The organism is Clostridium folliculivorans, assembly GCF_024341905.1.
GTDB lineage: Bacteria > Bacillota > Clostridia > Clostridiales > Clostridiaceae > Clostridium_AR > Clostridium_AR folliculivorans.
Map to the genome: position 1 here is coordinate 1,137,428 of NZ_BQXY01000001.1, position 57,671 is coordinate 1,195,098.

The 57,671-nt window shown below is 31.6% G+C and carries 59 protein-coding genes and 2 pseudogenes (1 of these 61 cut by a window edge); 41 read left to right on the forward strand and 20 right to left on the reverse strand.

What is annotated here, in order from left to right; translation table 11 throughout:
* Positions 1-102: 102 nt before the first annotated feature.
* Entirely contained in the window at positions 103-1,392 is a 1,290-nt protein-coding gene (locus OCU55_RS05095) for a sensor histidine kinase (protein ID WP_261851224.1), read from the reverse strand.
* Positions 1,389-2,123: a LytR/AlgR family response regulator transcription factor gene (locus OCU55_RS05100; protein WP_261851225.1), complete on the reverse strand. Its 735-nt coding sequence runs from the start codon at positions 2,121-2,123 to the stop codon at positions 1,389-1,391. Before OCU55_RS05100 ends, OCU55_RS05095 begins: the two co-directional genes overlap by 4 nt.
* Before the next feature lie 545 nt (positions 2,124-2,668).
* On the opposite strand from OCU55_RS05100, the gene OCU55_RS05105 reads away from it, so the two are divergent.
* The 4 genes from OCU55_RS05105 to OCU55_RS05120 all read left to right on the forward strand — a co-directional run bounded on the left by OCU55_RS05105 (position 2,669) and on the right by OCU55_RS05120 (position 8,155).
* Positions 2,669-3,685, forward strand: coding sequence for a glycosyltransferase family 2 protein (locus OCU55_RS05105; RefSeq protein WP_261851226.1), 1,017 nt, complete (start codon positions 2,669-2,671; stop codon positions 3,683-3,685).
* A gap of 487 nt (positions 3,686-4,172) precedes the next feature.
* Entirely contained in the window at positions 4,173-5,669 is a 1,497-nt protein-coding gene (locus OCU55_RS05110) for a spore germination protein (RefSeq protein WP_261851227.1), read from the forward strand.
* Positions 5,670-5,802: 133 nt separating this feature from the next.
* Positions 5,803-6,906 carry a GerAB/ArcD/ProY family transporter gene (locus OCU55_RS05115; RefSeq protein ID WP_261851228.1) on the forward strand — a complete coding sequence of 368 codons (1,104 nt, stop codon included), beginning with the start codon at positions 5,803-5,805 and terminating at the stop codon, positions 6,904-6,906.
* Positions 6,893-8,155 (forward strand): Ger(x)C family spore germination protein, encoded by a 1,263-nt coding sequence (locus OCU55_RS05120; RefSeq protein WP_261851229.1) that lies wholly within the window; start codon positions 6,893-6,895, stop codon positions 8,153-8,155. Before OCU55_RS05115 ends, OCU55_RS05120 begins: the two co-directional genes overlap by 14 nt.
* A 118-nt stretch (positions 8,156-8,273) precedes the next feature.
* On the opposite strand, the gene OCU55_RS05125 is transcribed toward OCU55_RS05120, so the two are convergent.
* Together OCU55_RS05125 and OCU55_RS05130 are read right to left on the reverse strand one after the other, a co-directional pair.
* Positions 8,274-9,215: a DMT family transporter gene (locus tag OCU55_RS05125; protein WP_261851230.1), complete on the reverse strand. Its 942-nt coding sequence runs from the start codon at positions 9,213-9,215 to the stop codon at positions 8,274-8,276.
* A 111-nt stretch (positions 9,216-9,326) separates the two neighbouring features.
* Positions 9,327-10,019, reverse strand: a complete 693-nt coding sequence (locus tag OCU55_RS05130) for a GNAT family N-acetyltransferase (protein WP_261851231.1) — start codon at positions 10,017-10,019, stop codon at positions 9,327-9,329.
* Between the two features lie 335 nt (positions 10,020-10,354).
* Between OCU55_RS05130 and OCU55_RS05135 the strand changes: the two genes are divergently transcribed.
* From OCU55_RS05135 to OCU55_RS05160, 6 genes are all read left to right on the forward strand, one after another.
* Positions 10,355-10,807 carry a VOC family protein gene (locus OCU55_RS05135; RefSeq protein ID WP_261851232.1) on the forward strand — a complete coding sequence of 151 codons (453 nt, stop codon included), beginning with the start codon at positions 10,355-10,357 and terminating at the stop codon, positions 10,805-10,807.
* A gap of 183 nt (positions 10,808-10,990) precedes the next feature.
* Positions 10,991-11,749, forward strand: coding sequence for a class I SAM-dependent methyltransferase (locus tag OCU55_RS05140; protein WP_261851233.1), 759 nt, complete (start codon positions 10,991-10,993; stop codon positions 11,747-11,749).
* 63 nt (positions 11,750-11,812) lie between these two features.
* Complete coding sequence (locus OCU55_RS05145; protein ID WP_261851234.1) at positions 11,813-12,328, forward strand: 2'-5' RNA ligase family protein; 516 nt, start codon at positions 11,813-11,815, stop codon at positions 12,326-12,328.
* Between the two features lie 208 nt (positions 12,329-12,536).
* Positions 12,537-12,812 (forward strand): CD3324 family protein, encoded by a 276-nt coding sequence (locus tag OCU55_RS05150; protein WP_261851235.1) that lies wholly within the window; start codon positions 12,537-12,539, stop codon positions 12,810-12,812.
* Between the two features lie 200 nt (positions 12,813-13,012).
* Positions 13,013-14,569 carry an ABC-F family ATP-binding cassette domain-containing protein gene (locus tag OCU55_RS05155; RefSeq protein ID WP_261851236.1) on the forward strand — a complete coding sequence of 519 codons (1,557 nt, stop codon included), beginning with the start codon at positions 13,013-13,015 and terminating at the stop codon, positions 14,567-14,569.
* 203 nt (positions 14,570-14,772) lie between these two features.
* Positions 14,773-16,065 carry an MFS transporter gene (locus OCU55_RS05160; protein WP_261851237.1) on the forward strand — a complete coding sequence of 431 codons (1,293 nt, stop codon included), beginning with the start codon at positions 14,773-14,775 and terminating at the stop codon, positions 16,063-16,065.
* Between the two features lie 241 nt (positions 16,066-16,306).
* Here OCU55_RS05160 and OCU55_RS05165 read toward each other — a convergent pair whose 3' ends face one another.
* Positions 16,307-16,819, reverse strand: a complete 513-nt coding sequence (locus OCU55_RS05165; protein WP_261851238.1) for a GNAT family N-acetyltransferase — start codon at positions 16,817-16,819, stop codon at positions 16,307-16,309.
* Between the two features lie 718 nt (positions 16,820-17,537).
* Between OCU55_RS05165 and OCU55_RS05170 the strand changes: the two genes are divergently transcribed.
* The 6 genes from OCU55_RS05170 (at position 17,538) to OCU55_RS05195 (ending at position 22,434) form a co-directional block, all read left to right on the forward strand.
* A complete protein-coding gene (locus OCU55_RS05170; protein ID WP_261851239.1) occupies positions 17,538-18,095 on the forward strand; it encodes a GNAT family N-acetyltransferase in 558 nt (185 codons plus the stop codon).
* Positions 18,096-18,726: 631 nt separating this feature from the next.
* Positions 18,727-19,851: a radical SAM protein gene (locus OCU55_RS05175; RefSeq protein WP_261851240.1), complete on the forward strand. Its 1,125-nt coding sequence runs from the start codon at positions 18,727-18,729 to the stop codon at positions 19,849-19,851.
* Positions 19,852-20,054: 203 nt separating this feature from the next.
* Complete coding sequence (locus OCU55_RS05180) at positions 20,055-20,936, forward strand: AraC family transcriptional regulator (protein ID WP_261851241.1); 882 nt, start codon at positions 20,055-20,057, stop codon at positions 20,934-20,936.
* Between the two features lie 267 nt (positions 20,937-21,203).
* The gene (locus OCU55_RS05185) at positions 21,204-21,410 is read left to right on the forward strand and encodes a helix-turn-helix transcriptional regulator (RefSeq protein WP_261851242.1); all 207 of its coding nucleotides are present in this window, start codon (positions 21,204-21,206) and stop codon (positions 21,408-21,410) included.
* A gap of 1 nt (position 21,411) precedes the next feature.
* Positions 21,412-21,870, forward strand: coding sequence for a hypothetical protein (locus OCU55_RS05190; RefSeq protein WP_261851243.1), 459 nt, complete (start codon positions 21,412-21,414; stop codon positions 21,868-21,870).
* 57 nt (positions 21,871-21,927) lie between these two features.
* Positions 21,928-22,434: a DMT family transporter gene (locus tag OCU55_RS05195; RefSeq protein ID WP_261851508.1), complete on the forward strand. Its 507-nt coding sequence runs from the start codon at positions 21,928-21,930 to the stop codon at positions 22,432-22,434.
* 12 nt (positions 22,435-22,446) lie between these two features.
* Here OCU55_RS05195 and OCU55_RS05200 read toward each other — a convergent pair whose 3' ends face one another.
* The gene (locus OCU55_RS05200; RefSeq protein ID WP_261851244.1) at positions 22,447-23,445 is read right to left on the reverse strand and encodes an AraC family transcriptional regulator; all 999 of its coding nucleotides are present in this window, start codon (positions 23,443-23,445) and stop codon (positions 22,447-22,449) included.
* 613 nt (positions 23,446-24,058) lie between these two features.
* On the opposite strand from OCU55_RS05200, the gene OCU55_RS05205 reads away from it, so the two are divergent.
* From OCU55_RS05205 to OCU55_RS05225, 5 genes are all read left to right on the forward strand, one after another.
* Entirely contained in the window at positions 24,059-25,426 is a 1,368-nt protein-coding gene (locus OCU55_RS05205; protein ID WP_261851245.1) for a PTS transporter subunit EIIC, read from the forward strand.
* 407 nt (positions 25,427-25,833) lie between these two features.
* Positions 25,834-28,479: a glycosyl hydrolase gene (locus tag OCU55_RS05210; RefSeq protein ID WP_261851246.1), complete on the forward strand. Its 2,646-nt coding sequence runs from the start codon at positions 25,834-25,836 to the stop codon at positions 28,477-28,479.
* A gap of 378 nt (positions 28,480-28,857) precedes the next feature.
* Positions 28,858-29,352 carry a DUF2975 domain-containing protein gene (locus tag OCU55_RS05215; RefSeq protein WP_261851247.1) on the forward strand — a complete coding sequence of 165 codons (495 nt, stop codon included), beginning with the start codon at positions 28,858-28,860 and terminating at the stop codon, positions 29,350-29,352.
* A 19-nt stretch (positions 29,353-29,371) separates the two neighbouring features.
* Positions 29,372-29,578 (forward strand): helix-turn-helix domain-containing protein, encoded by a 207-nt coding sequence (locus tag OCU55_RS05220; RefSeq protein WP_183277926.1) that lies wholly within the window; start codon positions 29,372-29,374, stop codon positions 29,576-29,578.
* Positions 29,579-29,590: 12 nt separating this feature from the next.
* A complete protein-coding gene (locus tag OCU55_RS05225) occupies positions 29,591-31,066 on the forward strand; it encodes a DUF4153 domain-containing protein (protein ID WP_261851248.1) in 1,476 nt (491 codons plus the stop codon).
* Positions 31,067-31,251: 185 nt separating this feature from the next.
* Here the strand turns inward: OCU55_RS05225 and OCU55_RS05230 are convergent, their stop codons facing one another.
* Positions 31,252-32,169 (reverse strand): LysR family transcriptional regulator, encoded by a 918-nt coding sequence (locus OCU55_RS05230; protein WP_261851249.1) that lies wholly within the window; start codon positions 32,167-32,169, stop codon positions 31,252-31,254.
* Positions 32,170-32,454: 285 nt separating this feature from the next.
* Here OCU55_RS05230 and OCU55_RS05235 point away from each other — a divergent pair, with 285 nt between their 5' ends.
* On the forward strand, positions 32,455-33,036 hold the full coding sequence (locus tag OCU55_RS05235) for a LysE family transporter (protein ID WP_261851250.1): 582 nt from the start codon (positions 32,455-32,457) through the stop codon (positions 33,034-33,036).
* 132 nt (positions 33,037-33,168) lie between these two features.
* Here the strand turns inward: OCU55_RS05235 and OCU55_RS05240 are convergent, their stop codons facing one another.
* Positions 33,169-33,756, reverse strand: a complete 588-nt coding sequence (locus OCU55_RS05240; RefSeq protein WP_261851251.1) for a hypothetical protein — start codon at positions 33,754-33,756, stop codon at positions 33,169-33,171.
* Between the two features lie 101 nt (positions 33,757-33,857).
* Here OCU55_RS05240 and OCU55_RS05245 point away from each other — a divergent pair, with 101 nt between their 5' ends.
* Positions 33,858-34,067, forward strand: coding sequence for a hypothetical protein (locus OCU55_RS05245; RefSeq protein ID WP_261851252.1), 210 nt, complete (start codon positions 33,858-33,860; stop codon positions 34,065-34,067).
* Positions 34,068-34,412: 345 nt separating this feature from the next.
* On the opposite strand, the gene OCU55_RS05250 is transcribed toward OCU55_RS05245, so the two are convergent.
* Complete coding sequence (locus OCU55_RS05250; protein ID WP_261851253.1) at positions 34,413-35,651, reverse strand: PucR family transcriptional regulator; 1,239 nt, start codon at positions 35,649-35,651, stop codon at positions 34,413-34,415.
* A 522-nt stretch (positions 35,652-36,173) separates the two neighbouring features.
* Between OCU55_RS05250 and OCU55_RS05255 the strand changes: the two genes are divergently transcribed.
* The gene (locus OCU55_RS05255) at positions 36,174-37,268 is read left to right on the forward strand and encodes an amidohydrolase family protein (protein WP_261851254.1); all 1,095 of its coding nucleotides are present in this window, start codon (positions 36,174-36,176) and stop codon (positions 37,266-37,268) included.
* Between the two features lie 186 nt (positions 37,269-37,454).
* On the opposite strand, the gene OCU55_RS05260 is transcribed toward OCU55_RS05255, so the two are convergent.
* On the reverse strand, positions 37,455-38,030 hold the full coding sequence (locus OCU55_RS05260) for a TetR/AcrR family transcriptional regulator (protein WP_261851255.1): 576 nt from the start codon (positions 38,028-38,030) through the stop codon (positions 37,455-37,457).
* Positions 38,031-38,170: 140 nt separating this feature from the next.
* Here OCU55_RS05260 and OCU55_RS05265 point away from each other — a divergent pair, with 140 nt between their 5' ends.
* Positions 38,171-39,142, forward strand: a complete 972-nt coding sequence (locus OCU55_RS05265; RefSeq protein WP_261851256.1) for an SDR family NAD(P)-dependent oxidoreductase — start codon at positions 38,171-38,173, stop codon at positions 39,140-39,142.
* Positions 39,143-39,434: 292 nt separating this feature from the next.
* Here OCU55_RS05265 and OCU55_RS05270 read toward each other — a convergent pair whose 3' ends face one another.
* Both OCU55_RS05270 and OCU55_RS05275 read right to left on the reverse strand, forming a co-directional pair.
* Positions 39,435-39,899, reverse strand: a complete 465-nt coding sequence (locus tag OCU55_RS05270; protein ID WP_261851257.1) for a vWA domain-containing protein — start codon at positions 39,897-39,899, stop codon at positions 39,435-39,437.
* A 22-nt stretch (positions 39,900-39,921) separates the two neighbouring features.
* Positions 39,922-40,401, reverse strand: a complete 480-nt coding sequence (locus tag OCU55_RS05275) for a GyrI-like domain-containing protein (protein ID WP_261851258.1) — start codon at positions 40,399-40,401, stop codon at positions 39,922-39,924.
* Between the two features lie 110 nt (positions 40,402-40,511).
* Between OCU55_RS05275 and OCU55_RS05280 the strand changes: the two genes are divergently transcribed.
* A complete protein-coding gene (locus OCU55_RS05280; RefSeq protein ID WP_261851259.1) occupies positions 40,512-41,468 on the forward strand; it encodes a helix-turn-helix transcriptional regulator in 957 nt (318 codons plus the stop codon).
* A 262-nt stretch (positions 41,469-41,730) separates the two neighbouring features.
* Entirely contained in the window at positions 41,731-42,186 is a 456-nt protein-coding gene (locus OCU55_RS05285) for an AraC family transcriptional regulator (RefSeq protein ID WP_261851260.1), read from the forward strand.
* Positions 42,187-42,287: 101 nt separating this feature from the next.
* Here the strand turns inward: OCU55_RS05285 and OCU55_RS05290 are convergent.
* Positions 42,288-42,494: pseudogene (locus OCU55_RS05290) on the reverse strand (carboxymuconolactone decarboxylase family protein); the annotation flags it as partial.
* Between OCU55_RS05290 and OCU55_RS05295 the strand changes: the two are divergent.
* The 4 genes and pseudogenes from OCU55_RS05295 to OCU55_RS05310 all read left to right on the forward strand — a co-directional run.
* A pseudogene (locus OCU55_RS05295) lies at positions 42,495-42,758 on the forward strand (Lrp/AsnC ligand binding domain-containing protein); the annotation flags it as partial.
* Positions 42,759-42,862: 104 nt separating this feature from the next.
* Positions 42,863-43,273: a VOC family protein gene (locus OCU55_RS05300; RefSeq protein WP_261851261.1), complete on the forward strand. Its 411-nt coding sequence runs from the start codon at positions 42,863-42,865 to the stop codon at positions 43,271-43,273.
* 292 nt (positions 43,274-43,565) lie between these two features.
* Positions 43,566-44,333: a class I SAM-dependent methyltransferase gene (locus OCU55_RS05305; protein WP_261851262.1), complete on the forward strand. Its 768-nt coding sequence runs from the start codon at positions 43,566-43,568 to the stop codon at positions 44,331-44,333.
* Between the two features lie 54 nt (positions 44,334-44,387).
* Positions 44,388-44,885 carry a GNAT family N-acetyltransferase gene (locus OCU55_RS05310; protein ID WP_261851263.1) on the forward strand — a complete coding sequence of 166 codons (498 nt, stop codon included), beginning with the start codon at positions 44,388-44,390 and terminating at the stop codon, positions 44,883-44,885.
* A gap of 199 nt (positions 44,886-45,084) precedes the next feature.
* Here OCU55_RS05310 and OCU55_RS05315 read toward each other — a convergent pair whose 3' ends face one another.
* The 5 genes from OCU55_RS05315 to sigY all read right to left on the reverse strand — a co-directional run bounded on the left by OCU55_RS05315 (position 45,085) and on the right by sigY (position 48,061).
* Positions 45,085-45,837, reverse strand: a complete 753-nt coding sequence (locus OCU55_RS05315; protein ID WP_261851264.1) for an ABC transporter permease — start codon at positions 45,835-45,837, stop codon at positions 45,085-45,087.
* A complete protein-coding gene (locus OCU55_RS05320; protein WP_261851265.1) occupies positions 45,827-46,759 on the reverse strand; it encodes an ABC transporter ATP-binding protein in 933 nt (310 codons plus the stop codon). Before OCU55_RS05320 ends, OCU55_RS05315 begins: the two co-directional genes overlap by 11 nt.
* On the reverse strand, positions 46,759-46,941 hold the full coding sequence (locus tag OCU55_RS05325) for a PLDc N-terminal domain-containing protein (RefSeq protein ID WP_261851266.1): 183 nt from the start codon (positions 46,939-46,941) through the stop codon (positions 46,759-46,761). The genes OCU55_RS05320 and OCU55_RS05325 overlap by 1 nt, the downstream gene beginning before the upstream one ends.
* A 201-nt stretch (positions 46,942-47,142) precedes the next feature.
* Positions 47,143-47,523 (reverse strand): hypothetical protein, encoded by a 381-nt coding sequence (locus tag OCU55_RS05330; RefSeq protein ID WP_261851267.1) that lies wholly within the window; start codon positions 47,521-47,523, stop codon positions 47,143-47,145.
* Position 47,524: 1 nt separating this feature from the next.
* Entirely contained in the window at positions 47,525-48,061 is a 537-nt protein-coding gene (gene sigY, locus OCU55_RS05335) for an RNA polymerase sigma factor SigY (protein WP_261851268.1), read from the reverse strand.
* A gap of 436 nt (positions 48,062-48,497) precedes the next feature.
* Here sigY and OCU55_RS05340 point away from each other — a divergent pair, with 436 nt between their 5' ends.
* The gene (locus tag OCU55_RS05340; protein WP_261851269.1) at positions 48,498-48,728 is read left to right on the forward strand and encodes a hypothetical protein; all 231 of its coding nucleotides are present in this window, start codon (positions 48,498-48,500) and stop codon (positions 48,726-48,728) included.
* Positions 48,729-48,793: 65 nt separating this feature from the next.
* Here OCU55_RS05340 and OCU55_RS05345 read toward each other — a convergent pair whose 3' ends face one another.
* Both OCU55_RS05345 and OCU55_RS05350 read right to left on the reverse strand, forming a co-directional pair.
* Positions 48,794-49,372, reverse strand: a complete 579-nt coding sequence (locus OCU55_RS05345) for a serine/threonine protein kinase (protein WP_261851270.1) — start codon at positions 49,370-49,372, stop codon at positions 48,794-48,796.
* A gap of 163 nt (positions 49,373-49,535) precedes the next feature.
* The gene (locus OCU55_RS05350) at positions 49,536-50,510 is read right to left on the reverse strand and encodes an alpha/beta hydrolase (protein ID WP_261851271.1); all 975 of its coding nucleotides are present in this window, start codon (positions 50,508-50,510) and stop codon (positions 49,536-49,538) included.
* Between the two features lie 379 nt (positions 50,511-50,889).
* On the opposite strand from OCU55_RS05350, the gene OCU55_RS05355 reads away from it, so the two are divergent.
* The 9 genes from OCU55_RS05355 to OCU55_RS05395 all read left to right on the forward strand — a co-directional run.
* The gene (locus OCU55_RS05355; protein WP_261851272.1) at positions 50,890-51,297 is read left to right on the forward strand and encodes a MerR family transcriptional regulator; all 408 of its coding nucleotides are present in this window, start codon (positions 50,890-50,892) and stop codon (positions 51,295-51,297) included.
* 227 nt (positions 51,298-51,524) lie between these two features.
* Positions 51,525-51,848, forward strand: coding sequence for a PTS sugar transporter subunit IIB (locus OCU55_RS05360; RefSeq protein ID WP_261851273.1), 324 nt, complete (start codon positions 51,525-51,527; stop codon positions 51,846-51,848).
* A gap of 84 nt (positions 51,849-51,932) precedes the next feature.
* Complete coding sequence (locus tag OCU55_RS05365) at positions 51,933-52,313, forward strand: MerR family transcriptional regulator (RefSeq protein WP_261851274.1); 381 nt, start codon at positions 51,933-51,935, stop codon at positions 52,311-52,313.
* A gap of 267 nt (positions 52,314-52,580) precedes the next feature.
* Positions 52,581-53,108, forward strand: a complete 528-nt coding sequence (locus OCU55_RS05370) for a flavodoxin (protein WP_261851275.1) — start codon at positions 52,581-52,583, stop codon at positions 53,106-53,108.
* A 47-nt stretch (positions 53,109-53,155) separates the two neighbouring features.
* On the forward strand, positions 53,156-54,508 hold the full coding sequence (locus OCU55_RS05375) for an MATE family efflux transporter (protein WP_261851509.1): 1,353 nt from the start codon (positions 53,156-53,158) through the stop codon (positions 54,506-54,508).
* Positions 54,509-54,737: 229 nt separating this feature from the next.
* Positions 54,738-55,271 (forward strand): flavodoxin family protein, encoded by a 534-nt coding sequence (locus OCU55_RS05380; protein ID WP_261851276.1) that lies wholly within the window; start codon positions 54,738-54,740, stop codon positions 55,269-55,271.
* Between the two features lie 64 nt (positions 55,272-55,335).
* A complete protein-coding gene (dmpI, locus tag OCU55_RS05385) occupies positions 55,336-55,518 on the forward strand; it encodes a 4-oxalocrotonate tautomerase DmpI (RefSeq protein ID WP_261851277.1) in 183 nt (60 codons plus the stop codon).
* A gap of 375 nt (positions 55,519-55,893) precedes the next feature.
* Positions 55,894-57,072, forward strand: a complete 1,179-nt coding sequence (locus OCU55_RS05390; RefSeq protein WP_261851278.1) for an iron-containing alcohol dehydrogenase — start codon at positions 55,894-55,896, stop codon at positions 57,070-57,072.
* Positions 57,073-57,652: 580 nt separating this feature from the next.
* A protein-coding gene (locus tag OCU55_RS05395) for a PRD domain-containing protein (protein WP_261851279.1) crosses the window boundary here: on the forward strand, positions 57,653-57,671 show its 5' end (the start). 2,669 nt of this gene lie beyond the right edge of the window; the window shows 19 of its 2,688 coding nt (coding positions 1-19); it begins with the start codon at positions 57,653-57,655; its stop codon lies off the right edge, out of view.

Consider the following 57,671-nt stretch of genomic DNA (forward strand, 5'->3'; position numbering starts at 1 on the left):
AGCATATTTTATAACTAAGAATATAGGGTAATATATAAGTCAAAATATCTCCCTTGAGTATTTATATGAACATTTAATACTCAAGAGAGATATTTATTTGCACTATTGATTCTGTAACTGCAACATTACGAGAACAACAAAGTAATTTGATTTCATACTGGTTTTGAAAATACCATTGTATTTATGCACAATGGAACGTATAATCTGTAAGCCAAGGCCATGGTTCTCTTTATTCTTTTTTGTGGTTTTCAATTGTTTGTTAATTTTTAAGACATCTATTGATGACTTGTTTTTTATTTGTATTTGAAGATAATTTTTTATAACTGATATAGAAATATGTATATCACCTTGTTCTTCATTTTTACTGGCATCTATTGCATTGTCTACCAAGTTAAGTAAAAGAGCGCATATGTCATCATCTTTAATAGGTAGGTCAGATGGTAATAATACATTTGTCATCACGTTAATTTTATGTTCACGGGCTTCACTGACTTTCTGCGTAAGTAAGAAATCAAATAGTTTATTTCCAGTTTGAAATTCTTCCATTGCATTAAAGCGATATGCAAGTTCAGTGTCAAGGTAATGTTCTAACTGTTCATATTTTCGATTTTTTACTAAAGACTGAATATAAAAATAGTTGTTTTTGATTTCATGCTTTTCTTTTCTTATATTTTTAATGACACTTGAAGTGCGTTTCATGTATTCCAGCTGCATTTGCAGACGATGATTTATGTTATTAGTATTTATCATTTGCACATAAGTTTTTGTCATAAAGTATGTTAAATAATAGGTACTAAGTATGATACAAAGAATAAAACAAGACAGTATGATAAAAACCTGTCTTATAATATTGGTGCCTAGTACAAGGGAAGAACAGTATTGGGTTATCACTGCAACAAAAATAGGACATTGAGCCATTAGCATCCAATGTCTTTTAGGAATCTGATTTGTAAAGTGAAGTGGATGCATTATAAAAAATATACTTGCAAAAAATATGAGAGAATAGAAAATAACATAATGGATTGCTATAGTATATGAATTATACCCACTATACAATAACTGAACACCAATTATTGTAGCAAGTGTTGATTTGATTGAAGCTATAGTATAAATATAAATAATAATAAAAACTATCCTATTGGCTAGAAAACCTTTTTGAAAAAGTATAGAAAAAATAGAAGCAAAAACTAACATAAAGCTCAAATATAAGTAAAAGTTGCCATAGCGAATTTCAAAAGGTTCGAACACTAAAAAAAATAACAAACTCCACAGTAGTCCTAAAATATATCTTGATTTAAAAGTCTTTTCACACCCATACATTTTTATTAAAGTAATCATTAGAAATAAGAAGGTTATAAATCCTTCAGTAAGACTTAAAAATTTAACAATCATTCTATAACCCCCTCGTCAATTAATGAAATAAACTCTTCTTTTATTGCACTCACACGATTGCGACTTAACGGAATAGAAGCTTTATTGTCCAAAATAAGTGAATCTTTTTGAATGCTGAAAATATAACGGTAGTTTACCAAAAAACTTCTATGAGGTCGTAAAAATCCATGTTCACGGAGATGTTTTTCGAAATCCATTATCTTGTATTGAATATTTGCTTCCTTTGAGGTGGTTACAATCTTGCAGTATTTTAGAATAACTTCAATATATATAATCTCTTTTATATTAAAAGAATAAATTTTATCAGAGTGAAGTTCTCTTATGGTAATCATGAATCCCTTCTGCTCTTGGAACTCTCTAATTATATCACTAACTAGTGATGGCAATTCTTCTGAAAAGTGGGCCTTTCTTATAAAACGGAATGGACGAACTTCAAAAGTCTGAAAAACCAATTCTTCTTTGTTAGTAATGAAGATAACCATTACATTGGAATTGTTTTTTCTAATTTTTCTACATAATTCAATTCCATTCATTCCAGGCATATCAATGTCCAAAAATAATATATGGTAGTTCTTTACTGTACAAGTTGCATACAAGAGCTCTTGAGCTTTGGTATAACAATCAAAATGTATAGGAAAATTTTTATTTATGAAAGCTTTGGAAAGTTCCATATTTATATAGTTCATACTTTCCTGTTGATCTTCACAAATTGCAGCCTGATAAAGTTTCATCTAAAATCCCCCTCATAATTTGTTAACCAGTTAGTTGTCATCTAATATTATACACAAAAAATAAGCTAATTCAATTTTTCATTTATACGATGTTTTTTAGCCTCACAGGAAATTCTTCTGTGGATTTAAATATTTATTTTAGTAAATTATTTAAAACTCCCCTCTTTAACATTATAAAAAGTTATTACTTGAAAAACGATTACATTTCATTCTATATTTTTACATTTGGTTCTATAGGGATAGTACAAGAAAAATGAATCTGCTAAAGTAAATAATGAACTGGAATTCTAGAACATAAAAATAGTACAAGATATTTTGAATAGGATTAAAAAGGAGAGAGTATATATTTTTCTATTAAAAAAAGAAAATAGCAATTTTGAAATTTTTTCCTAATTTATATACATTATTCTTATTTGTGTCACTGGTGTAGCTGATTTTATATTAACTAGATCCAATATGGCTTATACCACAGAATTAATAGAATTTTTAATTTAAAGTAATAGTATGACCTGAAGAACAGTAATAGATTTAAGAGGAGTGAAAATATGAAGATATTATCAGTAATTATTCCATGCTTTAATTCGCAGGAATATATGAGATATTGTATAGAATCACTTTTACTAGGTGGGGAAGACGTAGAGCTACTGATAGTGGATGATGGTTCCACTGACAAAACAGCAGAGATTGCAGATGAATACGCAAGAAAATATCCAACTATCGTAACAGCGATACATCAAGAAAATGGAGGACATGGAGAGGCTGTAAATGCTGGGATAAGAAATGCAACAGGACTATATTTTAAAGTAGTAGATAGCGATGATTGGGTAGATTCTTGTGCATATGAAGAAATATTAATGGTATTAAATAAGCTAACTTCAGCTGAAACTCCTGTTGATATGCTTATAAGTAATTTTGTGTATGAAAAAGAAGGTGCAAAAAATAAGAAGGTTATGAAGTATGAAAATGCACTCCCAGAAGGGACAATCTTTACTTGGGATGACATTAAGCGTTTTAGAAAAGGTCAGTATATATTGATGCACTCTGCTATATATAGAACACAATTGTTAAGAGATTGTGGATTAGAACTTCCAAAGCATACCTTCTACGTTGATAACTTATTTGTATATGTTCCACTTGAACATGTTAATAAAATCTACTATGTTAATGTTGATTTTTATAGATATTTTATAGGTAGAGGAGATCAATCTGTTAATGAGAGTGTGATGATAAAAAGAATTGATCAACAGATTAAAGTGAACAAGCTTATGATAGAGCAAGTGCAATTAGAAAATATTAATAATATAAAGCTTCGTAAGTATATGTTTAACTACCTAGAAATTGTTACAGTAGTATCCACTATCTTATTAATACGTTCTGGAACAACAGAAAACTTAGAGAAGAAAAAAGAATTATGGAAGTATGTTAAAGATACAAATCTAGAGTTATATAACAACATTAGATATGGGATTATGGGGAGAATTTTGAATTTACCTGGACGAATCGGACGAAGCATCTCCATAACAATATATAAAATTTCACAAAAGGTTGTCGGTTTTAACTAATGTATTTATAAGCAGAAAAGAGAAAGATGAAATAAGCTTGGATTAAGGACTATTTATCTATGATTAAAGAAAAGTGCCCTACCAATTAACTTAACCAAACACCATCCTATTATGTTTAATTTACTGAAAAAGTAGAATATATAGGGGGAGGTTGTTTGGTTATTATTTTTTTATAATTGGTATTTGTGTAGTAGTTAATCAGGCGAATTAAGGTTAAATTATATTTTAAGAATGACAGTTTATGAACTTAAACAGTATCTGAAAACAGACTGGGTATATTAAAGAAGCTATTGTTAAGTGAATAATGAATATAAAAACTAAAAAATACACAAGAATATACAAAATAGAAATATATAGATAAACTAGTTCCAAATAAAACATATAGTTGATAATCTTATTACCATTATTATTTAGTAGAATTATCTATTAGCTTTATTAGATAGAACTGGATTATTTATAAATAAGTTTTATAGGGAATGTGATTAATATGCAGCAGCATAATACAGATTTTGAAAATAAACCAGTTGATGCATCTATAGATAAAAATTTGCAGTTTATAAAAAGTTCTTTAGGAGATGGAATTGGTCTATCTGTAGGTAAATTTAATGTATTTGGTGGAGAGATAGAAGCAGGTATTATATATATTAGCAGCCTTTGCGATAAGGAGCTTGTAAACGGTCAGGTGATATCCTCATTATTACAAGGTTCACTAAGTGATAATACTAAAGGTAAAAACATAACAACATTAGCAAAGAGTTTGTATATTCCATCACTAAATACTAATGAAGTTAATCAAATGAAAGATATCATGGATGGGTTACTAAAAGGAAATACGATTATTTTCTTTGAGGGGTATACGGATGCTCTTATAATTCAAAGTCAAAAGCATGAAAAGAGATCTATAGATAAGCCAGAAAATGAAACAGCTGTTTTTGCTGCTAAAGATTCTTTTATTGAAGATATAGAGACTAATATAAGCATGATAATTAGAAGACTTCCTATACCGGAAATAAGGTTTGAAACCTTTAGTCTTGGAAGTTTATCTCATACAGAAACAAAAATTGTATGGATAAAGGGCCTAGCCAATGACGAGATTTTAGAGGAAGTAAGAAAGAGGATTAAGAATGTCCATATTGAAATGGTAGATGGCACTACTACTTTAGCGGAATTGATACAAGATAAGCCTAGTCACGTATTTCCAACCTATAGATTGACAGAACGGCCTGACTTAGTGGCAAGAGCATTAACTGACGGATATATTGTTATACTTTGTAATAATAGTCCATTTGCACTGGTATTACCAATGATGTTTTGGGATAGCTTTAAGAACATGGATGATTATTCACAAATGCCCATTGCAGCTACCATGCTTAGAATTATTAGAATAATAGCTTTTTTTATATCAAGTTTCATATCGGCTTTATATCTTTCCTTTGTGACATACAATCATACTATAGTTCCATTGTCACTAGCACTAAATATTTCTCAAGGAAGAGAAGGAGTGCCTTTTCCTTCGATAATAGAGTTAATCGGTATGACTATTATAATTGATATAATCCGTGAAGCAGGGACTCGTATGCCAGGGATGGTAGGTTATTTTATAGGAACTTTAGGCGCCGTTATTATTGGTCAGGCAGCTGTAGCTGCGGGATACGTAAGTGTTTCTCTTATAATAGTTATAGCCTTCTCAGCAATAGCGTCATTTGCTATTTCATCTACCGTATTAGTAAACACCTCAAGAATAATTAATTATTTTTTAATATTTATATCAGGATTTTTAGGTACAGTTGGTTTGTTTAACGGCATTTTTATTATCTTATGGAGAATGTCAATTTTAGAGTCTTTTGGTGTTCCATATTTGTATCCAGTTATACCAGTAGAATTTACAGCTTGGAAGGATGTCCTAATTAGGGCACCTTTTAAAGTATTGAAAACAAGGCTTAGGCTTATTACCAATAACAAAGAAGAGAACAGCGATGATTAGCTTTAGATGTACCACTTCGTAATAAAATTTATATTTTCAAATTCTCTCACCAGAACCCGTGAGAGTTTTAAAAATGGTTTAAGGATCGAAGTGGTACATCTATAATTATTTTCTTCGGAGAAGGTGGATCTAATTGAAATATGACATGTTCACTAAAGAACAAATAATTTTCCTCACATTTGCAAGTGGCTGTAGTAATATGGCTTTTAACTTTATCTGGGCTGTATATTTAGGTGGAAGAAGCTCATGGATTGCGTTAGCAATAGGAATAATATTAACGATTCCCTTCACTTTTGCAATTTTATATTTAAGCAGGTCATATCCTAAATGTAGTATATTTGATATCATTCAGATTAAATTTGGAAAGTTCGTATACATAATTATTGTGACAATTAATTTGGCAATAAATATTGTTTTAGCAGTAACTATTTTAAACTTTTTAGCTGGGACGATTAAGGTTTATTTCCTGCAGCTGACACCTGTTTGGGTCATTATAATTATAAATGTTATTCTAGCCTTTTTATTTGTAAATAATAAGATTTTATTATTTGGAAGAACTGTTGAGCTGCTTACTGTATGGTATATAATTAATTATTTTACTGGATTTTCGTTTAGTTTTTTTAAAGAATTTGATTTTAGAAACATATACCCTATATTTGATACGACCTTATTAAAGTTTGGAGAAGCAGTATTCTTTTCTTTATGCGCATCATCAGAAATACTACTTTTCGTCATAGTAATTGGCGGACATATGCCTCAGACTGTTGGTTGTAAAAAGAGTATCATAAAAGGGACCTTACTGTGGGCTTTCATATTACCATTAGCATCATTTATTATGCAGGGCATATCTGGCACTGAGTTACTATTAAGTACTTCTTCAGCGGGGGTTGAAATATCAAGAACTATTTTTTTTGGAGATTTTTTAAGAGGATTAGAAATATTCATCTTAGCCACATATCAGCTTATTTGTATCATGAGATTGTCATTATATTTATATTGTACTTGGATTCCTATAAAAAAGATATTTAATAAAAAGTATTCGGTGATAATATTATTGCTAATATCTGCGATAATTTTTATACTTTCAACCAGGTTAAATTCTTATAATAAAGCCTTTTTTATCTCAATATATATGGATTATTATGTGGTTTTTCCTTTTGTGTTAGTCATCATAGTAGTTGCTTTTTTAGGTACACTGATAAATAAAAGAGGTCGTGTAAGCTATGAAAAGAAGTAAGAAAATATTATTATTACCAATATTAAGTTTATTGATTTTCTTAAATGGCTGCTGGGATTATAAAGAATATGAGAGTATGACTCAGGTTTATTCCCTAGGGATAGACCTAGATAGTAGCTCTAAGAAAATAACTGTAACACTTCAATTTATTCCAATAAGTAAATCCTTAGGAGAAAAAGCAGATGCTTCAAGTAAAGGAACGGTTTATTCTGCGTCAGCAATAACTTTCGAAGATGCATTGGCAAAATTGCAACAAGCTAGTCCTAATAGATTATTTTTTGGCTACTTGCAGGTTATAGTGCTCGGTGAGGATACAGCAAAATATATTATGAAGGACATAGCTGAGTATTTTCGTCGAACCCCAAGTGTACGTAACTCTGTAAGTATGGTAGTTGTGCCAGGAAAAGCGGAAGGTGTAATTGCAACTCTTGACCCAAATTCTGCTACATCATCAGGAAAAAAGATACGTACGCTTTTAACTTCATATAACAGCAATGGAAATGTGTATTCTGTTACATTACATGATCTTATGATAATGTTGACGAGAGAGGGGGTAGAACCAGTTATTCCAAGAATACTAACTACTTCTGCCAATAATGAAGGTAAAGCCTCAGGAGGCTCTTCAAATGATATTAGATTTGCTATAGAAAAACAAGGTAATATAGTAGCCAGTGGTATGGCAGCTTTCAAAGGAGCTAAGTTTGTTGGATGGCTTAATGACAAGGAAACCTTAGGCTTAAACTGGATACTAGGTAATAAAATTCATACCTATAAGTATGCTAGCTCAGAAGAAGTAAATACTGATAGTAGTTTTCCTCTTTACTCAGATCCAGCAAAATTAGAGTATTTCTATGTAACTAGGTCAGGAAGTAAAATAAAAGTAAAAATAGAAGATGATAAGCCGGTTGTATATATAAATGTTAAGATTGAGGCTGCATTAAGGAAATACTTCAGTTTTGAAGGTGGTGAAGCAGAATTCATAAATTTAGCTAAAGTAGATGAAATTGAGAAGAACTTAGAAAATAGTATATATTCAGATATTGAAGCAGCACTTAGAAGAGGTAAAGATGAATTTAATTCAGATATATTTGGATTCGGATTTAATTTATATAGGCAGCATACTAAAGAATGGCGTAATAATTATCAATGGTATTGGGATGATATATTTCGTGATGTTTCTGTTAAAGTAAATGTTGATGCTAAAATCAATAACACAGGAACAAATATTAAAGGGCTTTCTATAAAGTAGATATTTTTTAGATTATAAGAGGTATGATAGCAGCAAATCGTAAAAAATTGTATAGTAGCAATTTTTAAGGGAAGTGAAAGAATCACTTCCCTTAAGTCATTTAGCAGGTCTTTTCTTTTTAGAATATTTTAATCAAAACAACTCCTGTAAGCATAAGAAGCAATCCAACTACTTGGATTGGAGTAATTTTGTTTTTAACAGAGTTTAGCAAACCAAATTGCTGAATTAATAAACTTCCTGCAATTTGTCCAAATAAAGCAAGGACTACAGTTTGACCAGTTCCAATTTTTCCAACTAAATAGACATTGATAATAATGTATAATGCTCCAATAAAACCACCAATCCAGACCCACCAAGGTGCACCTTGAGTAATTGGGTTTATTACATTTGAATAGGAGCGTTCTTTTAATCCTACTATAACAATCAAAATAGATGAACCTACAAAGAACGAAATAAAAGCTGCATGAAAAGAGGAGTGAACCACACGACCTAATTGACCATTAATCGCTGATTGAATTGCCATTAAAAAACCTACTAATATTCCGATAATCTGCCATATTAAAAGTTCGAATTTATTCTTTTCTTTTCCTGAGCTACTGTCGCTATTATCACTCAATGAATTTACGGCAACAGATAGAAATACTCCTAATAATACTAGAACAATACCAATAATTCTATTAAAACCAAAGGAATGTTTTATTGAATTAAACCAACCAAAATTATCAATTATCATTCCCATGACACTCATTCCTAAAATCGGCATTACAGTTGTTTGCACACTCCCTAGTTTTGAAAATAGAAGAATATTTGAAGTAAGTGCAATAACACCGCAAGCACCTCCTAACCACAACCAATAAGGCTCAGTGGCAAATAGATGCAATGGAACTGTAAGTGAAGAACCGCTAATTAGGGTAGTTGCTGTTAAAAAAATAGTTCCAATTACAAATGAGATCATTGAGGCCAAGAATGGTGAAACAACAAATTTTCTTAAATATGAGTTAATAGCTGTTTGATTTGCGAGTCCTACCCCAATGACTATAGCTAAAGCTGCTGTAAACATATAAAACCTCCTAATCTGAAAAGTTACTATAATTGCCGTACTATGAGGTTAATGGCAAAATAAATATATCACACTAAGGTGACTTTATGTCAAGCTTATATTTACAATCTGCTAAAATATCCAGAACAACCTATCCTTTGATATGCTAAATCCAAGTCTCTTTTGTAAGGCCAGTGATTTTTCATTATCCACTTCTATTTGGGCAAAAGGGATTAAATCATTTTCAAGCATGTGATTTATCATATAGCTTTCAAGCATTGTGCCATAGCCTAAACGTCTATACTGAGGGAATATCGCTAAGAGTCCCATGCTTCCTTCGAGGTGGTTGCCAATAAAGCCTATGAGAGCACCGTCTTTGTATCCTCCGAATAAGTCTCCGTCATCTAAAATTGTTTCAAGTTCGCTCTTTGATAATTTACCATAATGCTCTAATATGATTTCTACATGGCTCTTATCTAACTGTTTGATTTCTAATTCTTCACTTACACTAAGTTTAGCTTTATCCATATAAACGGCTTGAAAACATTCAAGTTTTTTAGATAGCCTGAATCTATCTATTATATAAGCAACCATAAATTCTTGATGTGAAAGAATTAGGTTACAGCTTGATATGCTATCCAATAGTTCTTTTCCTTTTTCAAAATCATCTACGGATAGCATATAGGCATTACTTTTCTCTTCTTTTAATAATACGGCATCATCTTCAGCATACAATATGTCTGAAGTTCCTCTACGCATTGTCTCAAGCATGCCTGTGTGTAATAGTGGGTTTTTTATTAAATACTTAATTGCTTTATCTTTCATCATTTTGCACCTTTAATTATTTATTTTTGTTGAAATATATAAGTCTTATTTATTTTATAAATCACTTTTAACCAATATTATAATTATAATACTAACTTGAAAAAAATGTATATAGCTATATGAATTACCAATAATCAATCGTCAAGGAATAATAAAAGTATGAAAAATTCACAAGAGATTAATGATAGAAAAAACTAATATAAGGCTATATTTTTTGATGAAAAGTTCTTTAATAAAACAATATAAATTTACAAAATATGTTATAATCAAAAGAATAATAACTTTTTGGTATTGGCTAAATAAGTAACAAATACTTATTTGATAGGAGAGATAAAATGCATTTAGGTTCAATTTATTTAATTGTAGATGATTTTTATAAATCAATTAAGTTTTATGAAAAACTATTACAGATTCCAGTTACCAGAAAAAATATGGACAGGTTTGCAATGTTTGAGTTTGAAGGAAAGTGTATATCAATTATGAATGGACATTTTGATGCTGAAAATCCTGATTTAGTTGTACATAAGGGTGAGTATATAGAGTACTTTGATGATATGAAGTCAATTGTTAGTGCACATAATGCTCGCAAGTTTGTATTAAATTTTTGGGATGAGAATCTTCGAAAAGAGTATGAGAGGGTTAAGAATTTAGATATTACGGACAAGCTGACAAAGATTAGATATGTTTGTAATGTTAGCCCATATTATTACTTTCAATTCACGGATCCTGATGGAAATATTATTGAAGTTACTGGTGAATATGTTCCTGAAGAAGGCGAATTTGAATAGTGAATCTTTGAGTTAATGATAAAGATAAACCACTTTAGTCATTGAACTCAAAATAAAGAGTTCGGTGACTCTACGAATCTTTATTTTGATAGATTTAATTATGAAGTAGTTTATCTATAAAAATGCTATATATGGGTCCGCTTTTAGATAGAAAATAGTTAAATGGGAGATATGAGGGGTATCATGGATTATAGAGAATTAAAAGAATTATGGAAAAAAGAAGAGAAAGATACAAGTGAAGGATGGGATTTTTCTCATTTAGAGAATAGAAGTGAGGAAGAAGATTTACCTTGGGACTATAAAGAGATATTGAGAAAGTATTTAAAACCAGATTTTAAATTACTTGATATGGGCACTGGTGGAGGGGAATTCCTATTATCATTGAAGCATCCCTTCAGTAATACATCTGTTACAGAAAAGTGGGAGCCTAATGTAAAATTGTGCGAGAAAAGATTAGCACCACTTGGAATAGAAGTAAAGCAGGTATTTGATGATTCAGAGTTACCTTTTAAAGATGAAGCTTTTGATATGATTATTAATAGACATGAATCTTTTGATATTAAAGAGGTAAAAAGGTTATTGAAGCCAAATGGGATATTTATCACACAACAAGTAGGATGCAGAAATAACGAAGGATTATCAAAGGCATTAATTAAGGATTTTAAACCGCCATTTTCTAAGCATACCTTGGATAACAACTTAAAGGAAATAGAAAAAAACTTTTTTGAGGTCTTATATGCTCAAGAATTTTTTCCATATCTACGTTTTAAGGATATTGGAGCATTGGTGTATTTTGCAAGGAAAATTCAATGGGAGTTCCCAAACTTCTCTGTAGAAAGCTGTTATGAAGAATTATGTAAATTGCATGAAGAGGTAAAGGTCAAAGGATATGTAGAGAGTATTGAACATAGATTTATTATAGTTTGCAGAAAGAAAAAGTAATTGCATATTTATGGTTGCCTATGATTGGGACAGCAAATAGAAATTTATATAGGAGATATGATTATGGATACAAGGACTATTATGATCTTCCCTAAGTTTGAAAATATTCATATTATAGACGATATTCGAAAGAAATATGACCCTTTGGCAGATCTGGTGTTGCCGCATATTACTTTAGTATTTCCTTTTAACAGTGAGTTGACTAATGAGGAACTTAATTTGCATTTAGAAAAGTGTTTGAGAGGAATACCTCCATTTAAAATAGAATTGAACGGTTTTAGTAAAAGGCAAGATAAATATGGAAACTATCTATTTTTAAATATTGTACAAGGTAAGGATGAAATAATAAATATTCATAGCATACTATATAAAGATAAACTAAAGAAATTTGATTTAGGTTATGATTATATCCCGCATATGACAGTTGGAAAACTACCTTCTAAAGAGTTGCTTGATAAGGCCTTTGATGATGTAAATAAGTGCAATGATAGATTTTCAACTGTGGTTAATAGGATATCCGTTGAAATGATTGGCGAGCATGAAGAATCAATTATTGTAATAGAATACGAACTAAAGTGACAAAATTGACAAGAGGCCTCAAAGTAGTTTATCATGTGATAAAAAGGAAGTGAATTATGATGTATTTAGCGATAGTAGTAAGCTCCATGCAAAGCTTGTAAGATATGAAAAACTTTTGCTTGGAGCCAATAGAAAAAGATTAGTTTTTCATATTTTATGAAGCGTTGCATCTTCATTTAGAAACTAAATGTTGATTGGAGCGAAGATTATGAAATATGAGAAAGCACAAAATATATTACCAAACAGTATAATAGAACAAATTCAAAAATACATTGATGGCGGATATATCTATATCCCTAGAAAAGACGAAAACAAAAAGGCTTGGGGAGAAAATACTGACACTAAAAAGCAGCTTAGTACTAGAGATTCTGAGATTCTTTACAAGTACTCTTCTGGAATACCTGTTAAAATCTTAGCTGAGCAGTATTTCCTAACTGAAAGCAGTATTAGAAGAATAATAAGGAATAAAAGAAAATATGGATGATAGATGAGGCGTATTTTTCACAGTTAGCTCTGTGGGGAATATGCCTTTTGTAATTCATATGAGCAAGTTTATTACAGAAGTATTTGCGACCTTGGAACACTAAGCCACCGGTGATAGTATATAGTTAAACCAGTTCCAACTATAATTAAAGTATGAAACTTCATTATATACCTTATGACAGTGCAAGGAGGTGCATATTTATGAGCATTTTAACAATTGAAAACATGAATCATTCCTTTGGCGACAGAATACTGTTCAGCAATGCATCCTTCAAATTATTTAAAGGAGAGCATGTTGGTCTTATTGGTGCTAATGGAGAAGGTAAATCAACCTTTATGAAGCTTATTACAAATCAAATATTACCTGATGGTGGCACTATTCAGTGGAATAGAAAGTATACCATCGGATACATGGATCAGCTTGTGGATTTAAAAGAAGGAATTACTGCTATAGATTTCTTGAAAGAAGCATTCATAAAGCTATATGATATGGAAAATAAAATTAATGATTTATATAATAGGCTTGGCAATATGGATACAGAAGAAATGAACAAAGCACTAAGTAAAATAGCCACAATGCAGGAAGCCTTAGATAAAAATGATTTTTACAGCATTAACTCAATAGTACAGGCAACTGCAGCAGGACTTGGATTTAAGGAGCTTTTAGAGAAAGAGGTATCGGCCTTAAGTGGAGGTCAGAGAACTAAGATTTTACTTGCAAAACTGCTTTTAGAAAAGCCAGATATTTTACTGTTAGACGAACCAACTAACCATTTGGACGAAGAGCATATAGAGTGGCTTAAAGGATACTTGATAGACTATAAAGGAGCTTTTATAGTGATATCCCATGATAATATTTTTTTAAATAGTGTAGTTAATGTAGTTTACCATCTTGAGCATAAGGAACTTACAAGATATGAAGGAAACTATGATTACTTTCTTAGACTTTATGATATAAGAAAGCAACAGAGATTAATTGAGTATAAAGAGCAGCAAAAGGAAATCGAAAAACTTGAAGAATATATAAGAAAAAATAAGGTGAGAACTGCAACTGCAAGGCAAGCTAAAGCCAGAGAAAAAAAGCTCAATAAAATTGAAAGAATAGAGATAAAGAAGGATATTAAAAAGCCATATTTTAATTTTAAAACCGTAGCAATGCCAGAAAAGATAATATTTCAAACAAATAGTTTATCTATAGGTTACGACAAGCCCTTAAGCAAACCGCTTAATTTAAAAATGGAGAGGGGGCAAAAAATCGCTATAACTGGAGCTAACGGGTTAGGAAAAACCACTCTTCTAAAAAGTCTACTTGGACTTCTAAAACCTATAGATGGAGAAATAGCTCTAAGTGAATTCACAAAGATAGGATACTTTGAGCAGGAGCTCACAGAGGATAATACAACCCCAGTTTTATATGATGTGTGGAATGTGTTCCCGGACTTCACTGTAACTGAAGTAAGAAAAAGTCTTGCTCAGTGTGGATTAACCTGGCAGCATATAGAAAGTCCCTTTAATATATTGAGCGGAGGAGAGCAGGCTAAAGTAAGACTATGCAAGCTAATCAATAAACCTTCTAATATCTTAGTTTTAGATGAACCTACAAACCATTTGGATCTTCATGCTAAGGATGAACTGAAGCGTGCCTTAAAGGAATATGAGGGTAGCATAATTATAGTGTGCCATGAACCGGAATTTTATAGTGACATTGTGACGGAGGTTTGGGATTGTGGGGAGTGGGCAACTGAAATCGTATTATAATTTTATGATGCATGCTACGAAAATACTCAGAAGCCATGATCTTTGAACATGCATAACTTAAGTTTTCCTAAAGGAATTCTATATAGAGTTCCTAACGCGCCTATTAATTTATACGTGTTAAAATTCATAGGTGCGTGATTTCTTCCAAACAAGTATTAATTAAGTTTCGACACAGAAACCATTTAAAAAGGAGCTAGGTCAATATGAATTTGTTTAAAACTTCTATGAGAGAGCTTCGCAGCTTTTTAATTTTATGGCTTACACAAGCACTTTCAAGCTTAGGTAGTTCTATGACCAATTTTGCTTTAATCATATGGTCTTATCAGCAACATGGCTCAGCACTTATAACGGCACTGCTTTCTGTATGCACGTATGTACCCTATGTAGTTATGAGTATATTTGCAGGTGCTCTAAGTGATAAGTGGAATAAGAAAATCACAATGCTTATAAGCGATAGCTTTGCTGCTCTGTGTACTGTTGCAGTATTAGTTCTATTGAAAACTGGCAGGCTAGAGATATGGCATCTTTATTGTTTAAATGCGTTAAATGGACTGATGAATACAATTCAGCAGCCAGCATCTGATGTAACTATTAGTCTCCTTACACCGAAAAAGCACTACCAGAAGGTCAGTGGAATGCGTTCCTTTTCTAATTCTCTTATAAATATAATGACACCAATTATAGCAACAACCCTTTTAACTTTAACTAGTATGGATATGGTCATAGCGTTTGATTTATTAACATTTGCAATTGCTTTTATATCTCTGTTATGCTTCGTAAAAATACCAGAAGTGCAGTGTGAAAATACGCAGAAAGAATCGGTTTTGCAGTCAGCAAAAAACGGATTACTCTTCTTAAAACGTAACCGTGGAATTCTGAATCTGATCCTGTTTTTGGCAGCTATAAACTTTACAGCCTCTATGTACAATGCCACTTTACCAGCTATGCTTTTATCGAGAGAGGGAGATGGAGAGGTAGCTCTTGGCATTATTAATACTGTTACTGGAATTGCTATGCTGGTAGGTAGCTTCTTTGCATCTATACTGCCAGCGCCTAAAAGTCGTGTTCGAATGATTTGCAATGCGCTATTGCTTTCAATGAGCACTGAAAACTTCTTTTTGGCATTTGGAAAGTCTATACCAGTATTGTGTATAGGTACAGTTTTAGGATGGATTGCTATTCCGATTATGAGTTCTAATATGGATGTTTTATTTAGAAATTATATTCCGATAGAGATGCAGGGACGAGTTTATTCTGCAAGGAATACATTGCAGTTTTTTACAATCCCCATCGGATATTTCTTAGGTGGATTATTAGTTGATAAAGTATTTGAACCATTCATGGCATTGCAACAATCAGGTGGGATATTGACAATAATATTTGGAATGGGAAAAGGGTCAGGTGCGGCATTTTTATTTTTTATTCTTGGTATTGTGGGAGTCTTGACATGCCTTATCTTCCGTAAAAATACGCATATATGGCAACTAGAAAAATAGTCAAATTATTTATAATAATATTGTGATAGATGTGCGGAATTGTGAGGAGTGGATGGCTAAAGTTTGTTAATTTTATTAGTAATATGTAAATCTAGGTTTAAAGTATAGAATTAGATAGCAGCAGTAATATTATGCAATAATACTGCTGCATTTTTATTTGTTTAACAGGTTTGTATTTGAATATTTTTAGAGTGTAATATTAGTATATATCTTTAGTATTTTCCTTTATAAGATACTTGTGTTATGGCTTAATAAATTCCCAATAAATCAATTCTTGGTCTCGATTAATCTCTTTCATACCGACCTTGTCCAAAATACGAGCGGAAGCTATGTTGCTAATTAAGCAATCTGCTTTTATAGTTTTAACATTATCCTGGTGATTTAGCCAAACCATAATAGCCTTCAATGCCTCAAGGCCATAACCCATTCTTCTAGCATTTTCTGATAATCCATACCCAATTTCAACTTCGCCTTCTTCATTAGGTTTTCCATGAAAGCCTATATCGCCGATTACGAGCATATTATCTTTATTAATAATCATCCAAAATTCAAATCCACTTGGCTCTTTATCTTTTTCTAAAGTCTTATTTATAATAGGTAAAATATCCATTGTATCCTCTGTAGGCCACTTTTCATCAGTTTTAATGCCAAGCTTTTCAATTTCTTTGACATTACCTTCTAATAAGGATTTTGTTATTTCTAATGTTACGGGAATCAAAATTAATCTTTCTGTGTAAATGTTCTTTAAATTCATTTTGTTTTCCACCTTTCAATAATAAATATAGTTAAATCTAAATTAAGGTGGAATAATACCTATTAATTATTTTAGGTAGAAGCCACCTCGTAGTGCTGGTATATAAAATTCTGCATATAATCACTCCTATTATATTATTAGCCAAGGGCTATAATAAATTAAACAATCCCTTAATATGAATTATATTCCATAGCTAAAGGAGTGTAAATATAAAGTGAACTAATAACTACTATTCAGAAATATAACGGCTAGATAAAAAGAACATGCTTTCATTATTATTTTCAAACTTTATAATAAATTCAATATAAAATGTGGTTATGTAATAAAGAGGTGTTAAAAACACTTCTTATGTACTCTTTATTGGACAACTAAAATTGTTTAATAGTTCCAGATTAAAAGGAGTTAGTTTTAATAACTAGCTTCTTTTAGTTTTGTAGCTTCGAAAACGTTCGGAATTTTGGATCAAGATAAATATGTATATTGTAAATTATCTATGTTATAGTATATTTTGGAAGTATATAAAGGAGTGGTTGCCAATGAGTAAGATATTAATATTTCAGAGATTATACAGAACTGCTTCCAATATAAGAGCTTAGTAACATTTTGATGTACAGTTAAAATGAATAATAAAGTATGTCTTCATGATATGGAAGTAGTTAAAAAATTATTCTAGGGTATAGTTATGCCCAAATTTTGATTCTATGGAGGCAGAGTAATAATGAATTATAAGTTAATTAAAAGAGATGAAATTATAGATGTAAACACAATAAACCATAGTTTGGATACCGAAAGATTGAACATATTGCCATTACAATCACATCAACTTGCATTAGCATTAGAAGATTATGCAAAAATGCAAACTGATTTAGGATTAACCGTAATAAATACAATTCTTGATGAAGAAATGGAATATGCAATGAAGGTAAGGTTAAAAAAGGTACTGGAGGATGCTAACAATTATTTATGGCTAACTAATTGGGCTATAATTCATAAAGAAGAGAATCGAATAATTGGTTTCATAATACTTAAAGGAAGTCCTAATGAATTTGGTGAGGTAATAGTTGGATATATGATTGAAGAAAGCCATCAAAGAAAAGGGTATGCTACTGAAGCATTAAAGGCTTTGACTCAATGGATCTTTAATAATCCCCAAGCACTTTCGGTTATTGCAGATACGGAAAAAACCAATACACCATCAAATAAGCTTTTAGAAAGTTTAGGGGCTGTTAAGTATAAGGAAACTGACGGAATAATATGGTGGAAAATTGAGAAGTAAATTCAAATGCGAAATATTAAAATAGTCCTGTATTCATTAGATGGATATAGAAAAAAGTTTATATATTACTAAAATTCTCAAGATAATACGAGCTATAAAGTAAATAGGTTGCTACAATATATTAAAAATAGCATAAAAAAGGGGGAAGAGATATGATAGTAGAATAAGCAGACTCTGTTAAAGAGATTTTTTATTGCTGTAAAACAGGTATTTTATCTTAGTGAAGATGATAAAATACTTATTTAATATAATCTAATAACTTCCAAATATATTTAATTTCTTCATTTAAAATGTCAATAATGTAGAAGAAGTCCACAGTTTTTTGTTTTCATTATTGTACACACATGTTAAAATTAAAGTCTATGCTAAAAAACAATTTTTAAAATTATACACTTTATTTAAAGATGTAACAATTCGAATCGAAATCTATTTTTAAAACTCTCACGGTTTTTGGTGAGAGAATTTAAAAATAATAAATTTTATTACGAAGTGGTATATCAATACATACAAAACAGCCTAATTGCTATATAATTAGATGGGTTCATGTATGGCTTTTGAAGAAGTGTACATGGATAGCATGGCTAGAAGACTTAAATTGAGTCTTCAAGAGGATAATTAGAGGAGGAACTTTATGAAAATTTCAAAGAAGGATGCATTGAGTTGGTTTGAGTTTTTTGCAATGTTACCAGAGGACGAGGAACCAATGACAAAGCAGCAAGAAATCATTTACGCTACCTTTGCCCAAATTGAGGCAGCGATTGATCATAGAAATGAAATGTTAATGTCAGAAATTAAAAACTTTAAAACTTTACAAAATAGAACTTTTTATGTAGGAAATGATAGTAAGTTTTCAAAAGGATGCACTTCTTGCCTATTTGGAACTGGCTTGAGTGCAATTAGAAAAACAAACAAATGTAATATACAGTGCAAGTTCTGCTACAATTATGGGGAGCTTGATTTTATTCCTCCAATTGGTGAAGGCATGTGGCAAATTGGAGAAACAAAATTTTATGAGAATGATATAGATCTTCTTCTTTCAATACATAAGAAACCTACTGGTATTTCCTACGTTTATTTAGAACCTTTTATGGAAATAGAAAAATACTATCCAGTAGTAAAGAAATTTAGAGATGCTGATATTCATCAACATTTATATACAAATGGTCTTTTAGCTACAGAAGAGACATTGAAGGCATTAGCGGAAGCTGGTCTTGACGAGATACGTTTCAACTTAGGTGCTTCAAATTGCTCTGACAAAGTTATTGGAAATATTAAAATAGCAAAGAAGTATTTTAAAAGTGTAGGTATTGAAACTCCAATGACTCCTGAGTTCTTTGAAGTTTTCTTTGAGAAAAAGCAAGCGATATTAGATACAAAAGTAGATTTTATCAATTGTGCAGAGTTACATTTAAATGAGAATAACATAGACAACTACTATGGCGAAAATATGTATATCTCAAGACACGGATACATATCTCCAACTTGGAGCAGAGAATTAACTCTTAAATTCATGAAAATAGCTGATGAAGAACAATGGGATTTAGCAGTTCATGATTGCTCAAACCACACAAAATTTGCTAGAGACTTAAATTTAAGTAGCAAAGAAGGTAAGTGGTTCGGAGCAAGTAGTTATGGCTGTGAGTTCTCAAAAATTCCATACGAAGTATTTTTACCAATATTACGTGATGACAACTTCAAGTTTTTAATTGAAGAAGAATTACCAAGTGGATATAGACCAGGAGAGCTAGTGTTTTAGTTTGAGGGATATCGTATCTATTTAAAAGAATATAATTAAGAAAAGAGTGCTTACGTCTGATGGACGGAGCACTTTTTTTAGTTTTCTCATGGAGTTGTTAGAAAAATATCAGTAAAGTAGTATACCCTACAAAAGTAAACTAGATAAGTCGGATAGACCTTTATAGATTCTGGTATTCTATTAATGAAAGGAGAGGTTACAAAATGGATTCGCTAAAAAGAATGAATGAAGCATTAAGTTATATTGAAGAAAACCTTACAGAGGATATTGATATTAAAGAAGTGGCTAAATTGGCATTATGCTCAGAATATCATTTTCAAAGAATGTTTTCTTTCTTAGCAGGGATATCTTTATCGGAATATATTCGCAGAAGAAGGCTTACTCTTGCTGCTTTTGAACTTAATAATAGCAATGTCAGGGTGATTGATATTGCTATTAAATATGGATACAGTTCACCTGATTCATTTACAAGAGCTTTTCAAAACTTGCATGGTATAACTCCTTCTGAAGCAAGACTAAAGGGTCAGTCATTGAAAGCATATCCAAGGATGACCTTTCAACTAACAATTAAAGGGGGAAATGAAATGAATTATAGAATAGTAGAAAAAGAGGCATTTAGTATAGTAGGTATAAAGAAGAGGGTTCCAATTGTCTTTAACGGAGTTAATCCAGGTATTGCAGAGATGTGGAAAAGTTTAAATGAAGAAATGATCAAACAGTTTAAAGATCTTTCTAATATTGAGCCAAGAGGAATAATAAGTGCGTCCACTAACTTCTCAGAGGGGAGAATGGAGGAAAAAGGAGAGCTTGACCATTATATAGGAGCTGCCACAACAAGAGAGTGTCCAGTAAACTTAACTAAACTTGATGTCGCTGCATCAACATGGGCTGTATTTGAGGCTGTAGGACCATTTCCGGGTACACTTCAAAATGTGTGGGGGCGTATATATTCGGAATGGTTTCCATCTTCAAACTATGAGCAGGCAGAAGGACCAGAAATCTTGTGGAACGAAAGCAAGGATGTATCTTCACCAAACTTTACGAGTGAGATTTGGATACCAGTTAAAAGAAGAGTATCACTTTAATAAATGAAATATAAATATGTATCAGTTTAAAATAATATAAAGATTGGTGTTAAGCTACTATTAAAAGTTAATATGAATTAGTTTATCTATAAAACTTCTTCTGAGTAATCAGAAGAGGTTTTTATGTATACTCATATTATTGGAAAGTGGAATGCATATAGATTTTTATGAAATAAAACCCAAATAATTTGCAAAGCTTACTTGACAATTTATGTAAAGTTAACTATACTAAAAATGCAAAGTGTGCTTTGCAAGGAGGTTTGTTTTGTGAAAACACGAATTCAAGAATTGCGAAAAAAGCATAAATTATCTCAAGAAGAATTAGCATCTGCAGTAGGTGTTACAAGGCAGACAATAACTTCATTAGAGTGCGAAAAGTACACGGCTTCTTTAGTTCTAGCTTATAAGATATCAAAGTACTTTGGGTTGCCCATTGAAGAGGTCTTTGATTTTTCAGAAGTGGAGGAGTTATAGAGTGGAGAAATTTAAGGGTGATTTGAAGAAAAGATTAGTTTTTATTATTTTAGTGGATGCATTAGCAATTTTCCTAATAGTTGTGGCAGGTATTTACTTTAATAATATTAGTATAGCGCAGGGTGAGAAGGTTGTAACAGATATGATTCGTGGGTTTCAGATAGGGATATTTATGGGAGCTCAAGTTATTGTCCTTGTATATATTAAGAAATATATAAAGGCGTTGAAAGATAGAGAAAAATTAAGACAATTATATATAAAAGAGAATGATGAAAGAGAAAAACTGATTGTGAGTAAATTTGGAAGTATAGGGTTTAACTTCTGTTTAGTAGTTATTGCAATCGCTACTATCATAACTGGATATTTTAATCAAGTAGTATTTGTAACACTACTAATAGTTGCACTTTTTATGTCCTTTGTAAAGGGATCTCTTTTAATCTATTATTCGCATAAGTATTAATAGAGAGGATAGAGAACTTTCTAGCTGTTACAAGGAAAAATGTTATCCTTGCCACCTATGATAATTGTCCTCGGTAGAGTTTTCTTTTCAAGTGTTTTTTTATTGATTATAATGCTTTACCTGAAGAAAGATATAAGATTAAAACAGAAAAAGCATTATTTTTATTTGGCACTAATGGGTGTGGTTTTAGCTATTCATTGGAGTACTTTTTTTAAATCCATACAAGTATCTACAGTAGCAATAGGATTACTTACCTTTTCTACCTTTCCAGTTTTCGTTACCTTTCTTGAGCCGTATTTTTTAAAAGAGAAAATAAAGTTATCAGATATTGTGACTGCAGTTATAACGTTTTTTGGAGTAGCTCTTGTTATTCCAAAGTTTGAACTGGGAGATAATCTAACGCAAGGAGTTTACTTCGGAATAATTTCTGGATTTGCCTATGCTATTCTTTCAATACTTAATAGAAAGTATGTAAAAGAGTATTCGAGTTCAGTAATTGCTTTTTATGAACAATTAGCAGCAACTATTGTTAAAACTCGCACCGGTTCTGGTGAGAGGATTTAACAATAATTAATTCTATTGATTAAATGCCTTGTGCTTTTCACGAAATTCATTTGGTGTAACATCAAAGTAACTTTTAAATTTCTTATAAAAAAAGTTTAAATTTTCGTAGCCAATATTATTTGCTATCTCGTAAATAGGCAGATCACTGTTGGTAAGTAAAATAGAAGCTTGAGTTAGTTTTTGAGCCTGGATCAGTTCCTTAAAGGATTTATTGGTGCTTTTCTTAATCAAAGAACTTAAGTAATTAGGGTGAAAATTAAAATGTGATGCTGTAGAGGCCAAAGTACAGGTCATATAATTTTCTTCTAAGTACTGAAGTATATCAATTATTGTAGCGTTTCTATTTGAAGCAGCTTGATATTGATTGGTCTCATACTGAAATACTCTCATTAATTCTGTAAATATAAGTATCATGTAGCAGTCTATGATTTCATCAGAGTATAAGGATTTTTCAAAATACTCACATAGAAGTTCTCTTATATGCTTAGGGAGCTTTTTATTATTTTCTGAGTTAAAAATAATGTAGTTATCATGTTCCTTTCTGTTTGATAAAGCGTTTATCAAAAACTCTGATATAATTCCCTTACCTGATAATCTGCTCAGGAATGAGGTGGAAAAGTATTCTTTGCTCATTAGAAAATTGATTATAATATCATTCTCAGTGGTTGCTGAAACTGCATGGGGAACGCCCGTATCTACAATACAAACCTGTCCTTCTCTAAGTATTATTTCCTTGTCGTTAATGATTTGAGTACATTGACCCGAATATATGTAGTTAAGCTCTATATGAGTATGTATATGCATAGGGACTTCTGAAAAACGAGTGTGTTTATTTATAAGAAATTTGCCTTGTTGAAAAGCCTCATCAAAATTAAATACATATGCATTTTTTCCATTTACATTTACCTGTTCCATGCTCTTGTATATTTCAGATGTAAAAGGTGTTTCTTTATGTCGGTGTTCACTTTCTGTTAAAGCTTGCAGTTTCTCATCTAACTCAACATATTCCATATAAAAATTCCCTCCTTTGCTATAGATGTACCACTTCGAACCGAAATCTATTTTTAAAACTCTCACAGGTTCTGGTGAGAGAATTTTAAAATAATAAGTTTTATTACGAAGTGGTACATCCATAAAGATATACCACTTCTATCAGAAATCTATTTTTAAAACTCTTACTGGTTATGGTGAGTGAATTTAAAAATATGGCTATGTTTAAGAATACTGTTGAAATTAATTGGTTATGCAGGAGACGCTATATGAGCGAGCTATTAGAATTAAATGATTTTTTCAGATGGAGTGGCGTTAAAAAACTGTACTGTTCGAACGGAGTGAGTTTACAGTTTTAGCCATGGAATATGAAGAAATCATATTAATTCTTTGCGTAAGCTCATTAAAGCGTTGGATGACTAACCAATTAATTTCTACACAGTGCTTTAACAGCGCCTAAAATATAAACTTTATTATGTAGTGGTAAATCCATATAATAATATCTATAGGTTATAATATTAAGTTTGGTTAGTCAACATCTTTTGTTTTGATATTTTTGAAGCATAATATAAAATGTTATCATTTACATGTAGCAATTATAACAATTTGTTTTTTATTGATGGGAGGAGAAAAAATGGATTTCAAGGCTTTAGCAAAACAAGTAGTAGATCTTGTTGGTGGAAAAGATAATATTGAAAGTGTAACACATTGTGTAACAAGACTTCGTTTTGTGCTAAAAGATGAGAAGGTTGCAGATACAGAGGCAATCAAGAGTACAAAGGGTGTTTTATCTGTAATACGACAAGGGGGACAATACCAAGTAGTTATAGGCAACGAGGTAGGAAAGGCATATGACGCAGTAACTGAAGTTCTTGGTATTAAAGAGGATGCTGCTCCTGTTGAAGCAGCTGAAAATGGAAAAAAAGATACTTTGTTTAATACGCTTTTTAAAACTCTTTCAGGCATCTTCAGTCCAGTGCTTGGTGCATTAGGTGGAGCTGGTCTTATGAAAGCAACGCTGGCTATATGCACTACATTTCATTTATTATCAGCGGATACAGGAACCTATAAAATTCTATATGCATTTGCAGATGGGTTCTTCTACTTTTTACCAATAATTTTAGGTTTCTCAGCTGCAGCAAAATTCAAGTCAAATCAATACCTAGGTGCAGCAATTGGTGCAGCACTGGTATATCCTGATATCATAACAGCATTTGGTAAGCATGCAAGCATGACTTTTGTAGGAGTACCGGTAATTTTGATGAGTTACACAAGTTCTGTTTTCCCAATCATATTAGCAGTATATGTGGCATCAAAAGTTGAAAAGTTCTTTAAGAAAACATTACCTACACAAATGCAATTAATGTTTACACCGTTTTTTACAGCATTAATAGTAGTGCCACTAACTTTTTTGGTAATTGGACCTATAGGAACATACATCAGCAGTGGATTAGCAGCTTTAACTTCAGGTATTTTTAGTTTTAGTCCTATACTTGCAGGTATAATACTTGGGGCATTCTGGCAGTTAATTGTAATATTTGGACTTCACTATGCATTTATTCCAATTCTAATAAACAATATTGCGACTATGCATCAAGATCCGATAAATGCCATTTTATCAGTAACTGTATTTGCATTGTCAGGAGCGACCTTAGGATTTGCATTGAAAGTTAAGGATAAAGAAAAGAAAGCCTTCGCCTTCTCAAATGTTATTACAGGATTACTAGGTGTTACTGAACCTATCATTTACGGTATAGCATTACCTTATAGAAAAGTTTTTGTAAGTGCCTTCATTGGTGGCGCTATAGGTGGTGCAATCACTGCAGCTGGACATGTCGTTATGTATGGTTTCGCTGGTGGTGGATTACTAGGAGCGCCAATGTTTATAAACCCTTCAGGCAGCAATAGTGGATTTATATTATATATAATAGCTTCCGTAGTTTCCTTTGCAGTTTCCGGTGTTCTAAGTTTCTTATTTGGAGTAAAAGGAAACGAAAAATAATATTTAAAAGCTCTATTTAGTAAGTTTGGGAGGATTACTTTTGTTAAAGATGTACAAATAGCTAATCCTCCTATTTAAATCTACTGATAAACGACTTCTATGCTTAGACTCAAAATTAGAGGTAAATAGTATTAATATTAAGTTTGGTCAGTAAATATGTTTGGTTTTGATATTTTTATTAACATATATGAATGATAATATAACTAACTGTAGATGTAACACTCCATTCTGAAAACTATTTTTAAAACTCCTCTGGATTCTGAGAGAAGTTTTGAAAATATAAAGTTAATTATGAAGTGGTGCACCCATATAATCATTATTTCTTTAAAACGATGATTATCAAGTATGTACAGATTAAGTTTATGTAAGGGAGCATTTTAAAGATCAGCAGACAAGGAAGGTAAACTATGAAAAGATTGAATGAAGTTTTAAATAATGAAGAAAAAAACTATATACTGCCTTTCTTTTGGCAGCACGGTGAAGATGAAGAAACTCTAAGAGATTATATGAAACATATAAATGAAGCTGGTATCAAAGCTGTTTGCATAGAATCAAGACCTCATCCTGATTTTGTTGGACCATTATGGTGGAGAGATATGGACATAATAATGGATGAAGCAAGAAATCGCGGAATGAAAGTATGGGTATTGGATGACAGTCATTTTCCTACAGGCTATGCAGCAGGTAAGATAAAGGAGGAACATCCAGAGCTTAAAAAGTGGTATTTAAATGCACACCGTATTGATGTTCCAGGACCATTAAAAGACTCTTCTTTTATAATAAAGTATTATCCAGGACGTGCATCAGCAATGCCTGGCTATAAAGGTGAAGATAAGGTTTTAGCAGTTATAGCAGCTAAAATATCAAATATAGAAACAGGAGCAATTGATGAAAAGACACTTATTAACGTTTCAGAGTTTGTTCAGGAGGGAGTTCTTTATTGGGACTTACCGGAAGGAAATTGGAGTATATTTGTTGTCTTCATGACTCGTGACGGAGGGGAAGAAACAACTAAGGATTACTTAAATCCAATAGTAGCAGAGGCTACAAGAGTTTTGATAGATGCAGTATATGAACCTCATTACCACAGATATAAAGAAGACTTTGGAAAAACTTTAGCTGGATTCTTTTCTGATGAGCCAAGATTAGGAAATCTAAAAGGCTTTGAAGGATCTATCGGAAGGACTAAAATGGTACTTCCATGGAGCGATGAGATGCTTGAAATATTGAAAGGTGAAGTTGGAGAAGAGGCTCTAGTAAACTTACCACTTTTATTTACTGATGGTGTAGAAGATAAGGACCATACTATCAGATATCACTATATGGATATTATAAGTAGACTTTATGGCAAAAATTTCACTACGCAGTTAGGTGATTGGTGCAGAGAGCATGAAGTGGAATATATAGGACATGTAATTGAAGATAACGGAGCACACAGTAGATTAGGATATGGATCAGGACATTTCTTTAGAGCTCTAGAAGGACAGGACATGTCCGGTATTGATGTTATTGGGGGACAAATCGTTCCTGGAATGGATTTCTCTCACAGTGGATTTACTGCAGCGGGTTGGGATGGAGAGTTCTTTCATTATGGATTAGCGAAGCTAGGGGCTTCCTTAGGACATCTTGATCCAAAGAAAAAAGGCAGAACTATGTGTGAACTTTTTGGAGCTTATGGATGGGTTGAAGGTTTAAAGTTTATGAAGTGGCTTACTGATCACCTTTTGGTAAGAGGAGTCAACAATTTTGTACCACATGCATTTTCACCAAGGCCTTTCCCAGATTGGGACTGTCCACCACATTTCTACGCTGGAGGCAATGATCCACAGTTCAGGTTTATGAAAAAATGGTCAGATTATACAAATAGGATAAGTCACCTGCTTTCTGAAGGAACTCATATTGCACCTGTTGCTGTATTATACCATGGAGAAGCTGAATGGTCAGGTGAGTATATGCCTTTCCATAAAGTAGTTAAGGAACTAGTACAAAATCAAATTGACTGCGATATAATTCCGGCAGATATTTTAAGTGATAATCTTGCTGTGAGAGATGGAAGTTTAGTTCTAAATAATGAAAGCTTTAAATGTCTAGTAATTCCTTATGCTGAAGCTTTACCACAGAATTTATTAAAGAGTATCTCTGAACTCACAGAAAAAGGACTTAAAGTGATTTTTACAGATAAGCTTACTGAGAGAGCTAGTGAGGGTTTTGAGGTTGAAGAACTTATAGTTAAGTTACAAGAAAGCAATAACTGTGAAATAGCACAGCTTAACGGTGTTGCAGAGAAAATAAAGAGTTTAGGTATAAATGAAATTGAATTAGATAGTTTTGAACCTAACATAACCTACTATCACTATAAGCATACGGATGAAGATATATTTATGTTCTTCAATGAGCATCCATATGACAGCGTAGATACTAAGGTATATGTTCCATTGAATAAAAAAACTGTATCCTATGATGCGTTTAATAATTCAATAAAAGTCTGTAAAGCTCAGTCAAGAGATGAGGGCACTGAGATAGATTTAAAATTAAGTGCATATGAGTCAAAGATTATTATATTTAGTAGTGATGATTTTGAAAATTACGATGTAGACAATATAGAAGTCTTAAAAGAAGCAGAAAAGTTTAACATCGAAGGAAGCTGGAAGGTTTCTATGGCAGAACCACTAGATTATCCAAACTTTAAGGATGATATAAAGTTAGATGAATTAGTGAATTTAGCAAAGCCTAAGCTATATCCAAATTTTTCGGGGACTGTGAGATATGAAATAAATTTTGAAGTAAAAGAAGCTGCAGAAAAAGCTCTATTGGATCTTGGTAGAGTTTATGAGGTTGCAGAGCTGTGGCTAAACGGAGAAAATCTTGGAGTAAGAATATGTCCACCATATAAGTTTGATGTTTCTAGCTATATAAAAAAGGGCGTTAACTCCTTAGTAGTTGAGGTTACTAATACCTTAGTTAAAGCTCATAAGGATGCATTTTCTCAATATGCAGTACAAGAACCAGTAGGATTACTAGGACCAGTTAAGGTATCAACATATTTAGAATAAATAGTACAGTAAGATAAAAAGTTATATTACTTGGAGTAGGTGATATAGTAAAAGCAAATATATTATGCTGCCAGATTTTTCTCATATACATTGGGAAAGGCAGCTGCAAAAAACTCGCTGAATAAGGGTTGCTTCAGCGAGTTTTTTTGATGTTTAAATAAGTTTTTATGTATACTCAATAATTATTTATTGTTTTTCGATAAATAATTATTGAAATTATTAAAAAGGTATAGTATTATGAAATCAGAAACTTGTAAAGATGTACCACTTCAATCCGAAAACCATTTTCAAAGCTCCTCTGGGTTCTGAGAGGAGAATTTGAAAATATAAGTTCTGTTATGAAGTGATATATAGATAAATAAATGGAGGCATTAATGTATGAAAGAAAACAATTATAATTCTATGGCAAAAATTTTGATAATGGTACTAAATGTGCTTATTGTTTTTGGGGTAGTATTCTTTGTAAGCGTAGTTATAGGCACTTTAACTTCAGGAAACTCAGGAATGGCAAGCGGAAAATATATAGTGAACTGCTTATTGTTTTTTGCTGGAACTTCTTCTTTAGTATACATTCTTTACTGTCTTAGAAAGATTTTAAAGTCTGTTATAAAGGAAGGGCCATTTAATATGAGTAATGTAAGAAGTTTAAAAAATATAGCTTCAAGTTGCTTTGTTATAACTGTAGCTTACTTAATAAACTTCTTTTATAACAATCAGTTTAAGAGCTTTAAGCTAATAGAGATAGATCAAACAGGCATACATACTGATACAGAATTCTTGATATTTTTCTTTGCGGGGTGCTTTGTCTTGATACTGGCTCAAATATACAAGCAGGCTGTAGAAGTAAAAGAAGAAAATGACTTCACAGTTTAGACAGTAAAGGAGGCTTATTATGGCTATAATTGTAAATCTCGATGTAATGATGGCAAAGCGTAAAATATCTCTTAATGAACTTGCTGAAAAGGTTGGTATAACCAATGCCAATTTATCTATATTAAAGACCGGAAAGGCAAAAGCAATAAGATTTTCTACTCTGGAGGCTATATGCAAAGAGCTTCAGTGTCAGCCTGGAGATATCTTAGAGTATAGAGAGGAATAGAGGGGTGATGAAATGGAAGAAAATAAAAATTTAGAAGCTAAAACGAAGGATGGATTATACTGTATACTACTTTCACTACTACTTGGTTTCGCATTTGATAGATTATTTATTGATAAGGAGCTTGGCATATCCTTCTTCATATTCATAGGGCTATGCATTATATTTTTCTTATGGACCGTAAAAGTTAGAAGTATAGAAAAAAGCTTCGGCTGGTTTTTACTTATACCCATAGCTTTACTATCTTTTAGCTTCACTGTTCATACAAATCAAGTGTTTAATTTTTTTAATTTTTTAGCAGTTCCAATACTTATGATTGCAAGCTCAATCTTGATAGTGAATCCAAAACTTAGCTGGGATAAAGCTAGCTTTATAGGTGATATGCTAAGAAGAGCAGTAGCAAAAATGTTTGACAATATCCCTAAGCCTTTTTCAATTCTAAAAGCTTCAATAAAAATAAGAAAAACTACTGAAATGAAGGAAGGAAAAAAACAGATATTAATTGGAATCCTTATTTCCCTGCCTTTGCTTGTGATTCTAATAGTACTTTTAAGCTCTGCAGATATGGTTTTTGGATACTATTTTTCTAATCTGACAGAGGTTTTTAATAATATAGACACGGGAGAGCTTATACCTCATACCATAATAGTTTTAGTAGTAGCTTTTTATCTATTTGGGTATGTTTGGAGTTTTAAAGATGAGAAGAAACCTATTGAAAAAAGCTTAAAGTCTACTGCTGAAAACTGGGGGAGCATTACAGTAATAACTGTATTAATTGCGCTAAATATACTTTATCTCATCTTTACAATGATTCAGTTTTCATATCTATATGGAGGCGGTAAGTTAGCACTTCCAGCAGGTTTTACTTATGCGGATTATGCTAGAAGAGGTTTCTTTGAATTAGCCGCAGTTACCGTTATCAATTTTGTAATAGTACTAAGTTGTTTAAAATATATAAAAAAAGACAATACAAAAACTTTAAAATTAGCAAATCTTCTTTTAACTGTGCTTGTGATCTTCACCTTAAATATGCTTTTCTCTGCAAATTTTAAACTTACTTTGTATGAAGCTGCCTTTGGGTATACCTTCTTAAGGGTATCAGTGCATTTGTTTATGTTATTACTTTTCATACTTTGCTTAGTTATAGTTGCTGGTATTTGGTATAAAAATATTCCTATAATGAAAAGCATAATTGTGATAACCATAAGTATGTATACGGTGATAAACTATCTAAATATAGATGGGTTTATAGCAGAAAAGAATATGGAGATATATAATCAAACCGGCAAGGTTGATGTTAATTATTTGACTTCCTTATCTTTCGAAGCCGTTCCTTATCTAATTGAACTTAGAGATAAGGGTAATGATAATATAAAAAGTGTTATTAATGGAAATTTAAAGTTTAGAAATGAAGTACTTGATAGAGAGAAGTCATGGACTGAATTCAACTTTAGCAAGAATAAAGTTAGAAAATTGTTAAAGAGTTCCTAAATCGAAACTTAATTTAGACTTGTTCGAAAATTACGCACCTATATTCTGTAGGCATGTATAAATTATTAGTTGAGTTAGGAAATCAAAAAACCAGGGGAGTTAACGCCCTGGTTTTTTTGAATTAATAATAAGACGGTATACTTAAAAAGAGGTAAGTATTATCATGTAGTTGCTATAATTCAACATTAAATTGAATCATAAGCTCCAACACAAGAATTGCTTTCAAAGTTTTCCCTAACTAGCTGCATAAACAATGCCATTGCAGGGCTTATCCACTTGTTTTTGTGGTAAGAATACACTGCTGTAATTTTGGTATCAGAACAATTTGCCTTAAGTTCCTTCAATTTATTGTCTTTAAGGTCATTCTCCACTACAAAACGAGGCAAGAAAGATATTCCTAAATTGCTTGAAACACAGTTTTTGATTGCTTCTATGCTCCATAGCTCTATAGTATTATTCATGGTTATGTTATTCTCACGGAGATAACTCTCAAATATTCTTCTATAAATACAATTAGGTTCATTAATAACAAGGCTTGTATCTATTACTTGATTTGGGTTATTAAAGTCAACCTTAGCATGATTAAACAAAGGCGAGCATACTAGAGCTAATGAAAACTCAGTTAGTTCAACAGAAGTTAAACTTTCCTTATGAGTTCCCACATCATAAAGTAAGCCGATATCTATATCACCCTTTGATAACATATCGTTAATCACAAAACAATTTAATGACACTATAGAAATTTTCACATCAGGAGCCTTTTGTTTAAATAATCCAAGGACATTTTGTAGTTTATAGGACATCAATGAGTCTGCTATAGCAATTTTTAATTCACCCCTAGGGATACTATCATTTTTTCCTATACTTTCAATCTTCTTTACCGTTTCAAGTAGCTCGTCTGTATATGATATTAGCTCTTTTCCGAGAGGAGTTAATACCATGTTGCGCCCTATCTTTTCGAATAGTTTTATTGAAAGCTCTTGTTCCAGCTGTTGAATCTGAGACGTGACAGTAGATTGAGTGTACCCAATCTTTAATGCTGCATTAGAAAAACTGCCTTCCTCAATAATACATTTAAAGGTCTTGAAATGCCTTATATCCAATTATTTCACCTCAATATATCTACAATAAAGTTTAAATAAAAGCTTATTTTTGAATTTAAAGTATAGGGGGATATAAATTTATTAGAGAATCAGCAAAGTGGCAAGTTTAAATTCTATATCATACTATCTATAAATAATATATTGAAAAAAATGAACTGTCAATTCGAAAACATCAATTTTACAAATACATTGTGGTTTGTTAGTATAAATTAACGAGAGGAGATCTTGGAAAATCAACTGTAGGACAAGTATCTTTAAGAAGTGTTTTAGAAGGAGATTTACATTATGAATTTGGCAGCATTTTTAACTTTTACTCTTTTAACGGCATATACACCTGGCCCAAATAATATATTGGCAATGTCTAATACTAGTAAGCATGGTTTTAAGAAGAGTATTGGATTAATTCAAGGAATTTTTACCGGTTTTCTATCAGTGATGGTATTATGCAGTATTTTTAGTGTTATCCTCGTAAATGTAATTCCAAAGATTAAACCTGTTATGACGTATATAGGGGTAGCATATATCATATGGCTTGCCTGGCATGTTGTTAAAAGCAAATCACAGACGGAGGAGAAAAATGAAGAGAAGGCAGATAGTTTTATCACAGGGTTTATTCTTCAATTTGTAAATGTAAAAATCATATTATACGGCATAACAGCCATTTCAACTTTTATCATACCTTTTTATAGCTCATTCTTTTCTATAGGAGCCTTCACATTATTAATCACAGTTTTTGGGTGTTCTGGAGTTTTAGCCTGGGCAATTTTTGGAGCAGTATTTCAGAGATTTTTTGAAAGGTATAGAGTTGTGGTGAATGTGATAATGGCTTTGCTTTTAGTTTATTCTGCAATTACCTTAATGATATAATCTGTAGGTATGTATAAGTTAGTAGCTGAGTTATGAATTTTAAAACCCAGGGAAGTTAATGCCCTGGGTTTTCATATGTTTGAAATACTTATATAAATTTTGCTATCTATCCTATGGTAAGAGATAGAATAATTATATACAAGTTTGACAAAGAACAATGATCCTATAAGGAGTTGTCTGTGCTGGTATACTCTTAGTGGTAGGACCGTATATAACTACTAGATTTCTGTTTTCAAGTGGTCTTTCAAAAGGCTGATCATTAGTTAGAAATACCTCAGTAGAAGGAGAAATGTTTAGCTTTAACATGCCGTTACTGCTTATTAAGTCATTGTTAAAGTAGTTTACAGTAACATTTTGATGTGACTTGTTTTTTGACACAACTACTGCAGGAAATTGAGGTGGATATATAAGGATTGCAGGTTTAGTGGCATCATAAAATCCAGTAACCTCATCTCCAACCTCAACTACTTCATGATCAACAAAGTAAGTTTCAGGAGATATCACAAAATTTAGAGGACCATATTCTTTACTTTCCAGAGACATTAAGAAATAGCAGTCTGCTGACGGGTCATTTGGAGCTGGATAAAAAGCATCAATTCTCCTAACAATGCCGCTAAAGGATGCAAATTTCGGAGTTTCACTTCTCCAAAGTTCATTAAACACTGGGTAAGTTGGAAGGTTAATATAATAAGGGAAATATGGATATTGGTTATTATACATAGATTACTCCTTAAAATTGCTATGGTATAAAATTTACCATTAATAGTATAGTTGCAATTTTAAAGATTGTTACAGGTTTAAATCATTTCCACATCAATGATATGTTTAGAAAACTGCTTCCATCGAATGTTAATATTATTGATGGTAATGCTGGGACTACCAGAAATCTAAAGAGAATTTTAGCAGAAATGGACTCTTTAGACGAAGGAAGTGGAAAAATAACTTTCTATAATTCAAGCATTGAGGTTAAGGATGAAACTGAAATAAAGAAATATAGCAGGCTGTTTGAAAGATTAAATGATATTGAATAACGGAGTGTGGTTTCTTTATTTGGAATTATGATAGGTGAACCGTACCATAAGTAAATGAAGTTTTTGTGATGGAAGTATTAAAGGTGCATAATACAAAGATGTATACTAACATTCCTAGTAAACAAGGCCATATTACATCAAAGCCATTACCTAAAATTTCATTGAATGAGATAGTTAGGTTATAGAGAATAAACATCTAGGTACATGGAATATAATTGATATATAATAGAGATTTAGATTACGTAAAAATAAATACTTTTTTCAAGAACAAAATGAGATGAATAATTTGAAAAGGTGCTTATTCTGGCTGGAATGAGCACCTTTTCTTTAGTTAAAAAGTCAATATTATAAACTGTGTAGTTCTTCTTTTATCTCTAATAGTCTTATGGATAAAAAGATTTTGCATATTTCATCACCATGTTCTAGGGCTATATCAGTCATCTCTTTTATTTTGTTGATACGGTAGAATAAAGTATTTCGATGAATATTTAATAATCTTGCTGCTTCTCCAGGAGAAGAAGAATAAAAGATATACTGTTTCAATGTTTCTAGAAAGTTTGTTCCATTCTCTTTGTCATAGGTCATAAGCATTGCAACGGCTGGATGGCAAAAATCCATCTGATCATATCTGTTTGAAATCAATTCATAGAGGATATGCATAGTGCAATCTTCGAAAAAGGAGCAATTTATGTTTCTTTTTAGGCCTATCTCCATAGCTGTAACTGCATTCATATAGTGTTTTTTTGAATCAGTCAAGAGAGAGTACTTTTGGCTAATTCCTGCATATAGATTGTTTTTACTCAAGAATTCGCTAAAATCCTTATTTGGAGAGTTAAGAAGTTTATTAAATAGCAATTCATCAATAAAAGCTACAATTCCAGGGTTATAAATAATACACTGTCCAATAGGAATGTAAGATTTCAGAGCTCTAAAAATGGCGGAAATCTTACTGTCAAAAGCTTCCTGCCTGTTACTTCCAATAACCATAATATAAAGATGTTCTGATTTAGCCCATTTTAGATACTGCTGTTTGTTTTTTACAATGGACTCATCAATCTGTTTTCCCTCTATGAGGTCTGCTAATAAGTAATTTGGGAGATTATTGTTATCCAAATTTAAAAGAATATCCTTTTGTAATTGAGCAGATATAAGAGAACTAACCTTGTCTATTAGCATGAAATCAATTTTTTGAAATGGGATGTTGTTTTCGTAAACAATAAATCTGCCAATCTCAATGATATCAATTTTTATGGAATTTATTAGGGTTCTATTGGAATTGTTACTATTATTAAAATTATCCTTTATATTATTTGAATTTATTTGTGATAATGACTCTTCTGACAGGTAAGTATTTTTATTTTCACTATGAACAAATCTAAAGATATTTTCAGCGTCATAAGAAGCTGCCAAGAGCTTGCCACTTGTATCGATTAGTATCAATGGCCTTACAAATCTCTCCCTTGCTTTATCTATTAAGTATTGGAGTCCTTTGTTAGAACAAAATCCATCGAAAAGATCCTGCATATAAAGCGCAAGTTTTATATCTATTTCATTTAGATTATTTATATCGAAGCTTTTTTGCATGGAAACCTCCTAATATATCTATTGTGCTTTAGCACAATTAGTTACTCTATTTTAAAACTAAGTTCATATTTAAGTACATTGTTTAGGCAGTTATATTATATTATAATCAAAACTGTAGGGCAATACAGCTATTTGAAGTGTATTGTGCTTGAGCATAATTAAGGTGTGAATGATACTGATGATCATACTGCAGATGATTATTAAGTATTATCCATATATGAATTAAAAATATAAGACCATGCTTTTTAATATTTAATATTTTAAATTAAAAATATTAAAATAGACTAAAAGGTTGTGGCTTGAAAGAGTAAGAAAAAATCATAAAATTATAAAATCAAAAAAATATAAAATTATAAAATCAAAAAAATATAAAAATATAAAATTATATAAATATAAAATTATATAAATATATAGGAAACATGCGGGTTTGAGTTGATTTTGACTATTTCAAATTAATTGATTAACTTAAATCTGATAGCTTAATCAATACTAAAATATTTTGATTTCATAGGAGGCACTAAAATGGCTACTATACTAATAAAAAATGTGAAAATTTTTAATGGTATTGAATGCATAGAAGCAGATAAAATTGTAATTGAAGATGGATATATAACTGATAAAGCAGAAGGAGATATTGAAATTGATGGAAGTGGATGCACCTTACTTCCAGGATTAATAGATGCGCATATTCATCTATATCAAATTAAAAATCTAGAGGAAGCTTCTAGGTATGGTATTACAACTATGATGGATATGGGAACACGTTCACCGAAAGTTGTAGATGGTCTGAAAAATTTAAGTGGTTTACCTGATATACTAAGCAGTTACAGTCCTGCTTTCACTTCAGGAAGTAACATGCCAAGTAAAATGGGGTATTCAGACTCTTCATATGTAATAAGTATAACTGATGCAGAACGCTTTGTTAATGAACAGATAGAACTGGGCGCTGATTACATTAAAGTTATTTTAGAGGATCAAGGTGTAAATGTTGAAACCATGTTATTTCCACCAGAAATTGTTGCAGCGATTGTTGCACAAGCTCATATTAATGGCAAAAAAGTCATTGCTCATGCAGTTTCATCAAATTCGTTTAAAACAGCAATAGAAGCTGGAGTAGATGTGGTGACACATATTCCATTTGCTGAACCTTTAACGGAAGAGGTTATTCAATTAATGATGGAGAGGGGTACTATGTCAGTTCCGACAATGGTAACTATGAAAGGGATTGTTGAATCTATTAAAAGATTCAATCCTAATGCACCATTGAATTATGATTACGTTAAGGAATCAGTTGCAAGACTTTATAAAGCTGGTGTTAAAATAATTGCTGGAAGTGATTCCAATACTGACGATCCAACAACTCCATATTCAGCACCATATGGTATATCACTTCTTGATGAACTTGAATTAATGGTTGAAGCAGGGCTTACTCCTATTCAGGCAATACAAAGCGCAACAAGTATGCCAGCAAAATATTTCGCAATGCATGACAGAGGAATTATTAAGGGAGGCTATAGGGCAGACCTTGTTCTGATAAAAGGTGATCCCACTGTAAATATTAATGAAATAAAGAATATTAAACAAGTTTGGATTGGTGGAGAGGAGATTATTAAATAATCTTTAATAGCTGACAGCTACCACTAAAGAAAGGCTGAAATATTATGCAATAGGTGGTTTTACAAGTAGCGCTAAAAGAAAAGTGCATGTCAGTAAGTATTCCGTTCACAAAAATACCGGATGTTTTATACATCCGGTATTTTGAGTGTTATATATTATTTCTGTTCTTGACTAACAACTTAAAACTTAAACAAAAATTAAATCTATAAATGAGTTAATTAAAGCTGTTGGATCATCTAATCCTTTTTCTGATTCTAGATGACCAGCAGAATTAAGTTCAACAAGACCAAGAATAAATGAAGATACCATTGCTGATAATTGTTTCGGTGGTTTATTAACAGTGTATTTTTGTTCATGAGGTTTTTCTAAGCATTTATAGAAAATTCCAAACACCTCAATGGCTGCAATGTGTAGATTATCATATTGATTCTTATCCCATTGTTTTAAGAACATCAATTTATAATGCTCTTGATTGTTTATCCCAAAATCATAAAAAGTATATAACACTTCATAAACAAGTTCTCTAGGATCCTCTATTTCTTTAATTAATTTTCCAATGCGACTTTTTAATATTTCAAAATCTTCGGTCACAATGGCTGCTAGTAAATCTTCCTTATTTTTAAAATACACATAAACTGCACTTCTAGATAAGTTCATTTCTTTTCCAAGGTCACGCATACTAACAGAGTCAACACCACTTTCATCAATCATTTGCCTTGTGACATCAATCAGCTTTTGTTTTGTATCATTACTACTTTTCATAATAACCTCTTTTAGAAATATATTTTAAATTAATTTTATAACATCATGTTGACACTGTCAATGTTGGGGGATATAATGAATTCAAGTTGACAGTGTCAATGAAATGTATTGATCTTACTTTTTATAAAAGGAGTGTAGTTATGTTAACTAAAAATGGTTCAAATAAAAAGACTATTATTATAACTGGGGGGAATTCAGGACTTGGTTATGCATGTGCTAAAAATATTGCTAAAATAGATAAAAACAATCATGTTATACTAGCTTGTCGTAACATAGCTAAAGCAAATGAAGCAGTAAATTCACTAATTAAAGAAACTAACAATAATAACATAACTTCTTTGGAACTTGACCTTGCGTCCTTAGAATCTGTAAGAGATTTTGCACTTCAATTTTCAAATTCAGATTATCCACCACTATATGCTCTTGTTTGTAATGCCGGATTAATTATGGTTGATAAGACTTACTACACTAAAGATGGATTTGAAAGTACCTTTGGGACAAATCATCTTGGGCATTTTCTACTGGCTAACATGTTGCTTGGAAAAATGTCCGATTCAGGTAGAATAGTTTTTGTTAGCAGCGGAACTCATGACCCTAAGCAGAAGACAATTGTAGCTACTCCAGTGTATGAGAATGCTAGATTGTTAGCTTTTCCTAAGGAAATGAATCAAGGTGAAAGTATGCTTACCGTTGGCCAACGTAGATACTCTACTTCAAAGTTGTGTAATATATACTGTGCTTACGAGTTAGCAGAAAGGATACAAAAGCAAACTAATAAAAATATTACAGTAAATGCTTTTAATCCTGGGCAGATGCCAGGCACAGGGTTCTCACGCACATTTCCGCCTATTATGAGATTTATTACTAAAAACATCAATTATATTTCTACTTTATTTTTACCAAATGTTAATACTGCAAATAAGTCAGGAAAAGCATTAGCGGCTTTAGCAATTAACCCTGAGTTTAATGGAATTACTGGTAAGTATTTTGATGGGACAAGGGAAGTAAAATCTTCGGAGCTTTCTTATAACAAGGAAAATAGACAAGATTTATGGAAGACAAGTGTTGAGTTGTCAAAGCTAAACAAATCAGAAACAATCTTAGATTTATAGATGTACCACTTCGAACAGAAATCTGTTTTTAAAACTATCACAGCTTCTGGTGAGAGAATTTAAAAATAATAAGTTTTATTACGAAGTGGTACATCCATATAAGGTTTCAAAGCATGCAATATTAAATCAAATATTATTTCATTGCTTGGAGAGAGCCAATACAATGTGAATCAAATGATTTCTTATACCTTTTAATAATGTAGATGGGATGGTATCTATAAATTAAAGGCTCTAGCAAGTTTTGCTAGAGCCTTTGTGATCTTCATGTAAAAATGTATTTTAGTAGCTTACTTTAATATTCTTTTTTAATTACAAAGAACGAACCACGAATTGTTCCTGCTAGTTTAGACTTTTGTCTAGCAAACTTAAACTTTCCTTCTAACTCCTTTGGGACTTCCATTCCTTCAGAAAGCTTAAGACCAACAGCTCTCTTTTTAGGATCATCAACTGTATACATTACGTTGATGCCAAGACCATCCTCATAGAAGACGTATGTAAATTTAATATTTTCCACCTGAAAGCTGGATGTTTCTAAAGGTTTGGCTGCAAACTCAATATCACGTTCTTCTTTCAAAATTCCGTTCACGTAATCAAGGGTATCCTTACTTTCGCTAGCTGGTACAACAGTAAATTCATGCTTGTACTTGTTCATAAAGTAACGTGCTTCATTTGCACGTAAACCTGCAAGAGCATCCGCTATAGGGGAAGACTCTAAACCAGTTGTAGATACATTTTTAAAATCAACGATATATGACATTTCAAATCCTCCTTATAATTCATTATTTTTTAACAACAGGAATCCACATTTCACCAAAGACTAAGTCGTTTTGTTTTTTTATCTCAACTGTTGCATTTGGCCCACCAACATATGCAAAATTATTTACTACTGGCAAGACTTGACCAAAGGCAATGCCCGCAAGCTTATTATTCAATTCATCCGAAGTTTTTGCTTCGCCTTTAACAACAAGATAGTCTCCTTTAGGGAATTGTATAACTCTAGCTTCTTCTGGTGCTGCTGCCTCTGTCATGACGCCAGCATAGTGCATCATCTTGTTATTTACCGCTTCGTTCACAGCAAAAACGTAGTCATTTGAAGCTATTGCTTTTAAAGCGTCAAGGCTTCCATCTTCACTAATTGACTGCCAAAAGTCTGATTTTTCCTTGTTTAAACCAATAAAATCTGTGTAATTGCTCTTAAGCTCAGTTCCAAGTCCTACAACGATAAAGCTATCTTTTTCTTCTAGAGTATAATCTGCCATTTTCAAAACCTTCCTCTTCTTTAAATTAATCAAATTACTTAAATTATTTACTTGATAGGTATATAATATTCTTAAATCATGTCAAAAAATGATACTGTTTAGGAGTGTTTATGAAAAAAGTCGAACGAATTAATATACTTATGAGATATATCAACAACCGTGCCAACTTCACAATTTCTGAAATAATGGAGGAATTCAACATATCTCGTTCCACAGCTATTAGAGATATCAGAGAAATTGAGGCCATGGGAGTTCCTCTAGTTGCAGAGGTTGGAAGAGATGGTGGGTATTTTGTTATGCACAATTCTGTTTTGCCTGCAGTTCGATTTACTGATAATGAAGTCAAAGCACTTTTTATTGCTTTTATGGCCACAAGAAATGAACAACTTCCATATTTAAAGAGTCGTCAGTCCTTAACTGAAAAATTACTTGGACTTATATCAGAAAACCAGCAAGATGATCTTGTGCTTTTAAATCAGATATTGCTTTTTGAAGGTACTAATCCTAATAATCCTGACCTCATTGAGCTTTCAGACCTACCGCATCCATTATTAGAAAAGCTCATACAAATCCTTCTTTTGGATAGATATTTATGTATTACAATCAAAGAAGATATGATAATAAAATCTTACCAAATTTTTTTATTACATCTTTATAATGAAAAAGGTCTTTGGGTTATAGAAGGGTTTGATTTAGAGAAAGAAAAGAAGCTAATTTTTCCTGTGGACCACCTTGAGGAGGTCAAAGCCTATTCTATGAAAAAAAGATTAAGTAGGAAAAAGATTTTCGAAAAATTAAGTAAACAAGAAGAAATGATTAACCTAGTTCTTGAATTTGGTCCAAAAGCTATTGCACAGTTCAAAAAATATCATCCTTTAAAAGTTACAATATCCTATACCAATCCTTACCAAACCACGGCGATACTAAGAACTTTTATTGATGTAAATAAGACAGAGGAATTAGAAGAAATAATAAATTGGTTACTTTTCCTAGGTAGGGATGTGAAAGTTAGGGAAATTCCAAAAGAAGTCTTAGAAGGGGTACAAGGAAGATTACGCTTATACTGAACATAATTAGTGAACTTTTTTTATTCGTTGTATGTTGTAAATAAGGATAAAAGGTATAAAGATGAAATACTTCAATCCTTAAACTCCAAATAAAGTAATTCGTTTTGAGGTGATTTCTTCATGTCTCCTATATTGAGTACCATGATTGAAGCTGCAATTAAACTTGATAATCAATAATTTTAAAAATTAAGTTGAAATACATTTTAAAGCAATATATGATGAATTCAGGCATCGATGTACTTTATAAAAAAGAAGGTAAGTTATGGAGATTAATATTGAAATAATACCATCATATAAAATTGCTTATATTCGAAGAACAGGTTTTTATGGTTCAGAGAATGTGAAGGTAATGGAAAGCTTAAAAAGCTGGGCTAAGGAAAAGCACTTATTTAATGAAAGTTCGATTATATTAGGTATAGCTCAAGATAATCCAAGGTTCACAGAACCTAAGGACTGTCGTTATGATGCATGCATAGTGGTTTTCGATAAATTTGAGCCTGAAAATAACTTAATTAACTTTGGAGAAATTATCGGTGGAAAGTATTGCGTATTTAAAATAAGCCACACAGTAGATGCTATGCAAAAAGCATGGGGTGAGATTTTTTCAGAGTTGTCAAAAAGAAATTATGCATTGGATGAAGAAAGACCTATTCTTGAACGATATGCTGTGCAAATGATAAATAGTCATTACTGCGAAATTTGTGTACCAATATTATAAAAAGTCTATAGAATTAAAAGCTGTAGCCTCTGATTACCAGCAGGGGCTACTAGATTTATGATTATAAGATAACAATATAAATGGTAAGTTCTACTTATTAGCTAAATAGGACAAATTGGTTGTAAATCTAGTAATGCTCCAAATTTTTGAGAAGCTGTTATGAAACATATAAGTGCTAGAAGTTCAGATATTTCACCTTCATTAAATTCGTTTTTTAGTAAATTAAAGCGAGTATCATCTAGAGTATGATTTTTAGAAACAAAATCAGCTGTTTTTGTAGCAACTGAGATTTTAGAATCTATTATTTTATAGGTATTGATTGTATTATTAAAGTAACTATGAAGAATGGTGAATATGAAAGATTTAAAGCTTTTATTAAAGACTATGAACGTAGTGAATGGTGTTATAGAATTGCTGGAAATGGATGTTTTATAGTTAAATTGTCAGTTAAATCATTAGAAGAAATAGAAGAGTTTATAAATGTTATTTCTTCATATGCGCTAACAGAAACAATGATAGCATTTTCAGAAGTAGATATAAATAATTGCATAGACAAGTTTTTGAAAGAATAAGTAGCTAAATAGATGAGAAAACACTTCTGCATATATTAAAATGTATTTAGGGAAAGTATGTGTACTTCCCGATTATTTAATAAACAATTTTAGGAGGAAGAATTATGAGTGTAAAAATGATACATCACATATGTATTCAAACCGAGCAGTATACAGAGTCATTAGACTTTTACACAAGAATAATAGGATTTGAAATAGTTAGTGAAAACCTAAATTTTCACGGAAGAGCCTATAATACATGGATAAAATTTGGAGATTTTATGATAGAGCTTCAAACACCTAAAGAAGGTGAGCAATTTAATAAATGGAGTTCTTTAAATGCTGGCCCAGTTCATCTGGCGTTTATGGTTGATAATGTAGAGCAAGAATATGAAAGAATTAAATCGCTAGGCTATGAGAATTTTAAACTGAAAAATGGTCAAGTTATTTATAAGGTGCTTGGAGAAAGTTTATTCAAAATAAAAGCGCCAGAAGGAACTGAAATTGAAATGAGAGATACTGAGATTACATTTTAAGTAAATGATATTACGGAGCGTTTTTATGCTCATGAAAAATTCTTTGATAGAATTATATTATCTTTAGATGATTAATTAATATTACTTTAAAGATTATCAATGAATCAAAATTTATAAGTTATGCTAATAAGAAGCACTTGTCTTTGAAGGATGAGTGCGTTTTCTATTTTTTAAAGTCTTTGTTATTTGTAGTGTGATGTTATTATATCACATGGTATATGCTGTATATAAATGTTATAATTGTAAAAGCATAAACAGTAATAAGATTTGTATTCTCCAAAGGAGTGGGAAGATGGATAAGAGACTTACGTTCAATGAAGATGCTAGCAATTATGACAAGTGGAGACCAACATATTGTGAAGAATTATTTGAGGATATCTTTCAGTATTCTGGGCTTAGTAAAGGTAAAAATGCATTAGAAGTGGGAATAGGAACAGGTCAAGCTACAACACCTTTTCTTAATGCTGGGTATAATGTAACTGCTGTGGAACTTGGAAATAACCTTGCGCAGTTCTCAAAAGAAAAGTTTAAAGAATATAAGAATTTTAATATTTATAATACTTCTTTTGAAGCATTTCAGTGTGAGGATAACAGTATAGATATTCTTTATTCTGCTACTGCTTTTCATTGGATTGCAGAAGATATTGGATATCCAAAGGTGTTGAGGTTATTAAAAGATAATGGAACCATAGCTTTATTTTGGAACAAGCCATCTCCAGCAGACGAGGATTATTCATTGCATCTAGAAATACAAAAGATATATGAAAAATACTGGCCAGCAACAGATAAACTTCTAGAAAGTAATAGTGAAAGGTATAAAAGAATTTCAGAAACTATTAAAGCCCACGGTTTTAAAGATCTAGAAGTGAAGCTATATCATAAGATACGTAAGTTTTCTGCGGAAGAGTATATTTGTTTGTTAAACACCTACTCTGATCACAGAACTATGCTACAACCTACAAAACAATTGTTTGAAAATGAAATTAAAGATACCATTAAGAGAAATGGCGACTTATTCAATATTCATGACACAATAGAGTTATATTTAGCTAGAAAATAAGTTGAGAGATAGTATAAGATAAATTTTAAAATAAATTAGTTGAGGATATATAAAATGAATTTAAAGGAAGTAGGACTAGAAAAAATAACAATAGACTCAAAAACAAAGCTTGAAAATTTAATCAGCTTATATTTGCATGATTTATCAGAGTTTGCAGATGATTTGAAAATTAATGAGGATGGAAAATTTGAATATGAGGGTTTGGAATTATATTTTAAATCTAAGGATTTAACTCCTTTTTTTATAACTTACCGAGGTGAAGTGGTAGGTTTTGTCCTTTTTAATACGGGAAAATATGCTCCGAAGGATATTAACTACGTGATACATGAACTATTTATCCTAAAGAGTTTTAGAAATAAAGGTGTAGCAAGTGATGCAATTAAAATTTTGATGGACACATATAAAGGAAAATACAAAGTTGTACAGATATCAACTAATAAGACAGCAGTAAAGTTTTGGATGAAGTTTTATGAGAATCAAAGTATTAAATTTACAGAGGCAAAAGAAAAAGACGATGATTTAGAGATTAATGTTCAGATATTTAATGTGTAAGTGTGATTAAAGAGGTGTTTCGTATAAGCGTTATGATATAAAAATGTACTATTAATAGTTAATAGAATTATTAATAAACTTAGTAGATTATAACTGGGTATCTATAATAATTAAAATAATAATGCAGTCACTAGTAAAAGTGGCTGCATTATTTTTATTTCATCTATAATTTTACATGAATTTATTATAGTATCTGAAGTTAAGCTTCTACCTCTCTTTTTTTGAATATCAGCACTGAAGAAATAAAAGCCATAATGGTTAAAATAGCTGTTATCAATAAGGTTTTAAGTGGAAATTCTGTTGATAGCTTTGAGGCTTCCGTAATTAACATAAATGGATTTAGTGAATATTTAAAGGTGCTTAAAAGTGTGAGTATAATATTAAATCCCATTGATATTAAAGCAGCTCCCATGGCTTTCTTTAATAAACTGCTAAACAAAAATATTATTGAAAGCATAAACAATATATACAAATATACAAATAGGCAGCATAGTATAATAGCATTAATGGAAGGAAAAGCTTGATCAAATATCAAAAAGGAATAATAGATATTAGTAAGCACAGAGATTGTACTTATTATAAATAATACAACTGCATAAAAGCTAAATTTTGCTATTACAATAGAAGTTTTATAAGCTCCTTTGGTAATTGGAAGTATTATGGTTCCTTTTGATATTTCATTGCAAAGAATTCCTCCTAGAGTAATACATAAAACCAATATACAAATTTGAGGCATATTGCTTCCTAAATAATTAGCAACAGAATCAACTGCATTAGTTTTAAAGAAACTAGACATATCAGTACCGTACTGTTTTTCTAAAAGCTTTGGAGTAAGCTTAAGCATTGGAGGGGTTGCTATACTAAAGAAAAAGAAGCCCATAAATAGTATTATTAGTTTATTTTCTCTATTAGCTTCTAGGAATTCCTTATTTAAGTATGCTTTAAAGGTCAATGATGACACCTCCCTCAATAATTTTAAAAAATATATCCTCTAAGGACACTTCTTTTTTGGTGAAAGCTTTTATAGGAGAGTTCAAAGATAATAAGTAATTGAATAAATCTCTCTCATCGGTTAATGTACTGTCTGTATAAATTTGAGTTATATCGTCCTTGATATTTATATCTTTTATAAAGCTTGGGTAACTTTTAGGATCTATTTTATCACCGAATTTGACCTCGTAATAGCAGGCGCCATACTTGTCCTTAAGGGAAGATAGAGTAGTGGAAGCTAGAATTTCACCCTTATGAATTATAGTTATATAATCACAGATATTTTCTGCATCACTTAAAAGATGAGTGGAAAAAAATACTGTCATTCCTCGGTCTTTTAAGCCCTTTATTATATTCATAACTTCTCTTCGTCCTTCAGGATCTAAAGCAGAGCTAGGTTCATCTAATATAACAAGTTCAGGATTATTGCATATGGCAACTGCTATACCTAGCCTTTGAAGCATTCCTCCTGAAAGGGTTTTTATTGTCTTTTTGGAAGCATCCTTAAGACCTACTATTGAAAGTAGTTCCTCAAGAGAAAAAGCTTTATCCTTTGCTTCAGAAAGAGAGAGAATAAAATTTAGATATTCTTGAACCTTCATATAACTATAAAATTTAGGTTGCTGAGGGAGATAACCTATAGCTTCTCTCTCTTTATCATAACTTAATTCACTTCCTCTAAAGATAACCTTACCTGAAGAAGGCTTCTTTAAACCACATACAATATTCATTGTTGTAGTCTTGCCAGCACCGTTTTCACCAATAAATCCATATATAACTCCTCTAGGAATTTTTATATTTATATCCTTAAGCACTTGAGTTTTACCGTAGTTCTTGCTTAAAGCATTAAGCTCTAAAGTGAATTTAGCTCGAAGATTTTCCATCATTCTTCATCCTTTCCCAGTGCTAAATAAAGAATGCATCCAAGGGTGTTAAGGCATAATATTGCCCAAAGCCACTTTGGAAGATGCTTTGCTGGATTTTTAATAAGTTTTACAAAGCAAAAAATAGAAAAAATCACTTGAAGTAATAAAACGGGCATTAAAATTGTTAAATCTATATTCATAAGATTAACTCCTATTCTTTTTAAAATATAATTTTCTATAAATTAGATAGATTATGGTTGAGCTTGGAATGTTCATGAGACCAATGATTCCCCAAATCCAAGGGTTTGGAATGCTTTTTTTAACTGCATCCCTAAATATCAAGGTTCCTTGGATAGTAACTAGAATGAGAAGAAAAGTAATAATGATTATTTTACTGTGGATCATTTAGCTTCCCTCCTTGTCTTTTTCTTTAAAAAAACCTGATTTAACATAAGTAAAAATATTAATAATATAGACTGAATTGCAAAGGTTATATATAACGAAACTCTCATATACATAAAGCCGATAAAAATAGATAAAAATCCAGCAAGCAATAGAAATTTAAAGGTTTCTTTTCTAAGTCTTTTTGAAAAACGAATTTGCTCTCCATTTTCTACAATGGAACTTATATCTACATTAACTGAAACCTTGGTTTCCAAGTCTTCTGCAATAGACATCCTATCTAAAATAGATTTTAAATCCGCTTCTCCCTTGCTTGCTTTATTTAGAGAACCATCATAATATTTATCAATATTCTCATCCAAATTATCAAAGGGTTTCATTTTACTTACCTCCGTTAAATCTTGAAATTATCTCTTTTATTGCATAATGTAATCTTGATCGTACCGTACCTATAGGGCAATTTACTATAGAGCTTATTTCCTCATAGCTGTAACCATAGTAATGTTTTAGTATAAATACAGTTCTTTTATCAGCAGGCATAGCTCTTAATATCTTTAAGACCTCTTCTAGCTCTTCTTTTTTTACTATTTCCTCTTCAGTAATAGAGGAAGACTGAAAAGTATCTAATAACGTAACTGTCTCTTTATTCTTTCTTAAGTAGTCTCTATATTTATTGGTGGCAATTTTGATAAGCCAAGTGGAAAACTTAGCATTAGATACAAAGGAATCAATATGAACAACAGCAGATAACAAGGTATCTTGAACAATATCTTCAGTTAGATCTTTGTCTAAAGTCATCTTTAATACATATCCCTTTAAAATAGAAAAGTTATTACTAATCAGTATTTCAAAAGCGTATTTATCACCAGCTTTAGCTCTTGCTATTAAATTTTCTTCGTTTTGATTTTTGAAATTCATGAATTCTACCTCTTCTTGCTGTTTTCATTACTTAAACGCAGGAGTTAAAAAAAAGTTCAATATAAATATAAAAAAATTTAGTATGTTAAACTACCGTGTTGAAATGAAATGGTTAATCCTCCGACGCTTTAATGAGCTTACGCAAAGAATTAATATTTATAATTTTACTCTTAGATTCTATTTATTCATATAGGCTTCCTAGCTCAACTATTAATTTATACATGTCAGAGAATCCCCAGAAGCCGCGATTTTCGAATATGCATAAATTAAGTTTTGACATAGGAACCCTTTAGAAAAGTTATTAGAGGATGACTTTTAAATAGAATGTAGATTGTACTCCAATCATTAGTTGGAAGTGTGCTACAATTATAGTGAAAAGGAAAGTGAATTATGTGATCTGTATTTTTTTAAGTGCTTATATAGAGGGGGAAATACTATGAAGGATATTGCCAAGAAAGGGAAGTTATCAAAAATTATATCGGGACTTTCAGTAATTATTTCTTTATTAGGTATTATTATCGCGTTAATGAATATGAGATTTTTAATCACTCATGGGAAAGACACTTGGGAAGCAGTCAAAACGCTCTTAATTGGTATTCCAATTTTTTTAGTATGTACAGCACAATTTATAATTATAAGAAATAAATATAGAAGACATTCTAAATGAGAAAAAAAATCCGTAGAGCATCAAAATTTATATTTTGAGTCTACGGATTTAAATTGGATACCATGCTAGCAGGCCATCATATCTATAATAACTGTTTTCTTACGCATTGCTTCAAAATATTCATATCCCTTAATCCAATAATTAATGAGATTTTCATTGTAAGCTAAAAGATGTTTAAGAAATTCATCAAACACATTAAGTTTAATAAATATTTTAATTATTTCTTTAGGATAGGGGATGTCTTTTTGGAAGACTTTTCTCGGATCAATAACTTGTATTTTTTCTTCTTTAGTTACAAAGATATGTGCATTTCTAATATCAATTCTCTTAAAATTTAGACGTTTAAATTCCTCTACAAGCTCTATTATTTCAATTGAGAGGTTGTAAGACAATCCGTTCTTACTAATGTACTCGTATAAGTTTGTTCCCTCAACATAATCTCTTAGAACTTTATTTTCAGTAATAAACATAACTTTAGGGAAAAATCTACTATCATTAGCTTTTTCCAAAATAGCAACTTCACTTTCAGCTTTCTTATTGTCATAAAATATTTTTAAAGCAAAGCCCTCTGGAGTCAAATATACTGAGCCTTCATCACCTTTTCCTAAAAATTCGCATTCTTTAATGTTTAAAATGTATCGCATATTATCCTCTAAATGATTGTTTTAGATATAATATGATTTTTGCTTTAAGGATTCCACTGTATTGAAATGATTTTGCAGTTTTATTGACATCTCTCAATTGGATGATATATAATGTGTGAGATTTTAGAAGGTATAGATGATTGTATCAGCAATACAAACTACTTTAGTTATCCGTATTCTGTTCAGCAAAATAATTCTCTGTTGCATATTTAAAAGAATTAACAAGGAATTCATGGGCTTTTTTAGTTACCTCAGCTTTGGGACATATCTGATCAAAACCATGATAGCAGCCGTTGAAAATTTCAAAATGAACAGGTATTCCAGCCTTTTTTAGGTTTTCTACATAATCAATAGTTTCATCTCTAAAAGGCTCTAAGTTTCCTACAAAGGTTGCTGTTGGTGGAAGATTACTATAATCTTCTGATCTTGCAGCAGCGGCATAGTATGGAACCTTTTCAGTGGCAAAGAAACTACCGAGATATAGCTTCCAGCCAAGAAAGTTAGATTTAGAGTTCCAAACCGGTGCATCATTGTCTTTTGCAGATTTAGTTGTCATCCTATCATCAATCATTGGGTATAGTGGCATCTGAAACGCGATATTAACCTCGCCCTTATCTCTTGCGTATAAAGTAAGAGCCGCAGTAAGTCCACCACCTGCACTGTCTCCTCCAACCATTAGCTGGTCAGACCTGATTCCTAAATCCTCTGCGTGATTTTTCATCCATAAAAGAGCTTCATAACTATCCTCTAAAGCAGCAGGATATGGTGCTTCAATAGATAGTCTGTAATCAGGAGCTATAACAATACAATCACTTACTTCTATAAACTTTTTAGCATATAACTTCGATACCTCAGGGGCTCCAAGTGCATAACCACCTCCGTGTAACCAAAGAACACCTGGTACATCCTTCTTTGGATTAAGAGGTTTAAAAATGCAAATACGAAGCCTTGAACCATCATTTCGAACAATATATTCTTCTGAGAATTGTATAGTCTTATCTTTTACTTTCATTTTGCTTTTACGGCTCATTTTATACATAAAGCGTAATTTTGGTTCAGTAAAAGTGTTATTAAGAAGCTTAAGTAATCTTCCTGTATTTCTTAAGTCTTTATCAATAGAACTGAATTTTACTTTCATTATTTCCCTCCAATTGTATAAGCACAGTAATTATATATAAACTACTTAAGTCATAAAAATCAAAATGAAGATTTCGGTGATTCTACGAATCTTTATTCTGATAAGTTACAATAGGAAGTAGTTTATATATATTTTAAGTGTAAAATTAGACAAGGTGTTGTATATTATATTAAATGACAGTAGAATTTTATTCAATAAACACTTGAAGGCGATTTGTCTAAAATTCAAGGTGGAGGAAATTTTTATTAGATATAATATGGCTTAAAAGCTTTACTGAAACCAATTTAAGAAAGATTAATAGGTATTATTTCTCTGGAAATATTTTACTGAAGATATTTGGGTTACTATCACTTCTACATAGGAAAAGGAGAAGAATTTTATGAATATCAAAGAGGTTGCCAAAAAAACAGGAGTATCCATAGATAATCTGCGATATTATGAGCGTATTGGATTAATCCCACCTATAAAAAGGACAAGAGCAGGTATACGAGATTATGATGAAAGAGCAATTCATTGGGTGGAATTGGTTTTAAAGTTTAAAAAGGCAGGAGCATCGCTTGAATTTATTAAAGAATATCTTCATCTTGCAAATGAAGGAAAATCTACAAAGGAAGCCAGAAGAGGTATTCTTTTTGAAATAAAGACCAATATTGAAGAGCAAATGCAAGAATTACAGAAATGTTATGATATGATAAATTATAAAATTGAAAATTATGATGATTTGTGTGAACCTGTGACAACAGAAATCATAGGACAATGGAAATCCTCAGATAATAAAGATGAATAGCGTACATAAAAGTAAACGTAAATTGTAATAAAGCCAGTAGAACAGGAAATTAATTGTTTTACTGGCTTTAACCAATTCTGTTTACATGAAGCTCAAGTACGAATTTAATATTGCAAACAAGAATTTAACTTTTCATTTTACAGAAAATAATGAAAAAGTACTTGACTTGGAGTTAACTTCAAGTGCTAAACTGATTCTCAAGAAACTAGATCAGCGTGAGGTTAATTATGATGAAGATAATCATATTTTGTGCTGCTGGAAATACAGCAAGGTTACTAGTAGAAAAAATGGAAATAGAAGCAGAAGCAAGAGGCCTAGATATATATATTAAAATATTTTTAGAGGGGCAAATAGAAAAACAAGTTGATGAATTGGATTTAGTTTTAATTGCACCAGAGATAGCATATATTCTCCCAAAGGTTAAGGAAATATATGAACCTGAAGGAATACCGGTAGATGTAATATCAGCAGTAGACTTCAGTGTTGTAAATGGAGAAAAGGTTTTAAATTTTGCATTAGATCTACTTGAGGAAAAAGAAATATATTGTTGAGTAAAGATCCTTTAGAGTTTATATTATTGTCTTAGAGTTAGCTCTGGCATCTATAATTATTTAAATATTAGGAGGTATAAAAATATGACCATAGCAGAAGTAAGTGCAAAGTTTGGTGTATCACAGGATACACTCCGCTACTATGAACGTATCGGATTGATTCCTCCTGTGAACCGAAGTAAAAGTAAGATTAGAGATTATACAGAAGAAGATTGCAAATGGGTTGAATTTATTAAATGTATGAGAAGTTCAGGCCTTCCAATAGAAGTCTTAATTGAATATGTTACCCTATTCCAAGAAGGCGATGAGACCGCAGAAGCAAGAAAAGTACTTTTAATTGAGCAGCGAGACAATCTTGTAGCAAAGATGGAAGAAATGAAAAGCACAATAGAACGTTTAAATGGCAAGATTGCCAGATATGAAGAAACCATAGGAAAGAAAGAAAAAGGATTAAGAAGATCTTAAGTTTGTAGAATTGGGATGTAACTTAGTGTGTATTATTATCGTTTTTCTATCACAACATATGTTGAAATTTAGCAAGTAAACACAGTTAGAATCTTGAGAAATCAAGATTCTTTTCTTTTTTACAGAAGGCAGAAGTTAAGTTTGAAATAGATATTGTATTCACGAATTTACCTTTTCATTTTACGGACAGGAATAAAAAATTGTTGACTTGGAGTTAGCTCCAAGGAGTAGGGTAATAATAAGAGATTAAGAAAGAGGGGACTGAAAATGAGTAAAAAATCTTTAATAGCCTATTTTACAAGAGAAGGAAATAACTATGTGAGCGGTAATATTATAAATTTATCTGTAGGCAACACAGAAGTGGCAGCGAAAATGCTTCAGAAAATAACAGAAGCGGATTTATTTCGTATAGAAGCGGTGAAGCCTTATCCTAAGGATTATACAGAATGTACAGAAGTGGCAAAGAAAGAACTGCAGCAAAGTGCTAGGCCAGATTTAGCCAGTATGGTTGATGACATAGATTCTTATGATGTAATATTCCTTGGATATCCTAACTGGTGGGGGACTTTTCCTATGCCTATATTTACCTTTCTAGAAACTTATGATCTATCTCGCAAGAAAATCATTCCCTTCTGTACTCATGAAGGAAGTGGGATGGGACGTAGTGAAAGCGATATTAAAAAACTTTACCCAGGTGCCAAGGTAGAAAAAGGTCTTGCTATCAAAGGAAGTAGTGTTAAGGGAGCAGAAAAAGAAATTTCTAAATGGGCTCAAAAGTACTGTACTTCAATGTGATTATTTAACTCTTTAATAAAAAAACAAGAGAAAATGGAGTGGATGAAATGGAAGCAACTTCAGTAAAGAAACGTTTTTTTTCAAATCATGACTTATTTACGTTATTTTTACCTCTCATAATAGAGCAGGGACTTGAATATACCGTTGGAATGGCAGCTTCCATGATGGTAGCACAGGTTGGAGAGTCTGCTGTATCAGGGGTGTCATTGGTAGATTTTATTATGGCGCTAATAATTAGTATATTTGCAGCATTAGCAACTGGGGGAGCAGTAATTGCGGGACAGTATCTTGGACGTAAAGATAAGGTAAAAGCAACAAAAGCAGCAAATCAACTAGTCAAATGTTCATTATTATTATCAGTTGTAATAACTGTATTACTATATATTTTTAAACCACTGATACTAAATCATTTATTTGGAACTATTACAAAAGAAGTATCGGATGCAGCAAATCATTATTTTGTGATAGTAGCAATATCAGTTCCATTTTTAGCATTATATAATTCTGGTGCTGCAATCTTCCGTACCATGGGGAATTCTAAATTACCAATGAAAATTATGCTTGTTATGAATATCATAAATGTGGCAGGAAATGCATTGTTAGTGTCAGGGTTTCATATGGGGGTCACAGGAGTTGCTATTCCAACATTAGTTTCAAGAATTGGTGCAGCAGTGATTATTCTTTTTATGGCACATAGAAGTGATTGTGAGCTTAGAATTACAAAGTTTTTAACTGAAAAATTTGATAAGGCAATGATAAAAAGAATTTTAAATATCGGAGCGCCTTTCGGTTTTGAAAATGGGATGTTTTATCTAGGAAGGCTTATTGTATTAAGTATTGTTTCAATGTTTGGAACAGCATCAATCGCAGCCAACTCTGTGGCAGGAACTATTGTTATGTTTGAAGTGCTGCCTGGGATGGCGATGAACTTGGGGCTTTCTGTTATTATATCAAGATGTGTGGGAGCTGGAGATTTTGAACAGGCAAAGTACTATAAGAAAAAAGTGAGAATTATCATCCATTTAGGATTTATTATTAGTTCTGTGATAGTACTACTTTTAATGCCAGTGATTATGCATGTTTATAATCTTTCGGCAGATGCTACATCCATGACATGGAAGATAGTTATCGCTCATGCAGTTATGATGATTTTAATATGGCCATCTGGTTATATGCTTCCTATCATATTCAGAGGAGCTGGAGATGCAAAGTTTCCAATGGTAGTCAGCACTTTATCTATGATTTTTTGCAGAATTGCCTTGTCTTACGTATTTGCAATAGGATTTCATATGGGAATGATAGGTACTTGGGTTGCTATGTTTGTAGACTGGATTATAAAATCAGTGATTTTTGAATTTCATTATAAAAATGATAAATGGACAAAGTTTAAAGCTATTTAATAAATATACATTGCAAGGCTTGCCAGTACTGTGTGGAAGCTACCATAAGTTGACCAGATTACAGAAATAAATATTGGTACGAATTTAACTGTTTGATTCTTTTATCTGGATAATTATCTAGTAAAATTTTTAAAAATAGTATTGACCTTAAGTTAACTTAAGGGTCTATAGTCAATATGTCAGGAAAACTGATGTATAAAAATACTGTTTGAGAAGGAGATAAATAGCTATGAAAATAACAGTAATAACAGGAAGTCCAAATAGGAAGGGTACCACTGCTTTATTAGCAGATAAATTCATTGAAGGAGCTACAGAAGTAGGACATGATGTATATCGTTTTGATGCAGCTTTTGAAAATGTAAAACCTTGTATTTCATGTGGATATTGTGCAAGCAATGATTCTGAATGTGTTCACAAGGATTCTATGAGTAAACTTAATGATAAACTATTGGAATCAGAGATGATTGTATTTGTAACTCCAATCTATTACTATACAATGTCTGCGCAAATCAAAGCGGTGGTTGACCGTTTCCATGCTAACAATGCAAAGCTGTCTGGAAATAAAAAGGCCATGCTTTTTGCAGCTGCTTATGGGTCAGATGATGAAACAATGGAAGGACTAGAAAAGACTTATGAAGCAATTCTGAGTTATTTGAACTGGAATAATGCAGGCGTACTGTTAGCAAAAGGATGTCCAGCAAGAGAAGTAATTGAAACAACAGATTATCCAAATTTAGCATATGAGATAGGAAAGAATGTTTAAACTCTAAATTGGGTCTAATATGATTGTGTAGAGTTTTAAGAATTTAACGAAGGAGGGATATTTAATGCCAGTTATTACATTAGAAGCAGCTAAATTAACAAAAGAACAGAAAAGCCAGGTGGTAAAAGAATTTACAGCAACTGCATCAAAGATCATGAATGTGCCAGAACAAGCATTTATTGTTCTAATAAAAGAAAGTGAGCTAGACAATATAGGAGTTGGAGGAAAGCTTTTATCTGATAGATAATCTTCAATATGCAGGATAACTTTATAAGTGTTTTCCTGTATATTTTTATAAAATTAAAGAAATAAGCAAGGGTATATAAGGGAGTAGAAAGAATGCTAGTTTTTTATTTGAGCAAAATGGTTAAAATAATGTATTGACATAAAGTTAACTTTACCATTTATGATAAGTTTGTAGCTACAAATAATTATGCACAATACCTCTGACTATATCATGGAACTGGTCATGGAATAAGGAAAATTTATTGCAATACTTTTGCATGCTATATTTAACTATTTTCAAAGGAGAACAATATGAAAAAAGCAAGTTCAACTTTAATAGTTCTTACATTGAAGTACTAAAAATCTTAATCTGAAAAAATATAAGGAGGATAATACAATGTTAGGAAACTTTAGCTATTCAAACCCTACGAAGTTATACTTTGGAGAGGACTCATTGAATTTCTTGAATGAGGAACTACCGAAGTATGGAAAGAATGTGTTGCTTGTTTACGGTGGAGGATCCATCAAAAGCACTGGTTTATATGACAATATTGTGAAAATTCTAAAGGAGAACGGCAAAGATGTATTTGAAGATGCGGGAGTTATGCCAAATCCAACAGTAGAAAAGCTATACGAAGGTTCAAAGAGAGCAAAGGACAACAACGTCGATTTAATTTTGGCAGTAGGAGGCGGCTCAGTCTGCGATTATGCAAAAGCAGTATCGGTTTCAGCTTATTGTGAGGAAGATCCATGGGACAAATACTATCTACGAATGGAAGATGTAGATAATAAAATCATCCCTGTTGGATGTGTTTTGACAATGGTTGGTACAGGTTCTGAAATGAACGGGGGATCTGTTATTACTAACCATGCTACCAAGCTAAAAATCGGTCATGTATTTGGTGAGAATGTGTTCCCTAAGTTCTCTATCTTGAACCCTGTACTTACCTATACCGTGCCTCAATATCAGATGGTTGCAGGATTCTTTGATATTATGTCCCATATATTGGAGCAGTATTTCTCTAATGAAGATGATAATACTTCTGATTACATTATGGAGGGCTTGTTAAAGTCTTTAATACATAGTTCCAGAATTGCAGTTAAGAATCCAACAGACTATGAAGCAAGAAGTAATATTATGTGGACTGCAACATGGGCACTGAACACCCTTGTTGCTAAAGGCAAGTCAACAGATTGGATGGTTCATATGATTGGGCAGTCCATCGGTGCTTATACAGATGCCACACACGGAATGACACTTTCAGCAATCTCCATGGCATATTACCGATTCATAATGCCTTACGGCTTTCAAAAGTTCAAGCGTTATGCTATTAATGTATGGAATGTAAATCCACAAGGGAAAACAGATGAAGAAGTCGCTTTAGAGGGTCTTGACCTAATGGAAGCATATATGAGAGAAATTGGCTTAGTTATGAATATAAATGATCTTGGTGCCACTGAGGAAATGGTTGACGGTATTGCAAAAGGCTCCTTTATATTAGAAGGCGGATACAAGGTGTTGACACAGGATGAGATTGTTCATATCTTGAAAAACAGCATGATTAATAATAAATAAAATCTTAACTGAGGCTACAAAAACAGCTTGGACAAATGTTCAAGCTGTTTTTATACGATTAATATTAGTCAGCCTCTAAGTTTCTGCTAAGAGAGAATATCTATTTTGTCAGTGTAAAAAACCAACTTCTATGCATAAAGATGATGTTTTTAATATTATATGAAAATTGTGAAGTACTTAGTTTGATAAAAGTAGCTTCAGTAGTGAAATCAAAAAGTTGAAAAAGTTTCATAGTAAATTATCTACTATTTACATAAACAATAGGTAAGTTATGTTTTTAAAAAAAACTTGCTAAAATTAAAAAAATTTTTTTTAAAAAATGTGTATGTCTTTTTTTAGATTTACTGTATGAAAATGTATAGGATTCTTGAACACTAATAAAAAACTGCAGTAAAAAAATGAACACTTTAATTTGTGTATAAGTGTATAATTTAAAAACGAAATATACACAAATTACAGTGTATGTCATTCATAAAAAACAGGCTTAACATAAGTAAAATAGCGGTGTTGACATATATTTGCAAATATTGTATTGTTTTTTTAGAGTATTAAGTGTATAACTTCTTTAGGGGGTGTTTCTATGAAATCTAACAGAGAAC

Bases quoted from the DNA above. Each gene is read 5' to 3' on its own strand.
- OCU55_RS05375 (WP_261851509.1), top strand. From the start codon at position 53,156: ATGGAAGCAACTTCAGTAAAGAAACGTTTTTTTTCAAATCATGACTTA.
- OCU55_RS05210 (WP_261851246.1), top strand. From the start codon at position 25,834: ATGAAAAGATTGAATGAAGTTTTAAATAATGAAGAAAAAAACTATATA.
- OCU55_RS05125 (WP_261851230.1), bottom strand. From the start codon at position 9,215: ATGTTTACAGCAGCTTTAGCTATAGTCATTGGGGTAGGACTCGCAAAT.
- OCU55_RS05235 (WP_261851250.1), top strand. From the start codon at position 32,455: ATGAATTTGGCAGCATTTTTAACTTTTACTCTTTTAACGGCATATACA.
- OCU55_RS05310 (WP_261851263.1), top strand. From the start codon at position 44,388: ATGAATTTAAAGGAAGTAGGACTAGAAAAAATAACAATAGACTCAAAA.
- OCU55_RS05205 (WP_261851245.1), top strand. From the start codon at position 24,059: ATGGATTTCAAGGCTTTAGCAAAACAAGTAGTAGATCTTGTTGGTGGA.
- OCU55_RS05150 (WP_261851235.1), top strand. From the start codon at position 12,537: ATGAAATATGAGAAAGCACAAAATATATTACCAAACAGTATAATAGAA.
- OCU55_RS05215 (WP_261851247.1), top strand. From the start codon at position 28,858: ATGAAAGAAAACAATTATAATTCTATGGCAAAAATTTTGATAATGGTA.
- OCU55_RS05345 (WP_261851270.1), bottom strand. From the start codon at position 49,372: ATGCGATACATTTTAAACATTAAAGAATGCGAATTTTTAGGAAAAGGT.
- OCU55_RS05365 (WP_261851274.1), top strand. From the start codon at position 51,933: ATGACCATAGCAGAAGTAAGTGCAAAGTTTGGTGTATCACAGGATACA.
- OCU55_RS05305 (WP_261851262.1), top strand. From the start codon at position 43,566: ATGGATAAGAGACTTACGTTCAATGAAGATGCTAGCAATTATGACAAG.
- OCU55_RS05380 (WP_261851276.1), top strand. From the start codon at position 54,738: ATGAAAATAACAGTAATAACAGGAAGTCCAAATAGGAAGGGTACCACT.
- OCU55_RS05095 (WP_261851224.1), bottom strand. From the start codon at position 1,392: ATGATTGTTAAATTTTTAAGTCTTACTGAAGGATTTATAACCTTCTTA.
- OCU55_RS05390 (WP_261851278.1), top strand. From the start codon at position 55,894: ATGTTAGGAAACTTTAGCTATTCAAACCCTACGAAGTTATACTTTGGA.
- OCU55_RS05350 (WP_261851271.1), bottom strand. From the start codon at position 50,510: ATGAAAGTAAAATTCAGTTCTATTGATAAAGACTTAAGAAATACAGGA.
- OCU55_RS05265 (WP_261851256.1), top strand. From the start codon at position 38,171: ATGTTAACTAAAAATGGTTCAAATAAAAAGACTATTATTATAACTGGG.
- OCU55_RS05225 (WP_261851248.1), top strand. From the start codon at position 29,591: ATGGAAGAAAATAAAAATTTAGAAGCTAAAACGAAGGATGGATTATAC.
- OCU55_RS05270 (WP_261851257.1), bottom strand. From the start codon at position 39,899: ATGTCATATATCGTTGATTTTAAAAATGTATCTACAACTGGTTTAGAG.
- OCU55_RS05130 (WP_261851231.1), bottom strand. From the start codon at position 10,019: ATGAAAGATAAAGCAATTAAGTATTTAATAAAAAACCCACTATTACAC.
- OCU55_RS05320 (WP_261851265.1), bottom strand. From the start codon at position 46,759: ATGGAAAATCTTCGAGCTAAATTCACTTTAGAGCTTAATGCTTTAAGC.
- OCU55_RS05355 (WP_261851272.1), top strand. From the start codon at position 50,890: ATGAATATCAAAGAGGTTGCCAAAAAAACAGGAGTATCCATAGATAAT.
- OCU55_RS05175 (WP_261851240.1), top strand. From the start codon at position 18,727: ATGAAAATTTCAAAGAAGGATGCATTGAGTTGGTTTGAGTTTTTTGCA.
- OCU55_RS05155 (WP_261851236.1), top strand. From the start codon at position 13,013: ATGAGCATTTTAACAATTGAAAACATGAATCATTCCTTTGGCGACAGA.
- OCU55_RS05220 (WP_183277926.1), top strand. From the start codon at position 29,372: ATGGCTATAATTGTAAATCTCGATGTAATGATGGCAAAGCGTAAAATA.
- OCU55_RS05250 (WP_261851253.1), bottom strand. From the start codon at position 35,651: ATGCAAAAAAGCTTCGATATAAATAATCTAAATGAAATAGATATAAAA.
- OCU55_RS05280 (WP_261851259.1), top strand. From the start codon at position 40,512: ATGAAAAAAGTCGAACGAATTAATATACTTATGAGATATATCAACAAC.
- OCU55_RS05240 (WP_261851251.1), bottom strand. From the start codon at position 33,756: ATGTATAATAACCAATATCCATATTTCCCTTATTATATTAACCTTCCA.
- OCU55_RS05275 (WP_261851258.1), bottom strand. From the start codon at position 40,401: ATGGCAGATTATACTCTAGAAGAAAAAGATAGCTTTATCGTTGTAGGA.
- OCU55_RS05325 (WP_261851266.1), bottom strand. From the start codon at position 46,941: ATGAATATAGATTTAACAATTTTAATGCCCGTTTTATTACTTCAAGTG.
- OCU55_RS05370 (WP_261851275.1), top strand. From the start codon at position 52,581: ATGAGTAAAAAATCTTTAATAGCCTATTTTACAAGAGAAGGAAATAAC.
- OCU55_RS05145 (WP_261851234.1), top strand. From the start codon at position 11,813: ATGGATACAAGGACTATTATGATCTTCCCTAAGTTTGAAAATATTCAT.
- OCU55_RS05105 (WP_261851226.1), top strand. From the start codon at position 2,669: ATGAAGATATTATCAGTAATTATTCCATGCTTTAATTCGCAGGAATAT.
- sigY (WP_261851268.1), bottom strand. From the start codon at position 48,061: ATGAATTTCAAAAATCAAAACGAAGAAAATTTAATAGCAAGAGCTAAA.
- OCU55_RS05260 (WP_261851255.1), bottom strand. From the start codon at position 38,030: ATGAAAAGTAGTAATGATACAAAACAAAAGCTGATTGATGTCACAAGG.
- OCU55_RS05120 (WP_261851229.1), top strand. From the start codon at position 6,893: ATGAAAAGAAGTAAGAAAATATTATTATTACCAATATTAAGTTTATTG.
- OCU55_RS05330 (WP_261851267.1), bottom strand. From the start codon at position 47,523: ATGAAACCCTTTGATAATTTGGATGAGAATATTGATAAATATTATGAT.
- OCU55_RS05100 (WP_261851225.1), bottom strand. From the start codon at position 2,123: ATGAAACTTTATCAGGCTGCAATTTGTGAAGATCAACAGGAAAGTATG.
- OCU55_RS05165 (WP_261851238.1), bottom strand. From the start codon at position 16,819: ATGAATTTAAAGAACATTTACACAGAAAGATTAATTTTGATTCCCGTA.
- OCU55_RS05110 (WP_261851227.1), top strand. From the start codon at position 4,173: ATGCAGCAGCATAATACAGATTTTGAAAATAAACCAGTTGATGCATCT.
- OCU55_RS05340 (WP_261851269.1), top strand. From the start codon at position 48,498: ATGAAGGATATTGCCAAGAAAGGGAAGTTATCAAAAATTATATCGGGA.
- OCU55_RS05160 (WP_261851237.1), top strand. From the start codon at position 14,773: ATGAATTTGTTTAAAACTTCTATGAGAGAGCTTCGCAGCTTTTTAATT.
- OCU55_RS05200 (WP_261851244.1), bottom strand. From the start codon at position 23,445: ATGGAATATGTTGAGTTAGATGAGAAACTGCAAGCTTTAACAGAAAGT.
- OCU55_RS05195 (WP_261851508.1), top strand. From the start codon at position 21,928: ATGATAATTGTCCTCGGTAGAGTTTTCTTTTCAAGTGTTTTTTTATTG.
- OCU55_RS05135 (WP_261851232.1), top strand. From the start codon at position 10,355: ATGCATTTAGGTTCAATTTATTTAATTGTAGATGATTTTTATAAATCA.
- OCU55_RS05170 (WP_261851239.1), top strand. From the start codon at position 17,538: ATGAATTATAAGTTAATTAAAAGAGATGAAATTATAGATGTAAACACA.
- OCU55_RS05140 (WP_261851233.1), top strand. From the start codon at position 10,991: ATGGATTATAGAGAATTAAAAGAATTATGGAAAAAAGAAGAGAAAGAT.
- OCU55_RS05245 (WP_261851252.1), top strand. From the start codon at position 33,858: ATGTTTAGAAAACTGCTTCCATCGAATGTTAATATTATTGATGGTAAT.
- dmpI (WP_261851277.1), top strand. From the start codon at position 55,336: ATGCCAGTTATTACATTAGAAGCAGCTAAATTAACAAAAGAACAGAAA.
- OCU55_RS05255 (WP_261851254.1), top strand. From the start codon at position 36,174: ATGGCTACTATACTAATAAAAAATGTGAAAATTTTTAATGGTATTGAA.
- OCU55_RS05180 (WP_261851241.1), top strand. From the start codon at position 20,055: ATGGATTCGCTAAAAAGAATGAATGAAGCATTAAGTTATATTGAAGAA.
- OCU55_RS05300 (WP_261851261.1), top strand. From the start codon at position 42,863: ATGAGTGTAAAAATGATACATCACATATGTATTCAAACCGAGCAGTAT.
- OCU55_RS05285 (WP_261851260.1), top strand. From the start codon at position 41,731: ATGGAGATTAATATTGAAATAATACCATCATATAAAATTGCTTATATT.
- OCU55_RS05360 (WP_261851273.1), top strand. From the start codon at position 51,525: ATGATGAAGATAATCATATTTTGTGCTGCTGGAAATACAGCAAGGTTA.